68 protein-coding genes, 2 rRNA genes and 2 other annotated features are annotated in these 56,825 nt (G+C 40.7%); all 70 genes read left to right on the top strand.

Annotated features, from left to right (window positions below):
- A 23S ribosomal RNA gene (locus tag KW850_RS26580) occupies window positions 1-102 on the top strand; the annotation flags it as partial.
- 75 nt (window positions 103-177) lie between these two features.
- Window positions 178-294: ribosomal RNA gene (gene rrf, locus KW850_RS26585) — 5S ribosomal RNA — on the top strand.
- Between the two features lie 424 nt (window positions 295-718).
- Complete coding sequence (locus KW850_RS26590; protein ID WP_218350761.1) at window positions 719-1,180, top strand: CtsR family transcriptional regulator; 462 nt, start codon at window positions 719-721, stop codon at window positions 1,178-1,180.
- Window positions 1,181-1,205: 25 nt separating this feature from the next.
- On the top strand, window positions 1,206-1,754 hold the full coding sequence (gene mcsA, locus KW850_RS26595) for a protein-arginine kinase activator protein McsA (protein WP_218350762.1): 549 nt from the start codon (window positions 1,206-1,208) through the stop codon (window positions 1,752-1,754).
- Between the two features lies 1 nt (window position 1,755).
- Window positions 1,756-2,826, top strand: a complete 1,071-nt coding sequence (mcsB, locus tag KW850_RS26600; protein ID WP_218350763.1) for a protein-arginine kinase McsB — start codon at window positions 1,756-1,758, stop codon at window positions 2,824-2,826.
- A 17-nt stretch (window positions 2,827-2,843) separates the two neighbouring features.
- Window positions 2,844-5,285, top strand: coding sequence for an ATP-dependent protease ATP-binding subunit ClpC (clpC, locus tag KW850_RS26605; RefSeq protein ID WP_218350764.1), 2,442 nt, complete (start codon window positions 2,844-2,846; stop codon window positions 5,283-5,285).
- A 209-nt stretch (window positions 5,286-5,494) separates the two neighbouring features.
- Complete coding sequence (gene radA / locus KW850_RS26610) at window positions 5,495-6,877, top strand: DNA repair protein RadA (RefSeq protein ID WP_218350765.1); 1,383 nt, start codon at window positions 5,495-5,497, stop codon at window positions 6,875-6,877.
- 3 nt (window positions 6,878-6,880) lie between these two features.
- Window positions 6,881-7,954, top strand: a complete 1,074-nt coding sequence (gene disA / locus KW850_RS26615; RefSeq protein WP_218350766.1) for a DNA integrity scanning diadenylate cyclase DisA — start codon at window positions 6,881-6,883, stop codon at window positions 7,952-7,954.
- Window positions 7,955-8,151: 197 nt separating this feature from the next.
- The gene (locus tag KW850_RS26620; protein ID WP_218350767.1) at window positions 8,152-9,240 is read left to right on the top strand and encodes a PIN/TRAM domain-containing protein; all 1,089 of its coding nucleotides are present in this window, start codon (window positions 8,152-8,154) and stop codon (window positions 9,238-9,240) included.
- A gap of 34 nt (window positions 9,241-9,274) precedes the next feature.
- Window positions 9,275-9,961 carry a 2-C-methyl-D-erythritol 4-phosphate cytidylyltransferase gene (gene ispD / locus KW850_RS26625; RefSeq protein WP_218350768.1) on the top strand — a complete coding sequence of 229 codons (687 nt, stop codon included), beginning with the start codon at window positions 9,275-9,277 and terminating at the stop codon, window positions 9,959-9,961.
- Complete coding sequence (gene ispF / locus KW850_RS26630) at window positions 9,961-10,443, top strand: 2-C-methyl-D-erythritol 2,4-cyclodiphosphate synthase (RefSeq protein WP_218350769.1); 483 nt, start codon at window positions 9,961-9,963, stop codon at window positions 10,441-10,443. Before ispD ends, ispF begins: the two co-directional genes overlap by 1 nt.
- Window positions 10,444-10,647: 204 nt before the next feature.
- Window positions 10,648-12,105, top strand: coding sequence for a glutamate--tRNA ligase (gltX, locus tag KW850_RS26635; protein ID WP_218350770.1), 1,458 nt, complete (start codon window positions 10,648-10,650; stop codon window positions 12,103-12,105).
- Between the two features lie 46 nt (window positions 12,106-12,151).
- Window positions 12,152-12,402: a binding site (T-box leader), on the top strand.
- A gap of 256 nt (window positions 12,403-12,658) precedes the next feature.
- The gene (cysE, locus tag KW850_RS26640) at window positions 12,659-13,327 is read left to right on the top strand and encodes a serine O-acetyltransferase (protein ID WP_374226393.1); all 669 of its coding nucleotides are present in this window, start codon (window positions 12,659-12,661) and stop codon (window positions 13,325-13,327) included.
- The gene (gene cysS / locus KW850_RS26645) at window positions 13,308-14,705 is read left to right on the top strand and encodes a cysteine--tRNA ligase (protein WP_218350772.1); all 1,398 of its coding nucleotides are present in this window, start codon (window positions 13,308-13,310) and stop codon (window positions 14,703-14,705) included. Before cysE ends, cysS begins: the two co-directional genes overlap by 20 nt.
- 3 nt (window positions 14,706-14,708) lie before the next feature.
- Entirely contained in the window at window positions 14,709-15,128 is a 420-nt protein-coding gene (locus KW850_RS26650) for a Mini-ribonuclease 3 (RefSeq protein WP_218350773.1), read from the top strand.
- A 1-nt stretch (window position 15,129) separates the two neighbouring features.
- Window positions 15,130-15,873, top strand: a complete 744-nt coding sequence (rlmB, locus tag KW850_RS26655; protein WP_218350774.1) for a 23S rRNA (guanosine(2251)-2'-O)-methyltransferase RlmB — start codon at window positions 15,130-15,132, stop codon at window positions 15,871-15,873.
- Between the two features lie 3 nt (window positions 15,874-15,876).
- The gene (locus KW850_RS26660) at window positions 15,877-16,386 is read left to right on the top strand and encodes an NYN domain-containing protein (RefSeq protein ID WP_218350775.1); all 510 of its coding nucleotides are present in this window, start codon (window positions 15,877-15,879) and stop codon (window positions 16,384-16,386) included.
- Between the two features lie 42 nt (window positions 16,387-16,428).
- Window positions 16,429-17,106 (top strand): RNA polymerase sporulation sigma factor SigH, encoded by a 678-nt coding sequence (gene sigH / locus KW850_RS26665; RefSeq protein ID WP_218350814.1) that lies wholly within the window; start codon window positions 16,429-16,431, stop codon window positions 17,104-17,106.
- A gap of 114 nt (window positions 17,107-17,220) precedes the next feature.
- Window positions 17,221-17,367: a 50S ribosomal protein L33 gene (gene rpmG, locus KW850_RS26670; protein ID WP_214716664.1), complete on the top strand. Its 147-nt coding sequence runs from the start codon at window positions 17,221-17,223 to the stop codon at window positions 17,365-17,367.
- Between the two features lie 44 nt (window positions 17,368-17,411).
- Entirely contained in the window at window positions 17,412-17,594 is a 183-nt protein-coding gene (secE, locus tag KW850_RS26675) for a preprotein translocase subunit SecE (RefSeq protein ID WP_218350776.1), read from the top strand.
- 136 nt (window positions 17,595-17,730) lie between these two features.
- Window positions 17,731-18,264, top strand: a complete 534-nt coding sequence (nusG, locus tag KW850_RS26680; protein ID WP_026565508.1) for a transcription termination/antitermination protein NusG — start codon at window positions 17,731-17,733, stop codon at window positions 18,262-18,264.
- A 180-nt stretch (window positions 18,265-18,444) separates the two neighbouring features.
- Window positions 18,445-18,870, top strand: a complete 426-nt coding sequence (gene rplK, locus KW850_RS26685; protein ID WP_026565509.1) for a 50S ribosomal protein L11 — start codon at window positions 18,445-18,447, stop codon at window positions 18,868-18,870.
- Window positions 18,871-18,984: 114 nt separating this feature from the next.
- Window positions 18,985-19,683: a 50S ribosomal protein L1 gene (rplA, locus tag KW850_RS26690; RefSeq protein ID WP_218350777.1), complete on the top strand. Its 699-nt coding sequence runs from the start codon at window positions 18,985-18,987 to the stop codon at window positions 19,681-19,683.
- Window positions 19,684-19,736: 53 nt separating this feature from the next.
- Window positions 19,737-19,880, top strand: a sequence feature (ribosomal protein L10 leader region).
- 127 nt (window positions 19,881-20,007) lie between these two features.
- Complete coding sequence (gene rplJ, locus KW850_RS26695) at window positions 20,008-20,508, top strand: 50S ribosomal protein L10 (RefSeq protein ID WP_218350778.1); 501 nt, start codon at window positions 20,008-20,010, stop codon at window positions 20,506-20,508.
- A gap of 206 nt (window positions 20,509-20,714) precedes the next feature.
- The gene (gene rplL / locus KW850_RS26700) at window positions 20,715-21,077 is read left to right on the top strand and encodes a 50S ribosomal protein L7/L12 (protein ID WP_218350779.1); all 363 of its coding nucleotides are present in this window, start codon (window positions 20,715-20,717) and stop codon (window positions 21,075-21,077) included.
- A 174-nt stretch (window positions 21,078-21,251) separates the two neighbouring features.
- A complete protein-coding gene (locus tag KW850_RS26705; RefSeq protein WP_218350780.1) occupies window positions 21,252-21,854 on the top strand; it encodes a class I SAM-dependent methyltransferase in 603 nt (200 codons plus the stop codon).
- 250 nt (window positions 21,855-22,104) lie between these two features.
- Window positions 22,105-25,662, top strand: a complete 3,558-nt coding sequence (gene rpoB, locus KW850_RS26710) for a DNA-directed RNA polymerase subunit beta (RefSeq protein ID WP_218350781.1) — start codon at window positions 22,105-22,107, stop codon at window positions 25,660-25,662.
- Window positions 25,663-25,799: 137 nt separating this feature from the next.
- The gene (gene rpoC, locus KW850_RS26715) at window positions 25,800-29,399 is read left to right on the top strand and encodes a DNA-directed RNA polymerase subunit beta' (protein WP_218350782.1); all 3,600 of its coding nucleotides are present in this window, start codon (window positions 25,800-25,802) and stop codon (window positions 29,397-29,399) included.
- A gap of 135 nt (window positions 29,400-29,534) precedes the next feature.
- Entirely contained in the window at window positions 29,535-29,783 is a 249-nt protein-coding gene (locus KW850_RS26720; RefSeq protein WP_218350783.1) for a 50S ribosomal protein L7ae-like protein, read from the top strand.
- Window positions 29,784-29,885: 102 nt separating this feature from the next.
- The gene (rpsL, locus tag KW850_RS26725; protein WP_026565517.1) at window positions 29,886-30,308 is read left to right on the top strand and encodes a 30S ribosomal protein S12; all 423 of its coding nucleotides are present in this window, start codon (window positions 29,886-29,888) and stop codon (window positions 30,306-30,308) included.
- A gap of 41 nt (window positions 30,309-30,349) precedes the next feature.
- A complete protein-coding gene (gene rpsG, locus KW850_RS26730) occupies window positions 30,350-30,820 on the top strand; it encodes a 30S ribosomal protein S7 (protein ID WP_218350784.1) in 471 nt (156 codons plus the stop codon).
- 48 nt (window positions 30,821-30,868) lie between these two features.
- Window positions 30,869-32,950, top strand: coding sequence for an elongation factor G (gene fusA / locus KW850_RS26735; RefSeq protein WP_218350785.1), 2,082 nt, complete (start codon window positions 30,869-30,871; stop codon window positions 32,948-32,950).
- A 131-nt stretch (window positions 32,951-33,081) separates the two neighbouring features.
- A complete protein-coding gene (gene tuf, locus KW850_RS26740; protein ID WP_218350786.1) occupies window positions 33,082-34,269 on the top strand; it encodes an elongation factor Tu in 1,188 nt (395 codons plus the stop codon).
- 473 nt (window positions 34,270-34,742) lie between these two features.
- Window positions 34,743-35,051 carry a 30S ribosomal protein S10 gene (gene rpsJ / locus KW850_RS26745; RefSeq protein ID WP_026565521.1) on the top strand — a complete coding sequence of 103 codons (309 nt, stop codon included), beginning with the start codon at window positions 34,743-34,745 and terminating at the stop codon, window positions 35,049-35,051.
- Between the two features lie 37 nt (window positions 35,052-35,088).
- The gene (rplC, locus tag KW850_RS26750; protein ID WP_218350787.1) at window positions 35,089-35,715 is read left to right on the top strand and encodes a 50S ribosomal protein L3; all 627 of its coding nucleotides are present in this window, start codon (window positions 35,089-35,091) and stop codon (window positions 35,713-35,715) included.
- Window positions 35,716-35,744: 29 nt separating this feature from the next.
- A complete protein-coding gene (rplD, locus tag KW850_RS26755) occupies window positions 35,745-36,368 on the top strand; it encodes a 50S ribosomal protein L4 (protein ID WP_218350788.1) in 624 nt (207 codons plus the stop codon).
- Window positions 36,365-36,652, top strand: coding sequence for a 50S ribosomal protein L23 (gene rplW, locus KW850_RS26760; RefSeq protein ID WP_186328910.1), 288 nt, complete (start codon window positions 36,365-36,367; stop codon window positions 36,650-36,652). The genes rplD and rplW overlap by 4 nt, the downstream gene beginning before the upstream one ends.
- Window positions 36,653-36,681: 29 nt before the next feature.
- The gene (gene rplB, locus KW850_RS26765; protein ID WP_218350789.1) at window positions 36,682-37,512 is read left to right on the top strand and encodes a 50S ribosomal protein L2; all 831 of its coding nucleotides are present in this window, start codon (window positions 36,682-36,684) and stop codon (window positions 37,510-37,512) included.
- Between the two features lie 60 nt (window positions 37,513-37,572).
- Window positions 37,573-37,851 carry a 30S ribosomal protein S19 gene (rpsS, locus tag KW850_RS26770; protein ID WP_026565526.1) on the top strand — a complete coding sequence of 93 codons (279 nt, stop codon included), beginning with the start codon at window positions 37,573-37,575 and terminating at the stop codon, window positions 37,849-37,851.
- A gap of 17 nt (window positions 37,852-37,868) precedes the next feature.
- Window positions 37,869-38,210 (top strand): 50S ribosomal protein L22, encoded by a 342-nt coding sequence (gene rplV / locus KW850_RS26775; protein ID WP_042453964.1) that lies wholly within the window; start codon window positions 37,869-37,871, stop codon window positions 38,208-38,210.
- A 3-nt stretch (window positions 38,211-38,213) separates the two neighbouring features.
- Window positions 38,214-38,870, top strand: coding sequence for a 30S ribosomal protein S3 (gene rpsC, locus KW850_RS26780; protein WP_218350790.1), 657 nt, complete (start codon window positions 38,214-38,216; stop codon window positions 38,868-38,870).
- Window position 38,871: 1 nt separating this feature from the next.
- A complete protein-coding gene (rplP, locus tag KW850_RS26785; RefSeq protein ID WP_026565529.1) occupies window positions 38,872-39,306 on the top strand; it encodes a 50S ribosomal protein L16 in 435 nt (144 codons plus the stop codon).
- Entirely contained in the window at window positions 39,296-39,496 is a 201-nt protein-coding gene (gene rpmC / locus KW850_RS26790) for a 50S ribosomal protein L29 (RefSeq protein ID WP_007085282.1), read from the top strand. The genes rplP and rpmC overlap by 11 nt, the downstream gene beginning before the upstream one ends.
- Before the next feature lie 22 nt (window positions 39,497-39,518).
- A complete protein-coding gene (rpsQ, locus tag KW850_RS26795) occupies window positions 39,519-39,782 on the top strand; it encodes a 30S ribosomal protein S17 (protein WP_144555563.1) in 264 nt (87 codons plus the stop codon).
- A gap of 40 nt (window positions 39,783-39,822) precedes the next feature.
- Window positions 39,823-40,191 (top strand): 50S ribosomal protein L14, encoded by a 369-nt coding sequence (gene rplN, locus KW850_RS26800; RefSeq protein WP_026565532.1) that lies wholly within the window; start codon window positions 39,823-39,825, stop codon window positions 40,189-40,191.
- 36 nt (window positions 40,192-40,227) lie between these two features.
- The gene (gene rplX, locus KW850_RS26805; RefSeq protein WP_218350791.1) at window positions 40,228-40,536 is read left to right on the top strand and encodes a 50S ribosomal protein L24; all 309 of its coding nucleotides are present in this window, start codon (window positions 40,228-40,230) and stop codon (window positions 40,534-40,536) included.
- Window positions 40,537-40,564: 28 nt separating this feature from the next.
- Window positions 40,565-41,104, top strand: coding sequence for a 50S ribosomal protein L5 (gene rplE, locus KW850_RS26810; RefSeq protein WP_218350792.1), 540 nt, complete (start codon window positions 40,565-40,567; stop codon window positions 41,102-41,104).
- Window positions 41,105-41,128: 24 nt separating this feature from the next.
- Window positions 41,129-41,314, top strand: a complete 186-nt coding sequence (gene rpsN / locus KW850_RS26815; protein ID WP_007085277.1) for a 30S ribosomal protein S14 — start codon at window positions 41,129-41,131, stop codon at window positions 41,312-41,314.
- Between the two features lie 29 nt (window positions 41,315-41,343).
- Complete coding sequence (gene rpsH / locus KW850_RS26820; RefSeq protein ID WP_218350793.1) at window positions 41,344-41,742, top strand: 30S ribosomal protein S8; 399 nt, start codon at window positions 41,344-41,346, stop codon at window positions 41,740-41,742.
- A gap of 31 nt (window positions 41,743-41,773) precedes the next feature.
- Window positions 41,774-42,310 carry a 50S ribosomal protein L6 gene (rplF, locus tag KW850_RS26825; protein ID WP_218350794.1) on the top strand — a complete coding sequence of 179 codons (537 nt, stop codon included), beginning with the start codon at window positions 41,774-41,776 and terminating at the stop codon, window positions 42,308-42,310.
- 32 nt (window positions 42,311-42,342) lie between these two features.
- The gene (gene rplR, locus KW850_RS26830; protein WP_098573661.1) at window positions 42,343-42,705 is read left to right on the top strand and encodes a 50S ribosomal protein L18; all 363 of its coding nucleotides are present in this window, start codon (window positions 42,343-42,345) and stop codon (window positions 42,703-42,705) included.
- A gap of 24 nt (window positions 42,706-42,729) precedes the next feature.
- Window positions 42,730-43,242: a 30S ribosomal protein S5 gene (rpsE, locus tag KW850_RS26835; RefSeq protein ID WP_026565538.1), complete on the top strand. Its 513-nt coding sequence runs from the start codon at window positions 42,730-42,732 to the stop codon at window positions 43,240-43,242.
- Window position 43,243: 1 nt separating this feature from the next.
- Window positions 43,244-43,426 (top strand): 50S ribosomal protein L30, encoded by a 183-nt coding sequence (gene rpmD, locus KW850_RS26840; protein ID WP_218350795.1) that lies wholly within the window; start codon window positions 43,244-43,246, stop codon window positions 43,424-43,426.
- 32 nt (window positions 43,427-43,458) lie between these two features.
- Window positions 43,459-43,899, top strand: a complete 441-nt coding sequence (gene rplO / locus KW850_RS26845) for a 50S ribosomal protein L15 (RefSeq protein WP_026565540.1) — start codon at window positions 43,459-43,461, stop codon at window positions 43,897-43,899.
- Entirely contained in the window at window positions 43,899-45,194 is a 1,296-nt protein-coding gene (gene secY, locus KW850_RS26850) for a preprotein translocase subunit SecY (protein ID WP_218350796.1), read from the top strand. The genes rplO and secY overlap by 1 nt, the downstream gene beginning before the upstream one ends.
- A 57-nt stretch (window positions 45,195-45,251) precedes the next feature.
- Window positions 45,252-45,902, top strand: coding sequence for an adenylate kinase (locus tag KW850_RS26855; RefSeq protein WP_218350797.1), 651 nt, complete (start codon window positions 45,252-45,254; stop codon window positions 45,900-45,902).
- 279 nt (window positions 45,903-46,181) lie between these two features.
- Window positions 46,182-46,400, top strand: coding sequence for a translation initiation factor IF-1 (gene infA / locus KW850_RS26860; RefSeq protein ID WP_007085268.1), 219 nt, complete (start codon window positions 46,182-46,184; stop codon window positions 46,398-46,400).
- A 38-nt stretch (window positions 46,401-46,438) separates the two neighbouring features.
- Window positions 46,439-46,552, top strand: coding sequence for a 50S ribosomal protein L36 (rpmJ, locus tag KW850_RS26865; protein WP_000868344.1), 114 nt, complete (start codon window positions 46,439-46,441; stop codon window positions 46,550-46,552).
- Between the two features lie 23 nt (window positions 46,553-46,575).
- Complete coding sequence (gene rpsM, locus KW850_RS26870; protein WP_026565543.1) at window positions 46,576-46,941, top strand: 30S ribosomal protein S13; 366 nt, start codon at window positions 46,576-46,578, stop codon at window positions 46,939-46,941.
- A gap of 21 nt (window positions 46,942-46,962) precedes the next feature.
- Entirely contained in the window at window positions 46,963-47,352 is a 390-nt protein-coding gene (gene rpsK, locus KW850_RS26875; protein ID WP_024027886.1) for a 30S ribosomal protein S11, read from the top strand.
- 175 nt (window positions 47,353-47,527) lie between these two features.
- Window positions 47,528-48,472: a DNA-directed RNA polymerase subunit alpha gene (locus KW850_RS26880; RefSeq protein ID WP_218350798.1), complete on the top strand. Its 945-nt coding sequence runs from the start codon at window positions 47,528-47,530 to the stop codon at window positions 48,470-48,472.
- 55 nt (window positions 48,473-48,527) lie between these two features.
- Complete coding sequence (rplQ, locus tag KW850_RS26885; protein WP_024027884.1) at window positions 48,528-48,890, top strand: 50S ribosomal protein L17; 363 nt, start codon at window positions 48,528-48,530, stop codon at window positions 48,888-48,890.
- 390 nt (window positions 48,891-49,280) lie between these two features.
- Complete coding sequence (locus KW850_RS26890) at window positions 49,281-50,120, top strand: energy-coupling factor ABC transporter ATP-binding protein (RefSeq protein WP_218350799.1); 840 nt, start codon at window positions 49,281-49,283, stop codon at window positions 50,118-50,120.
- Window positions 50,096-50,965 (top strand): energy-coupling factor ABC transporter ATP-binding protein, encoded by an 870-nt coding sequence (locus tag KW850_RS26895; RefSeq protein ID WP_218350800.1) that lies wholly within the window; start codon window positions 50,096-50,098, stop codon window positions 50,963-50,965. The genes KW850_RS26890 and KW850_RS26895 overlap by 25 nt, the downstream gene beginning before the upstream one ends.
- Window positions 50,962-51,759, top strand: coding sequence for an energy-coupling factor transporter transmembrane component T family protein (locus KW850_RS26900; protein WP_218350801.1), 798 nt, complete (start codon window positions 50,962-50,964; stop codon window positions 51,757-51,759). The genes KW850_RS26895 and KW850_RS26900 overlap by 4 nt, the downstream gene beginning before the upstream one ends.
- Before the next feature lie 12 nt (window positions 51,760-51,771).
- A complete protein-coding gene (gene truA, locus KW850_RS26905; RefSeq protein ID WP_218350802.1) occupies window positions 51,772-52,512 on the top strand; it encodes a tRNA pseudouridine(38-40) synthase TruA in 741 nt (246 codons plus the stop codon).
- A gap of 253 nt (window positions 52,513-52,765) precedes the next feature.
- Window positions 52,766-53,203, top strand: coding sequence for a 50S ribosomal protein L13 (gene rplM, locus KW850_RS26910; protein ID WP_218350803.1), 438 nt, complete (start codon window positions 52,766-52,768; stop codon window positions 53,201-53,203).
- Window positions 53,204-53,223: 20 nt separating this feature from the next.
- Window positions 53,224-53,616, top strand: coding sequence for a 30S ribosomal protein S9 (rpsI, locus tag KW850_RS26915; RefSeq protein ID WP_218350804.1), 393 nt, complete (start codon window positions 53,224-53,226; stop codon window positions 53,614-53,616).
- 441 nt (window positions 53,617-54,057) lie between these two features.
- On the top strand, window positions 54,058-55,329 hold the full coding sequence (locus tag KW850_RS26920) for a cation:dicarboxylate symporter family transporter (RefSeq protein ID WP_218350805.1): 1,272 nt from the start codon (window positions 54,058-54,060) through the stop codon (window positions 55,327-55,329).
- Window positions 55,330-55,349: 20 nt separating this feature from the next.
- Window positions 55,350-56,786 (top strand): aspartate ammonia-lyase, encoded by a 1,437-nt coding sequence (gene aspA / locus KW850_RS26925; protein ID WP_218350806.1) that lies wholly within the window; start codon window positions 55,350-55,352, stop codon window positions 56,784-56,786.
- Window positions 56,787-56,825 lie beyond the last annotated feature (39 nt).

Raw genomic sequence — 56,825 nt, forward strand, 5'->3', positions numbered from 1 at the left:
AGCTAGTAAGAACCCTGAAAGATGATCAGGTTGATAGGTCAGAGGTGGAAGCGTGGTAACATGTGGAGCTGACTGATACTAATCGTTCGAGGACTTAACCATTTTTAAGGCTTTCTCGAGTTTACAAACTTCTTCTGCATTATCTAGTTTTGAGGGAATGATACCTCAATCAAATAGTCTGGCAATTATGGCGAGAAGGTCACACCCGTTCCCATACCGAACACGGAAGTTAAGCTTCTCAGCGCCAATGGTAGTTGGGACACGCGTCCCTGTGAGAGTAGGACGTTGCCAGGCACAACAAAGACAACCTGAAAAGGTTGTTTTTTTTTATGGGAAAGAATTGTTTTGGGGTATAGATGAGATTGTGAAATGGGATATTATCCTATATTTTGTTATTTTGAATCTACTCTTTGTATAATTACACCTAAGTTTTGTATATATAGTTTGTATATCGGTTTAATCGCCCTCTATTTTGTAAAATTAGTAGCCTCTTTGGTCTTATTCTGCTCTTCAAGTCGTTTTTAGGCTTCATTAAAACAAAACTGTCTATTACGATTGGTCCTTCAGCACTTCCTCCAACGATACTTTTTAACTAATCCGAGGTTTCACATTGGCGAGATTTGGAGAAAATCATTAGTAGTGAATCGTTGCATCTACATAAAAAATTCAGTATAATTTAGTCAAATATAGTCAAAGTCAGAGAATGGGGGGTGGGAAGATGCGAAATATCTCTGATATTATTGAACATTATCTCAAACAAGTATTGGAATTAAGTGAAAAAGACCTTGTTGAAATTAAACGAAGTGAAATCGCAGACAAATTTCAATGCGTACCCTCACAAATAAATTATGTCATTAACACCCGTTTTACGATTGAAAGAGGATATATTGTAGAGAGTAAACGGGGTGGCGGTGGGTATATAAGGATTATGAAGGTCCAATCCCATGACTTAGCTCATTTAATTGATCAATCGCTCGCACTTATTCAAAATTGGATTAGTCAAACAAGTGCTGAGGATGTCATATTCAGACTCGTTCAAGAAGAAATTGTCTCACAGCGGGAAGCGAAAATTATGTTAAGTGTAATTGATCGTTCCGTTCTTTATATTGATCTTCCATACCGAGATGAATTAAGAGCAAGAATGCTAAAAGCTATGTTAACATCTTTAAAATATAAATAAATTTGTTCACTGAGAGGTGAAAAGTATGATCTGTCAGGAATGCAACCAAAGACCTGCAGCCCTTCATTTTACGAAAATCATAAACGGTGAAAAGACGGAAGTTCATCTTTGTGAAAAGTGTGCTCAGGAAAAGGGCGAAATGTTTATTTTTAATGGGGAATCAGGATTCGCTTTTAATAATTTATTAGCAGGATTACTTAATATTGACCCTACCTTTCAAAAGCAAAGCCAAAGTCCGTTTCATCAGGAGGAGATCCTTCATTGCGACGCTTGCTCGATGACTTTTCCTCAGTTTTTAAAAGTCGGACGCTTTGGATGTTCTCATTGTTATGAAGCATTTAAAGAACAACTGAATCCCGTCTTAAGGCGGCTTCATAGTGGAAACTGGACACATAATGGGAAAATACCAAAGAGAATTGGCGGCAGCATCCATCTGCGCAAGCAAATAGAAGAATTAAAAAATATGCTAAAAGAATCGATTGCTAATGAAGAATTTGAAAAGGCAGCTGAGATTCGTGATGAAATACGTCAGTTGGAGAAGAATTTAGCTGCTAGCCAAGAGGGAGGGGAATAAGGTGTCGCTTGAACGGTTTTTAAATCAAGCTGTCAGCTCTTGGATGAGCGCGGAAGGACCTGATTCAGATATTGTCCTCAGCTCTCGAATTCGTTTGGCTCGTAACTTTGATGCTTATAAATTTCCTACGCTTTTTTCACATGAAGAAGCAAAAATGATTATTGAAAAAATGGAGGAAATCATAGGGCAGTCTTCCGTTGAAAAGTTTGGCCAAATGGAATTGTTGAAAATTGATGAGCTTCAGCCTCTGCAAAAAAGGGTATTAGTAGAAAAACATCTAATTAGCCCAAATCTGGCAGAAGATTCACCATATGGGGCGGTTCTATTAACCGAAAATGAAGAAGTTAGTATTATGATAAATGAAGAGGATCATATCCGCATTCAATGTTTGTTTCCAGGCTTGCAATTATCGGAAGCCTTAGATGCTGCAAATGAAATTGATGATTGGCTTGAGAGTAATATTCAATACGCATTTGATGAAAAACACGGTTATTTAACCAGTTGTCCGACTAACGTGGGAACAGGACTTCGTGCTTCTGTCATGATGCATTTGCCAGGGTTAATGTTAACGCAGCAAATCAATCGCATTATTCCAGCAATTAATCAATTAGGTCTAGTTGTTAGAGGAATTTATGGTGAAGGCAGCGAAGCATTAGGTAATATATTTCAAATTTCTAACCAAATTACCCTTGGTAAATCGGAAGAAGACATTTGCCGGGATCTGAAGGGAGTTGTTAGCCAGTTAATTTCGCAAGAAAGGTCGGCACGTGAAGCATTACGGAAAACTTCGAACATACAATTAGAAGACAGGGTGTTCCGATCACTAGGTGTGTTATCTAATAGCCGAATTATTGAAACGAAGGAAGCAGCAAGGTGTTTATCCGATGTTCGGCTTGGAATAGATATGGGTTATATTGAAAATATGCCTAAGACGATATTAAATGAATTAATGATCTTGACCCAGCCGGGTTTCTTGCAGCAATACGCTGGGGGTTCATTAAGACCGCATGAAAGAGATATCCGACGGGCAGCATTCATTAGGGAACGAATAAAAATGGAGCAAGAAAAATAGGTGAGGAGGAAGAGAATATGATGTTCGGCCGTTTTACTGAAAGAGCGCAAAAAGTTCTAGCATTAGCACAAGAGGAAGCGATTCGTCTTGGACATAACAATATTGGAACAGAGCACATTTTATTAGGATTAACCCGTGAAGGAGAAGGGATTGCAGCAAAGGCTCTTTATGGGCTTGGCTTAGGTTCTGAAAAAATCCAAAAAGAAGTAGAAAACTTAATTGGCAAAGGACAGGAAGCGTCTCAAACCATTCACTATACTCCAAGAGCTAAAAAAGTCATTGAATTATCGATGGATGAGGCACGTAAATTAGGACATTCCTATGTAGGCACCGAACATATTCTCCTTGGCTTAATCCGTGAAGGGGAAGGGGTTGCTGCACGGGTCCTTAATAATCTAGGTGTAAGTTTAAATAAGGCGAGGCAGCAAGTCCTTCAACTTTTAGGAAGCAATGAGTCTGGCGGGCATCAAGGCGGGGCATCTGCCAGTGCCAACACACCAACACTAGATAGCCTTGCCAGGGATTTAACCGCAATTGCCCGTGAAGGAAGCCTTGATCCTGTGATTGGACGCGGCAAGGAAATTCAACGTGTCATTGAAGTACTAAGCCGTCGGACAAAAAATAACCCAGTATTAATCGGTGAGCCGGGTGTTGGAAAAACAGCAATCGCCGAAGGTCTTGCCCAACAAATTGTCAATAACGAAGTACCTGAAATTCTTCGTGATAAACGCGTGATGACTCTCGATATGGGGACAGTCGTAGCTGGAACGAAATATCGAGGCGAATTTGAGGATCGTTTGAAAAAAGTAATGGATGAAATTCGCCAAGCAGGCAATATTATTCTATTCATTGATGAGCTGCATACATTAATTGGCGCTGGTGGTGCTGAAGGGGCCATTGATGCGTCTAACATCTTAAAGCCATCTCTTGCGCGCGGCGAACTCCAATGTATTGGTGCAACGACTCTTGATGAATATCGTAAATACATTGAAAAAGATGCAGCGCTTGAACGTCGATTCCAGCCAATTCGTGTCGATGAGCCAACTCTTGATGAATCGATTCAGATTTTAGAAGGATTGCGCGACCGTTACGAGGCACATCACCGTGTATCGATTACAGATGAAGCCATTCAAGCAGCTGTAAAACTGTCTGACCGCTATATCTCCGATCGCTTCCTGCCTGATAAAGCGATTGATTTAATCGATGAAGCCGGTTCTAAGGTACGTCTACGTTCCTTTACCACTCCGCCTAATTTAAAGGAATTAGAAGTGAAACTTGAAGAAGTTCGCAAGGAAAAAGATTCAGCTGTTCAGAGTCAAGAATTTGAAAAGGCCGCATCCTTAAGGGATACAGAACAGCGTTTACGTGAACAACTTGAGGAAACGAAGAAGAATTGGAAGGAAAAACAAGGGAAAGAAAATAATGAAGTGACCGTCGAAGATATTGCAAGTGTTGTGTCCAGCTGGACCGGAGTTCCTGTTTCCAAGCTTGCCGAAACAGAGATGGCGAAGTTGCTAAATTTAGAGGAAGTTCTTCATTCTCGTGTTATTGGCCAGGAAGAAGCGGTTAAAGCAGTAGCGAAGGCCGTCCGTCGTGCACGAGCAGGATTAAAAGATCCAAAACGTCCTATTGGTTCCTTCGTCTTCCTTGGACCAACTGGTGTGGGTAAAACGGAATTAGCACGTGCCCTTGCTGAAGCTATGTTTGGTGATGAAGATGCCATGATTCGGATTGATATGTCCGAGTATATGGAGAAACACTCGACCTCTCGTCTGGTTGGTTCACCGCCAGGATATGTCGGCTATGAGGAAGGCGGCCAATTAACAGAGAAGGTTCGCAGAAAGCCTTATTCTGTTGTGTTACTAGACGAAATTGAAAAGGCGCATCCTGATGTATTCAATATCCTGCTCCAAGTCCTTGAGGATGGACGATTAACGGATTCTAAAGGTAGAACGGTTGATTTCCGTAACACAGTCCTCATTATGACATCCAATGTGGGTGCTGAAGCACTAAAACGGAACAAATATGTAGGCTTTAATATTCAAGATGGCGAACAAGATTATAAAGATATGAAGGGTAAAGTGATGGGAGAATTAAAGAAGGCATTCCGTCCAGAATTCCTGAACCGTATCGATGAGATCATTGTTTTCCACGCGTTAGAGCGAAAACATCTTGAAGAAATTGTTACTTTGTTATCAGAGCAGTTAGTAAAACGCTTAAAAGAGCAAAACATCTCTTTAGAATTAACAGCTGCTGCAAAGGAGAAAATTTCTCAGGAAGGTTATGACCCTGAGTATGGAGCACGACCTTTACGCCGTGCTATTCAGAAGCATATTGAAGACAGACTTTCTGAAGAATTATTAAAAGGAACATTATTAACTGGGCAGCATGCTATCATCGATGTTGATAATGGAGAATTTATTGTTCGAATGGCTGAGAAAACAAGTTTAGTAAAATAGAACTAGGTCGTAATACCAATGGAGAGGTACACGTAAATAAAGTTAAATCGTGTACCTCTTTTTCTATCTTTTTTCCAAATGAAAAAATAAAATAGGTGTGGTACCCTTTATATAGTTAGCAAAATCTGGCTCCAGCGCCCAGCGTATTTCGCTATACGGTGCTTGCGCCTTTTGTTCTTTTTATTGTTGCAAGAGAGGATCGAAGGATTATGGCAAAGCGTAAGACGAAGTTTATGTGTCAAGATTGCGGATATGAATCGCCAAAGTGGATGGGAAAATGCCCTGGCTGTGGTGAGTGGAATAAAATGGTTGAGGAAGTTGAAGTAACGGGTGCAACTAGGAGAGGTGCATTTGCACATTCTCAAACGGGAACAGGAATTTTAGCGAAACCTATGCCCATTAATTCGATCGAAATGGAAAATGAACCACGAATTCTAACCGATTTGAACGAATTAAATCGGGTTCTTGGCGGCGGTGTCGTAAAGGGTTCGTTAGTACTAATTGGCGGTGACCCTGGAATCGGTAAGTCCACGCTTCTTTTACAGGTTTCGTCCCAACTCGCAAACAAAGGAAATAAGGTTTTATACATATCTGGTGAGGAGTCGTTACGGCAAACCAAGCTTCGCGCGGAACGATTAGGTATATCTTCTGAAAATCTACTCGTATACTCTGAAACGAATCTTGAAGAAATTAACCGTAACATCGATCAAACGAATCCAAGTTTTGTTATCATTGACTCTATTCAGACGGTCTTTCACCCAGATGTAACCAGTGCACCAGGGAGTGTTTCACAGGTTCGCGAGTGTACCTCAGAATTAATGAGAATTGGGAAGACCAAAGGGATTGCGATTTTTATTGTTGGTCACGTAACAAAAGAAGGGTCAATTGCTGGTCCAAGGCTACTAGAGCATATGGTCGATACCGTTCTTTATTTCGAAGGAGAAAGACACCATACCTATCGGATCCTTCGGGCAGTAAAAAACCGTTTTGGTTCCACTAATGAAATGGGCATTTTTGAAATGAAAGAATTTGGCCTCGAAGAAGTAGCCAATCCCTCTGAAATATTCTTAGAAGAGCGTTCACGGGGGGCAGCCGGCTCAACAGTGGTGGCGTCAATGGAAGGGACAAGACCGGTCCTCGTGGAAATTCAAGCGTTAATTTCCCCTACTAGTTTTGGTAACCCTAGAAGAATGGCGACAGGAATTGATCATAACCGCGTTCCGCTGTTAATGGCAGTTTTGGAAAAGAGGGTTGGGATGCTCCTCCAAAACCAGGATGCATACTTAAAAGTTGCTGGGGGCGTAAAGCTGGATGAGCCGGCGATTGATTTAGCCGTAGCGGTGAGTATTGCCTCTAGTTTTAGAGATAAACCGACAAGGCCGACCGATTGTATAATCGGTGAAGTCGGATTAACCGGTGAAGTAAGAAGGGTGTCAAGGATAGAGCAGCGTGTCCAAGAAGCCGCAAAGCTTGGCTTTGAGCGAGTGATTCTACCTGCTAATAACCTTGGCGGCTGGAAGGGACCAACAGGTGTTGAACTCATTGGTGTTTCGAATGTGAGCGAAGCATTAAAAGCAACGTTGGGAGGGTAGCAGATGGAGAGTAAAAAGCTTGGTGAAAATACCGTAAGTGAAGTATTACAGTTCCTTGCACCTGGTACACCCATTCGGGAGGGAATCGATAATGTTCTTCGTGCCAACACAGGGGGACTAATTGTCATTGGTTTTAACGAAAAAGTAAAAAGTATTGTGGATGGCGGCTTTGAAATTAATTGTCCTTTTTCGCCAAGCTTTTTATATGAATTGGCCAAAATGGACGGGGCAATCATCCTAAATGAATTAGGGAATAAAATTCTGTTTGCAAATGCCCAGCTGGCCCCTCACTCCGATATCCCCTCTACCGAAACAGGAATGCGGCACCGCACAGCAGAAAGAACGGCAAAACAAACAAAAGCCCTAGTGATTGCGATCTCCCAAAGGAGAAATGTCATCACCTTGTATCAAGGGAATTTCCGCTATGCCTTAAAAGATATTGCGGTTATTTTAACCAAGGCCAATCAAGCAATTCAGACGCTTGAAAAGTATAAGACCGTCCTCGAACAAAGTATTACTAATTTGAGTATTCTAGAGTTTGAAGAATCTGTCACCTATAACGACTTTTTACTGGTTCTCCACCGGTTTGAAATGGTGTTAAAGATCAAAAATGAGCTGCTAACCTATTTACATGAATTAGGAACCGAAGGCCGTCTCATTCGTTTACAGCTGAATGAAATCTTAACCGATTTAGAAGAGGAGACCATGCTCATTATTAAAGATTATGCCTTTGATCGAGACGTCAAGGCAAAAGATGTACTCGCGCGAATGCAGTCGATGACGACTAATGGAACAATTGAGGATGTGGTTTTATTAAAATTAATGGGGTATCTTGGCTATGTTCATCTCGATGAAAATAAAAGTCCACGCGGCTACCGCATTCTTAATAAAATTCCAAGACTCCCAACGATCATCATTGAAAATCTAATTAGCTGTTTTGGTGAGCTTTCAAAAATCATTTCGGCATCTGTGGAAGAGCTCGATGATGTCGAAGGAATCGGGGAAGTTCGTGCTAAAAAGATTAAGGAAGGCTTTAAATTAATTAAAGAACGCTTATACACCGACCGTCATCTTTAAAAGTAATGAAAAGGAAAAGTAAAAAAAATCCAATTATTTGACATGGAAATTTTCCAGTGCTACCCTATGGGGAGAAATCATCTATCTATAAAATTTACAGCAACTATCATTTGAACGAACCTCAAAGGGAAAAATAATCAGTAAATTAAGGTTTCATTTTTATTAATATGTTTATAATGAGTAGAGGAGGTGAAGGAATGTTAAAACGTATTGTGCAGGCTTGCTTCCTCATTATGGGTGGTACGCTTGGAATTTTGTTATTACCGGAATTGTTCAATTTACTTCATATCAATGACATTCCCTTAATTAACAACTCGTATATGTCTGCTGTTTTAGGTGCTATTATTTTTTATCTTATTACCTTTTGGGCAGTAGATTATGTCTTTAATTTTATTAAATGGGCGGAAGATTCTTTAGTAAAAATTCCTGTTACCGATGTCCTTTTTGGTAGTGTGGGGCTCATATTCGGGTTGTTGGTGGCTTTTTTAATCGGCTTTGCTCTTAATGCGGTCCAGGTGCCGATTTTAAATGCTGTTGTGCCAATCTTGCTGACCATTCTATTTGGCTATCTTGGATTTCAGGTAGGTTTTAAGAAAAGGGACGAGCTGCTCGGTCTTTTTGGGAACCGCAGTAATAAGAAAAAAACAAGTGATGACGAGAGTGATAAAGAAGCGCATCAGCGGTTGAAAATATTAGATACGAGCGTCATTATTGATGGTCGTGTTGCTGATATATGTCAAACTGGATTTTTAGAAGGTACGATTGTTATTCCACAGTTTGTCCTCGAGGAATTACAGCATATAGCTGATTCATCCGATGTTTTAAAACGAAATCGTGGTCGCAGAGGGTTGGATATCTTAAATCGCATTCAAAAGGAACTTGCGATTAAGGTCGAAATCTATGAAGGTGATTTTGAGGAAATTAGTGAAGTGGATTCAAAACTTGTCAAACTAGCAAAAATCACAAATGGCATCTTAGTCACCAATGATTTCAACCTGAATAAAGTCTGCGAATTGCAGAATGTTACGGTGTTAAATATCAATGATTTAGCGAACGCCGTCAAACCTGTAGTTCTCCCTGGGGAAGAATTAACGGTGCAGGTGATTAAGGATGGCAAAGAATATCATCAGGGCGTTGCTTACTTAGATGACGGAACAATGATCGTTGTCGAGGAAGGAAGAGAATATATCGGGAAACGAATTGAAGTTCTCGTCACAAGTGTTCTCCAAACATCAGCAGGAAGAATGATCTTTGCCAAACCAAAACTATTAGAAAAAGCATTATAGATTAAAATGCGGATGAGTAGAGTGGGGTTTTTTTATGACTTACCAAGTCATTCTCCCGGCAGCTGGCCAGGGAAAAAGAATGGGAGCAGGGAAAAATAAGCTTTTATTAGAGCTCAATGGTATACCTGTACTGATCCATACATTAAGGGTGTTTGAACAGGATGAAGCCTGCAGCAACATTATTGTCGCGATCCATCCACAAGATGAAGCGGAATTTAAGGCCTTATTCACGAAGTATAATGTTGCCAAAGCAATTCGCTTAGTGCCTGGTGGAAAGGAACGCCAGGATAGCATTTATAATGCTCTTAGAACAGTGGAAACAGATGGGGTCATTCTTGTACATGATGCGGCACGTCCTTTCATCAGTCAAGAACATATCAACTCATTAACAAAAATGGCTGAGGAAACAGGGGCAGCTATTTTAGGAGTACCCGTTAAGGACACCATTAAAAAGGTGATAGATGGTGTGGTTGTTGAAACCGTCGAACGTTCAAGCTTGTGGGCTGTTCAAACCCCACAAGCTTTTCGAATTTCGCTTCTGACAGAAGCCTATGAAAGGGCGGAAAAGGATTACTTCCTAGGAACCGATGATGCTAGTTTGGTGGAGCGCCTCGGTCATCCTGTTACCGTGGTCGAAGGGGACTACGATAATATCAAATTGACCACACCAGAAGATTTATATTTTGCGAAAGCAATATTGACAAAAAGGAGTTTTTCATGATGTTTCGAATTGGTCAAGGCTTTGATGTCCATCAACTTACTGAAGGGCGTCCGTTGATTATAGGCGGTATCCACATTCCTTATGAGAAGGGTTTGCTGGGTCATTCAGATGCAGATGTTTTATTACATACGGTTTCTGATGCGTGTCTTGGTGCGATTGGAGAAGGAGATATTGGTAAACATTTTCCCGATACCGATCCTAATTTTAAAGATGCGGATTCTGCGAAGTTAATGGAACATGTGTGGCATTTGGTGAAAAATAAGGGCTATGAGCTGGTTAACGCCGATTGCACGATTATTGCTCAAAAGCCGAAAATGGCCCCCTATATTGAACAAATGCGAGTAAGAATTGCCGAATTATTAGACGCCGCACCAGAACAAATCAATGTAAAGGCGACAACGACGGAGAAGCTGGGCTTCACGGGCAGAGGGGAAGGAATTGCCTCCCAAGCTGTTGTTTTGTTAAGAAAGGTTCAGGAATAGCCTTTACCTGAAATCCTATACAGTGATAAAATATTCAGTTGAAACCATATAAATTATTGGAAAGCTGTCTAGCTTCAACGCCTAGGGGATCTCTGGTCTAAGCCAATCCAACGTGAAGGTCAAAGAACAACCTTCACGCTGGCTCGACTTATGCTTGTCGCCCCTGGGCAAGGCGCTTACGCTTTTCTCACTGGAGGCATTAGAATGTCAAACGAAGTTCGTGTAAGATATGCTCCAAGTCCAACGGGACATTTACATATTGGAAACGCCCGTACGGCATTATTTAATTACTTATTTGCACGTAATCAGGGCGGGAAATTTATCATTCGCATTGAAGATACCGATAAAAAGCGGAATATTGCAGGCGGAGAAGAAAGCCAGTTAAAATATTTAAAATGGCTAGGCATGGATTGGGATGAAAGTGTCGACACCGGCGGTGAATACGGTCCATACCGTCAATCCGAACGAAATGATATTTATCAAACCTACTATAACCAATTATTAGCAGAGGGCCATGCCTATAAGTGTTATTGTACCGAAGCTGAAATTGAAGCAGAGCGGGAAGCACAGACTGAACGGGGAGAAACGCCGCATTATTCAGGTAAATGCCGCCATTTAACAGAAGAACAGCGCCATCAATTAGAAAGCGAAGGCCGTCAGCCAAGCATTCGTATCATCGTACCTGAAGGGAAAACCTATACCTTTGATGATATGGTAAAGGGCACTGTTTCGTTTGAATCGGAAGGGATGGGCGATTGGGTCATCATTAAAAAGGATGGTACCCCAACCTATAACTTTGCGGTAACGATTGATGATTATTTAATGAAAATCTCACATGTGCTCCGTGGCGATGATCATATCTCGAACACACCAAAACAACTTATGGTCTATGATGCCTTAGGTTGGGAGCCGCCTATTTTTGGCCATATGACATTGATTGTGAATGAAAGCCGTAAAAAGTTAAGTAAGCGGGATGAATCCATCATCCAGTTCATCGAACAATATGAAGAATTAGGATATTTGCCAGAAGCATTATTTAACTTCATTACTCTCCTCGGCTGGTCACCAGCAGGTGAGGAAGAAATTTACTCTAAGAGCGAGTTTATTGAAATATTTGATGCGAATCGCTTATCCAAATCCCCAGCATTATTTGATAAGCAGAAATTGTTATGGATGAACAACCAATACATGAAAAAGATTGAGATTGATCGTGTGGTGGAATTGGCTTTACCACATTTAGTGAAAGCCGGCCGCTTAAGTGAAAGTCTAACGGATGAACAGTATCAATGGGTTCAAGGCCTAGTCGAACTTTTACAGGAAAAAATGAGCTTTGGTGCCGAAATCGTGGAACTATCGGAAATGTTCTTTAAAGATGAAGTTGATTATGAAGAAGATGCGAAGGAAATTCTGGCAGGAGAAACGGTTCCGGAAGTATTAAAGGCATTTTCACATGAACTGGACCAATTAGAAAATTTCCGGGCTGACGGCATAAAGGCTGCTATGAAGGCCGTCCAAAAGTCGACCGGCCAAAAAGGGAAAAACCTATTTATGCCAATCCGTGCGGCAGTAACTGGCCAAACACATGGACCTGACCTGCCACAGGCGATTGAACTTTTAGGTAAAAATAAAGTTCAAACAAGAATTAATAAAATTATTAGTTAACATTAAAGTGGAAATGTAATATAGTAGAATAAACAATTATATAGTTAGTAAAGTGTTGAAGAGGAGAAGTAAAAAAAGGATGCTTTAAAGAGAAAACCATCATCGGCTGAAAGTGGTTTAAGCCTCTCGTTTTTTGAAATGCACCTCTGAGTCCTGTTTCGAAATGAGTCAACTCCGAGTAGAAATGGGCGGAACCGATCCGTTAACAGGTAGAGTGAGACCAATGTTTGAGCTGATGTTACCTTATAAGCTTTTTCGGTCTAATCAGAGTGGAACCGCGTGTTAAGCGCCTCTGTCGTTATGACAGAGGCGTTTTTTAGTTTCAGAAAGAAAAATTTCTTATTGTTTGGCTATGTTAAAGTTTATTGTTGATTTTGGCACCCTGTTGATTGGAGCGGAGCGACGAGGAGACTCCCCGGACTGCCCGCGAACCGCACGCGCCTGGAGCGGAAATCAACAGGCAAGGTTAACATAGCCTATTGTTTAAACTTTGAGGAATTCCTAGTTTCAGCGCTTAGGGGGCTTATGCTTTATAAAAAGGGGGAGAATGGTAATGTTCAAGAAGTTGAGGGAGGATGTAGAGGTTGTTTTTGAGCAAGATCCAGCGGCTAGGAGTTATTTAGAAGTCATCTTAACCTATTCAGGCTTGCATGCCATTTGGTCACATCGACTCGCGCATGCACTCTTTAATCGAAAGCTGTTTTTTCTAGCCAGGTTGATTTCGCAAGTAAGCCGATTTTTTACCGGTATTGAAATTCATCCTGGGGCAAAAATAGGCAGAAGATTTTTTATTGACCATGGTATGGGCGTAGTTATTGGGGAAACGTGTGAAATTGGGGATAATGTAACTATATATCAAGGGGTTACACTTGGTGGAACGGGGAAAGAAAAAGGGAAAAGGCATCCGACGATTAAGGATAATGTTCTGATTGCAACAGGGGCTAAGGTGCTTGGTTCAATCACAGTAGGGGAAAATTCCAAAATTGGCGGTGGCTCGGTTGTCTTGAAAGAAGTTCCTCCTAACTCAACAGTAGTGGGAATTCCTGGCCGTGTCGTCATCCAAGATGGAAGAAGGATCAATAGAGACTTAAACCATTGTGACTTGCCGGATCCTGTTGCCGACCGCTTAAGAGAAATGCAAAACGACCTGGATCGGTTAATGTATGAACTTGAAGAATTAAAAGGAGAAAGGATAAAAATAAATGGCCATTCAACTTTATAATACACTTACGCGCAAGAAAGAAACCTTCGTACCGCTCGAAGAGGGAAAAGTGAAAATGTATGTTTGCGGTCCGACTGTTTATAATTATATTCATATCGGTAATGCTCGTCCGGCCATCGTATTTGATACCGTCCGTCGCTATTTAGAATACCGCGGCTATGATGTGAAATATGTATCCAATTTTACCGATGTAGACGATAAATTAATCCGTGCGGCCAATCAATTAGGAGAAGAAGTACCAATGATTGCTGACAGATTTATCAATGCCTATTTTGAAGATGTTACGGCATTAGGCTGCCAAAAAGCGGATGTTCATCCACGGGTAATGGAAAATATGGACATTATTATTGATTTCATTAGCCAATTGATTGAAAAAGGCTTCGCTTATGAATCAGCCGGGGATGTTTATTTCCGGACAAGAAAATTCGATGATTATGGTAAGCTATCGCATCAATCGATTGATGATTTGCAGGTTGGTGCAAGGATTGAAGTCGGTGATCGAAAACAAGATGACTTAGACTTTGCCCTCTGGAAAGCGGCAAAGGAAGGGGAAATCTTCTGGGAAAGCCCATGGGGACTAGGCCGTCCGGGTTGGCATATTGAGTGCTCGGCGATGGCGAAAAAGTATCTTGGTGAAACAATTGATATTCATGCAGGTGGACAGGATTTAACCTTCCCGCATCATGAAAATGAAATTGCCCAGTCCGAAGCACTGTCAGGGAAATTATTTTCACGTTACTGGATGCATAACGGCTATATCAATATCGATAATGAGAAAATGTCGAAGTCGCTTGGGAATTTTGTGTTAGTTCATGACATTATCAAGAAGCATAATCCACAAGTGTTACGATTTTTCATGTTATCGGTTCATTATCGTAATCCTATTAATTTTAGCGAGGATTTACTGGAGAGCACGAGAGCGGCGTTTGAACGCTTAACTACTTCCTATCAAAACTTAAAACATCGGAAAGAAGCGAGTACCGACTTAACAGATAATAATCAAGAATGGCTTGATAAAATTTCAGTATTACATGAACAATTTATAGAAGCAATGGATGATGATTTTAACACAGCGAAAGCCATTTCTGTTTTATTTGACCTCTCGAAACTGGCTAATTACTATCTGTTAGAAAAAAATACTGCTGTTGGTGTCATTGATGCCTTTACCAAACAGTTTGAGGAGTTATTCCATGTCTTAGGGCTGACGATTGAAAAGGAAGAAATGCTGGACGAAGAAATTGATGCATTGATTGAAAAGCGAATCCAGGCCCGGAAAGACCGTAATTTCCAATTGTCTGACCAAATCAGAGATCAGCTCAAGGAAATGAATATTATTTTAGAAGATACCCCGCAAGGTACAAGGTGGAAAAGAGGCTAATGCATGCTGGAATACGAAAATACAGTCGATTCTAAACAATTGAATAGTCTCGCACTAGCTTATATGGGTGACGCCATTTATGAAACGTATGTAAGGCGCCACCTCCTTTACAGCGGGAAGGTCAGACCCAATCAGTTACATCGTACCGGTACATCTTATGTATCGGCAAAAGCACAGTGCAAAATTCTTTTTCAAATGATGGATCACCAGCTTCTCGATGAAGAGGAATTAGCGGTGGTCATGCGCGGTCGAAATGCAAAGTCAGGCTCTGTACCTAAAAATACCGATGTCCAAACCTATAACTACAGTACAGCGTTCGAAGCGTTGATGGGTTATTTATATTTAACGGGTAAAATCGAGCGGCTTGAAGAACTGATTCAAACAGCATTTAAATATGTGGATGAAAGAAAGGAGGAACGCTAGGATGGACCAAGAATATATTGTTGGCAAAAATCCAGTCATTGAAGCACTGAAATCAGAAAGGGATATTAACAAAATTTTAATAGCTGAAGGTTCGCAGCGTGGTCAAATGCAGCAAATTACACAGTTAGCAAAAGAAGCAAATGTGATTGTTCAGTTTGTACCTAAGAAAAAAATTGACCAGATCTCCGGCGAAAACCATCAAGGAGTGCTTGCTTATGTTGCCGCCTATCAATATGCGGAAATCGATGATTTATTTGCTGCGGCGGAAAAGAAAAACGAACCACCATTCTTTTTATTGCTCGATGAAATTGAAGACCCTCACAACCTCGGGTCAATCATGAGAACGGCGGATTCTGTTGGGGCCCATGGGATTATTATTCCAAAAAGACGGGCTGTCGGCTTAACTGCTACTGTGGCTAAAGCTTCAACAGGTGCAATTGAATATATCCCTGTCGTACGCGTAACAAATATGGCGAGAACAATCGATGAATTAAAGGAACGTGGCATGTGGATTGCTGGAACAGATGCAAAAGGAAAAGATGACTACCGCAGGTTGGATGGGACCTTGCCGCTTGGCCTAGTCATTGGCAGTGAAGGTAAAGGAATGGGCCGATTAATTCGCGATAAATGTGATTTCCTCATCCACTTGCCGATGATTGGCAAAGTGACTTCGTTAAATGCTTCTGTTGCTGCATCGTTACTCATGTATGAGGTATATCGAAAACGACACCCGCTTGAGAGGTAACATATGGATATCCTGCTTGTCGACGGATATAACATTATTGGAGCCTGGCCGGAGTTAAGGACATTAAAGGATCGAGATCTACCTGCAGCAAGAGATCGTCTTGTCGAAAGAATGGCAGAATATCAAGCCTATTCCGGCTATCGTGTGATTGTTGTCTTTGATGCCTATTATGTGCAAGGAACAGAAAAGAAATATAAAAACCATCAAGTTGAAGTCATCTTTACAAAAGAAAATGAAACAGCAGATGAGCGGATCGAAAAACTAGCGATCAGTCTAAGTAATCGGAAAACGCAAATTCATGTGGCCACTTCCGATTATACAGAGCAATGGGCGATTTTTGGACAAGGGGCGTTAAGGAAGTCCGCTCGGGAGCTGCTGATTGAAATGTCCTCCATAGAAAGAGGCATCGAACGGAAAGTGAAGAAGATTCAAGATAGAAAGCCTGTCTCGAAAATTAAAATGACTGATGAAATGGCAGAAATTTTTGAAAAGTGGCGCAGAGGACAAAAGTGAACGTGGACACTAAAAAAATTGTCATGTATACTATTACTAACTATGCTTGTTCGGTGGAGGGGATCTACTTTGAGTACGGACTTCGGAACAAAGGTCAACCAGCAGTTCCTCATAATGGAAGACGAGGGAATTGTTGATTTAGTGCACCACGGTAATAGTGAAGCATTGGATTATTTAATCCACAAGTATCGTAATTTTGTACGTGCAAAAGCAAGGTCCTATTTTTTAATTGGTGCCGATAAAGAAGACATTGTCCAAGAAGGCATGATTGGATTGTACAAGGCGATCCGTGACTTTCGGGAGGACAAGCTCACGTCCTTTAAGGCATTTGCTGAACTTTGCATTACTCGTCAGATTATTACTGCCATTAAAACCGCAACACGGCAAAAGCATATCCCATTAAATTCTTACGTTTCGTTGGACAAGCCGATTTATGATGAGGAATCGGACCGAACCTTGATGGATGTCTTGTCAGGGGCCAAGGTCCTTGATCCAGAAGAACTCATTATTAACCAAGAAGAATTTGACCATATCGAATTTAAAATGACTGAATTATTAAGCGACTTAGAAAGAAAAGTTTTGGCTCTGTACCTCGATGGCCAATCCTATCAAGAAATTTCAGAGGAGCTTAACCGCCATGTGAAATCAATTGATAATGCCCTGCAGCGAGTTAAGAGAAAACTGGAACGATATTTAGAACTTCGCGAATTTTCACTGTGATAGGTCTATTTTTATGGCAACTAGTTGAACCGTTTTCAGGAGGTTATTGACAATAATTAGGGCACATGTTACATTTTTAAGGATATAATAGAAACTTGGGTAAAGGTGTCGAATATGAGTAAAAAAGTGATCCTTTCCTGTGCTGTATGCGGTTCTCGTAATTATTCGACGATCAGCAAGCAGACACAAACTGAGAGATTAGAATTGAAAAAGTTCTGCAAAACTTGCACCACCCATACCATTCATCGAGAAACAAAATAGTCATCATATATTCTTATAGTTATTTAATTTTGGGGGTTACTATAATGCAGCGCATAAAGAAGTTCTTCAGTGATCTATTCCGTGAGATGAGAAAAGTTAGCTGGCCTAAACGCGGGGAACTAACACGCTCGACGCTTACTGTACTATCCACCGTTATTTTTTTCGCAGCGTTCTTTGCTGTCCTTGATTTAGGGATTTCGAAATTGATTCGTTTAATTCTTGAATAATAAATCAACTTTCATGGTATAATGGTGATTAATAAAGGAATTTTTATCTAAAAGCCCGTATAACGGGTTTTTTATTTGTTTAAAAAATAGTCAGTGACTAATAAATAGGGAGGGACGGACGTAGTAGTCCTCTTAAATGGAAAAAAATTGGTATGTTTTACATACTTACTCGGGTTATGAAAATAAAGTTAAAGCGAATTTAGAAAAACGGGTCGAATCAATGGGGATGCAAGATAAGATTTTCCGAGTGGTTGTCCCTGAAGAAGAAGAGACAGAGCTTAAAAACGGCAAGAAAAAAGTAGTCAAGCGCAAGGTGTTCCCTGGTTATGTACTGGTGGAAATTGTGATGACAGATGATTCTTGGTATGTAGTACGGAATACTCCAGGCGTAACAGGCTTTGTTGGTTCATCAGGATCAGGGTCTAAACCGACGCCGTTACTTCCGGAAGAAGTTGTCGTTATTTTAAAACGGATGGGTGTTACTGAGACTCGCGTCGATGCCGATTATGAAATTGGTGAAACCGTTCGCGTCAAAGAAGGTCCATTTGCAAACTTTACAGGTTCTGTGGAAGAGATGGATAAGGACAAAGCGAAACTGAAAGTTCTTGTGAATATGTTCGGTCGTGATACCCCTGTAGAACTTGATTTTACACAGATTGAAAAACTTTAATGTAAAAAAACTTGAAATCATTTTGAAAAAGTGGTAATATTTCATAGGTCAGTATGTCTCCATCGTGAGACTAGACTTATGTTAAGTTCTTTATGATTAATAGATAAAGACAGATGCCTGAGTGGGAGGGTTCCTAAAAGACCCTATTACCACATCACGGACTTTAAGGAGGTGTGTCTCGTGGCTAAAAAAGTAATTAAAGTCGTTAAATTACAAATTCCTGCTGGGAAAGCAAACCCTGCGCCACCAGTTGGTCCTGCACTAGGTCAAGCCGGTGTTAACATCATGGGATTCTGTAAAGAATTTAACGCTCGTACAGCAGATCAAGCTGGTTTGATCATCCCTGTTGAAATCACGGTATTTGAAGACCGTTCATTTACATTTATTACGAAAACTCCTCCTGCTGCCGTTCTTTTAAAAGTAGCAGCTGGAATTCAGTCAGGTTCTGGTGAACCTAACCGTAATAAAGTAGCAACAGTTAAGCGTAATACAGTACGCGAGATTGCGGAACAGAAAATGCCTGACCTTAACGCAGCTAGCGTTGAAGCAGCAATGCGCATGGTTGAAGGTACTGCTCGCAGCATGGGTATCGTCATCGAAGACTAATCCATGTAACTGATTGTTTTTTGTAAAATGAAGGGGTTGCGACGTTATAAACACTCGCAACCTTTTTCGTGGGAGTTATTCAACGTTAAAACCACAATCTAGGAGGAAATTAAAATGGCTAAAAAAGGTAAGAAGTATTTAGAAGCTTCAAAGCTTGTAGATCGCCTAAAGGCATATCCAATTGCAGAAGCAATTGATCTTGCTAAAAAAACTAACTTCACTAAATTCGATGCAACTGTTGAAGTGGCATTTCGTTTAGGTGTTGACCCTAAGAAAGCTGACCAACAAATCCGTGGAGCAGTTGTGCTTCCAAACGGAACTGGTAAAACGCAACGCGTTTTAGTTTTCGCTAAAGGGGAAAAAGTAAAAGAAGCAGAAGCAGCTGGTGCTGATTATGTAGGCGATGCAGAGTACATCAACAAAATCCAACAAGGTTGGTTTGAATTTGATGTAATCGTAGCAACTCCTGACATGATGGGTGAAGTTGGTAAACTTGGTCGTGTATTAGGACCTAAAGGTTTAATGCCAAACCCTAAAACAGGTACAGTTACATTTGATGTAACTCGTGCGATTAACGAAATCAAAGCAGGTAAAGTTGAATACCGCGTTGATAAGTCTGGTAACATCCATGTGCCAATCGGGAAAGCTTCTTTCGAAAACGAAAAGCTTGTTGAAAACTTCAACACTGTATTTGAAACTATGCTTAAAGTGAAGCCTTCTGCAGCAAAAGGTACTTACATGAAGAACGTAACTGTTGCTTCAACAATGGGACCTGGCGTTAAAGTTGATCCTTCATCTGTAGCAGTTAAATAAATTTTACCAATTGACAATCTTGAATAGATTTTATATAATCTATTTTGTTGTTTAAAATAATAACATTTGTACTGAAGACAGCAGGTGCGAGAAGTCGCTTAATTCCCTGCCGAGGTAATGCGATATAAACAGCTGAGTGATCAGTTGTTATGCTGCCTCCATGTCAACGCTCGATGTGGAGGCTTTTATTTGGCTAATCAGAATTTATTCCATAAATTCTGAACGCATAAGGGCAACTAAGCCTCTGCCTTTGCCTAACGGCTAGTCAGTCGGCAAGTTTGCTTTACCTGGTATAAATGTAGAAATTCTACAGGAGGTGTAAAGATGAGCAGTGCAATCGAATTAAAGCAACAAATCGTTAGCGAAATTTCTGATAAATTAAAGAACAGCGTATCAACAGTTGTTGTTGATTACCGTGGTCTTTCAGTTGCAGAAGTAACTGAACTTCGTAAACAGCTTCGTGAAGCTGGTGTGGAATTCAAAGTTTACAAAAACTCAATGACACGCCGTGCTGCAGAAGCAACTGGTCTTGCTGAATTAAACGCTGCATTAACAGGTCCTAACGCTATCGCGTTCAGTACTGAAGATGTAGTAGCACCAGCTAAAATCTTGAACGACTTTGCTAAAAAGCATGAAGCTCTAGAACTAAAAGCAGGTGTAATCGAAGGAAATGTAGCTTCAGCTGATGAAATTAAAGCTCTTGCTGATCTACCATCACGCGAAGGCTTGCTTTCTATGTTACTCAGCGTACTACAAGCTCCAATCCGCAACCTTGCTCTTGCTACAAAAGCAGTTGCAGAACAAAAAGAAGAACAAGGCGCGTAAGTTAATAGAAAAGCTGAAGCGACCGTTTAGCAGCGTATGGCCTGGAGCGCTTCAACCGAGATAAAGGAAACACGGAGAGCGTTAGCGAGCCGATGTTGACTTATCGTAGGGCGAAGAGCGAAGGACACTAGCTGCTGGGAGCTGAAGCTGGACAATCTAACCGCGTACAAATAAACTTGAACGAAAACTAAGGAGGAAATTTAATCATGACTAAAGAACAAATCATTGAAGCAGTTAAATCTATGACTGTTTTAGAACTTAACGATCTTGTAAAAGCAATCGAAGAAGAATTCGGCGTAACTGCTGCTGCTCCTGTAGCAATGGTTGGCGGTGCAGGTGCTGCTGCTGTTGAAGAAAAAACTGAATTTGATGTAATCCTAGCTGGCGCTGGCGATCAAAAAATCAAAGTTATCAAAGTTGTACGTGAAATCACTGGTCTTGGTCTTAAAGAAGCAAAAGACCTTGTTGACAACACTCCAAAGGCAATCAAAGAAGGCGTTTCTAAAGAAGATGCTGAAGCAATCAAAGCTAAACTTGATGAAGTTGGAGCTAACGTTGAAGTTAAGTAATAACCATATAAAAAAGCTCGCTGTATAAGCGGGCTTTTTTTGCCTTAACTCAAAAAACGAAAGTCATATTCTATGATAAGTATCTATCGTAGGGCAATGATTAAGTTTTAAGTAGTTTTCGTTAGTAAGTCCTCGTTTATCTTCAATTATTATTTTTCCTCGGAGGTGAGTCAGTTGTCTGAACACTACTATTCTCGAACACAAAAGGTCGAAAGTGACCCGAAATTCTGGGATTTCACCTTAAAAGATAACACGTTTCGTTTTAAAACGGATAACGGTGTATTTTCAAAAAGAGAAGTAGATTTCGGCTCACGTTTATTGATTGAGTCTTTTGAATTGCCAGATACAGAAGGATTAATCCTGGATGTAGGCTGCGGCTACGGTCCAATCGGTCTATCACTTGCAAAATATTATCACGATCGTGTGATACATATGGTTGATGTTAATGAACGGGCTATTGAATTGGCAAAAGAAAATGCAGAACTGAATCGGATTCAAAATGTTAAAATATATGAAAGTGATCGGTTGTTAAATGTGAAAGAAAACACATTCGCAGCTATTTTAACGAACCCGCCGATTAGAGCAGGGAAGAAAACAGTTCATGATATTTTTGAACAAAGTTTTGAACATCTTGCATCACATGGAGAGCTCTGGGTTGTCATTCAAAAGAAACAAGGTGCACCATCCGCTATTGAAAAATTAAATAATTTATTTAACTGCGTCGAAACTATTGACAAATCCAAAGGTTATTTTGTCATAAGGGCTAAAAAAAGTTGACTTGAAAATGTCACTATGATAGCATTATAAAATGCCATCATAATAATTTCCGAATTATTCCTATAAATATTGAATATCTGGTATAAAAAAGGGATATTAAGGAAATGATGACAAAATAATAGTCAAAATGTGAAAATGTGGTTTTTAGTCAAAAACCCTTTTTCTTTTTGTTTACTGGAATAGAAGTAAATTCTGCTCCATAAACGTTTATAGATTTTAATAATAACGCTTGATTTGAGGGGTGAATCAGTTGACAGGTCAACTAGTTCAGTATGGACGACACCGCCAACGAAGAAGTTACGCACGAATCAGTGAAGTTTTAGAATTACCAAATCTTATTGAAATCCAAACCTCTTCCTATCAATGGTTTCTTGATGAGGGTTTGCGTGAAATGTTCCAGGATATTTCACCAATTGAGGACTTTACTGGTAACCTATCACTAGAATTTATTGATTACAGTCTTGGCGATCCAAAGTATTCAGTAGAGGAATCAAAAGAACGGGACGTTACATATTCTGCTCCATTGCGTGTAAAAGTACGTCTTGTAAACAAAGAAACAGGCGAAGTAAAAGATCAAGATGTATTTATGGGTGATTTCCCGCTAATGACTGAAACGGGTACGTTTGTCATTAACGGGGCAGAACGTGTTATTGTTTCACAATTAGTGCGCTCTCCGAGTGTTTACTATAGTGGAAAGTTCGATAAAAATGGTAAGCGGGGCTTTTCAGCTACCGTCATTCCGAACCGCGGCGCTTGGCTCGAATATGAAACAGACGCCAAAGATGTCGTTTATGTGAGAATAGATCGTACTCGGAAACTGCCCGTTACGGTTCTTTTGCGTGCACTTGGTTTCGGCTCTGATCAAGAAATCATTGAATTGATTGGAGATAACGAATACATCCGTAATACACTTGAGAAAGACAATACGGAAGGTGTCGAAAAGGCCCTTTTAGAAATTTATGAGCGCCTGCGTCCAGGTGAACCACCTACCGTTGAAAACGCAAAAAGCTTATTAGTGTCACGATTCTTTGACCCTAAGCGCTATGATCTTGCAAATGTAGGCCGTTATAAAATTAATAAAAAGCTTCATATTAAAAATCGTTTATTTAACCAACGCTTAGCAGAATCCCTTGCGGATCCTGAAACAGGTGAAATTATTGCTGAAAAGGGCACCATTCTTGATAGAAGAAACCTTGATAGAATTATCCCTGCTCTTGAAAAGAATACTAATTTCAAATCCTTTAATCCTTATGGCGGGGTAGTAGATGAGGAAATCATTCTTCAGGACATTAAAATTTATGCTCCTGGTGATGAAAGTGAAAAAGTAATTAATGTCTTAGGTAATGCCTATGTGGCAGAACCAATTAAAAATATTACACCGGCTGATATTATTGCATCGATTAGCTACTTCTTCAATTTATTGCATGGAGTTGGCGATACAGATGATATCGACCACTTAGGTAACAGACGTCTTCGTTCTGTTGGTGAATTGCTTCAGAATCAATTCCGTATTGGGTTATCCCGTATGGAGCGTGTTGTTCGTGAAAGAATGTCTATCCAGGACACAGCAACGATTACACCGCAACAATTAATTAACATACGTCCAGTGATTGCGTCTATTAAAGAGTTCTTTGGCAGCTCGCAATTATCACAGTTCATGGACCAAACCAACCCGCTTGCTGAATTAACGCACAAGCGTCGTCTTTCTGCATTAGGACCAGGTGGTTTAACGCGTGAACGTGCCGGGATGGAAGTTCGTGACGTTCACTATTCCCACTATGGCCGTATGTGTCCAATTGAAACACCAGAGGGTCCAAACATCGGTTTGATTAACTCGCTATCATCATACGCGAAAGTTAACCGCTTCGGATTTATCGAAACACCATATCGTCGGGTTGACCCTGAAACTGGTAAGGTAACAGCTCGTATCGATTACTTAACTGCTGACGAAGAAGATAATTATGTAGTAGCCCAAGCGAACTCTCGCTTAGATGACGACGGTTCCTTCTTGGATGAGGAAGTTGTTGCTCGTTTCCGTGGTGAAAACACCGTTGTTAAACGTGAACGCATTGACTATATGGATGTATCGCCAAAGCAGGTTGTGTCTGCAGCCACAGCATGTATTCCGTTCCTTGAGAATGATGACTCCAACCGTGCTCTAATGGGTGCGAACATGCAGCGTCAAGCCGTTCCACTTATGCAGCCAGAAGCTCCACGAGTTGGAACAGGTATGGAATATGTATCTGGTAAAGACTCAGGTGCAGCGGTTATCTGTAAGCACGAAGGTATTGTTGAACACGTGGAAGCACGTGAGGTATGGGTACGTCGTATAAATGTGGTGGATGGTCAAGAGGTTAAAGGAAATCTTGATAAATACCGCATGTTAAAATTCATCCGTTCCAACCAAGGAACATGTTATAACCAACGTCCAATTGTTGCAGTGGGTAACCGTGTAACCAAAGGAGAAATTCTTGCTGATGGTCCATCAATGGAATTAGGAGAATTAGCTCTTGGTCGTAACGTCCTCGTTGCCTTTATGACTTGGGATGGTTATAACTATGAAGATGCGATTATTATGAATCAACGTCTTGTAAAAGACGATGTATATACTTCGATTCATATTGAAGAATATGAGTCAGAATCCCGTGATACAAAACTCGGGCCTGAAGAAATTACACGTGATATTCCAAACGTCGGGGAAGATGCTCTTCGTAACTTGGATGAGCGCGGTATCATTCGAACTGGTGCTGAAGTTAAAGATGGTGACCTGTTAGTTGGTAAAGTAACACCAAAAGGGGTTACAGAATTAACGGCAGAAGAACGTCTTTTACATGCAATCTTTGGTGAAAAAGCTCGTGAAGTTCGTGATACATCCCTTCGAGTACCACATGGCGGCGGCGGGATTGTCCTTGATGTTAAAGTCTTTAATCGTGAAGATGGCGATGAACTTCCACCAGGTGTGAATCAACTTGTTCGCGTCTACATCGTTCAGAAACGTAAGATTTCTGAAGGGGATAAAATGGCGGGACGACATGGTAACAAAGGGGTTATCTCAAGGATTTTACCTGAGGAAGATATGCCGTATTTACCAGATGGAACACCAGTTGATATTATGTTAAATCCACTAGGGGTACCATCACGGATGAATATTGGACAGGTGCTGGAACTTCATCTTGGGATGGCAGCACGTTACCTAGGCATTCATGTTGCATCTCCTGTATTTGATGGAGCGCGTGAAGAAGATGTTTGGGGAACAATCGAAGAGGCAGGTATGTCTCGTGATGCGAAAACCGTCCTTTATGATGGCCGTTCTGGGGAACCGTTTGATAACCGTGTCTCTGTAGGTGTCATGTATATGATTAAACTTGCACACATGGTTGATGATAAACTCCATGCCCGTTCAACTGGACCATACTCATTAGTAACGCAGCAGCCGCTGGGCGGTAAAGCTCAATTCGGCGGACAGCGCTTTGGTGAGATGGAGGTTTGGGCACTTGAAGCATACGGTGCTGCATACACACTTCAAGAAATCCTTACCGTTAAATCAGATGACGTCGTTGGTCGTGTGAAAACGTATGAAGCGATTGTTAAAGGTGAAAACGTACCGGAACCAGGTGTTCCAGAATCATTTAAAGTATTAATCAAAGAACTTCAGAGTCTAGGTATGGATGTAAAAATTCTTTCCGGTGATGAAAAAGAGATTGAAATGCGCGATACGGAAGATGACGATGACTTACAACAAGTCGACACGTTAAACATTGTTCCTGAACAAGCATTTGAATCAGAAAAAGTCGGTTCAAAAGAGTAATGATATAAATTAGTTGGGGCGCACTTTGCGCTCCCGCTTTACTTGTTTTCCTAGCTGCAGCGTGCAGAAACCGCGCGCTTCCGCTTTATTGGGCAATAAGGGTAAAACCTGGAGATATCAAAAGGGAGGTAGGCCCCTTGCTAGATGTTAATAATTTTGAGTTTATGAAGATTGGTCTTGCTTCACCGGATAAAATCCGTTCATGGTCTTTCGGAGAAGTCAAAAAACCAGAAACGATTAACTATCGTACATTAAAGCCAGAAAAGGACGGCTTATTCTGTGAACGAATTTTTGGTCCAACGAAGGATTGGGAATGTCATTGTGGAAAGTATAAGCGTGTCCGTTATAAAGGTGTCGTTTGTGACCGCTGTGGTGTAGAAGTCACACGAGCAAAAGTTCGTCGTGAACGAATGGGGCATATTGAGCTTGCTGCGCCAGTTTCACACATCTGGTACTTTAAAGGAATCCCAAGCCGGATGGGACTTGTATTAGACATGTCTCCAAGAGCTTTGGAAGAAATCATCTACTTTGCTTCTTACGTAGTAACGGAATCAGGAGACACAGCTCTTGATAAGAAACAGTTGCTATCTGAAAAAGAATATCGCGCATATCGTGAAAAGTACGGAAACAAATTCCAAGCTGCCATGGGTGCAGAAGCGATTAAAAAACTTCTTTACGATATTGATTTAGACAAAGAAGTAGACGGATTAAAAGAAGAATTAAAAAGCGCACAAGGTCAGCGTCGTACTCGTGCGATCAAACGCCTTGAAGTGTTAGAAGCATTCCGTGGATCTGGAAATGAGCCATCTTGGATGATTCTTGATGTTCTTCCAGTTATCCCTCCAGAACTTCGTCCAATGGTTCAATTGGATGGAGGAAGATTTGCTACATCTGACTTAAACGATCTTTATCGTCGTGTTATTAACCGTAACAACCGCTTAAAACGTTTATTAGATTTAGGTGCACCAAGCATTATTGTTCAGAATGAAAAACGGATGCTTCAAGAAGCTGTCGACGCCTTAATTGACAACGGCCGCCGTGGACGTCCAGTGACAGGGCCGGGTAACCGTCCGTTAAAATCACTATCTCATATGTTAAAAGGGAAACAAGGTCGTTTCCGTCAAAACTTACTTGGAAAACGTGTTGACTATTCAGGCCGTTCTGTTATCGTTGTAGGACCGAACTTGAAGATGTATCAATGCGGACTTCCAAAAGAAATGGCATTAGAACTATTTAAGCCTTTCGTTATGAAGGAATTGGTTGAAAAAGGGTTAGCACATAACATTAAATCTGCTAAACGTAAAATTGAAAGAGTATCTCCAGATGTATGGGATGTACTCGAAGATGTAATTAAAGAGCATCCAGTGTTACTAAACCGTGCCCCTACACTTCATAGACTAGGGATTCAGGCATTTGAGCCAACGCTAGTTGAAGGCAGGGCAATCCGTTTGCATCCACTTGTATGTACAGCATACAATGCCGATTTTGATGGTGACCAAATGGCGGTTCACGTACCGCTTTCTTCAGAGGCTCAAGCAGAAGCAAGACTATTAATGCTTGCAGCACAAAATATCTTAAACCCTAAAGATGGTAAGCCTGTTGTTACTCCTTCCCAGGACATGGTTTTAGGTAACTATTACTTAACGTTGGAAAGAGAAGGCGCAGTCGGCGAGGGTATGATTTTTAAAGACACGAGCGAAGCGATTCTTGCTTATCAAAATGGCTATGTTCATTTGCATACACGTGTTGCTGTCCATGCAGGTTCATTAGGAAATGAAACATTCACAGAAGAACAAAATAATAAGTTATTAATCACGACGGTTGGTAAGCTTATATTTAATGAAATTCTGCCGAAATCATTCCCTTTCATTAATGAACCAACTAGACAGAATTTAGAAGTTGAAACACCAGTAAAATATTTCGTAGAAAAAGGCGAAGACGTTAAGGCGAAGATTCAATCGATGCCATTAATTGATCCGTTTAAAAAGAAAATCCTTGGAAATGTCATTGCTGAAGTATTCAAACGTTTCAAGATTACGGAAACGTCAAAAATGCTTGACCGCATGAAGGACTTAGGCTTTAAACACTCAACAAAAGCAGGTCTTACTGTTGGTGTAGCTGACATTGTCGTACTTCCTGAAAAGCAGGAAATTCTTCACGAAGCACAAGGTAAAGTAGATAGCGTAATGAAGCAATTCAGACGTGGTCTAATTACTGAAGATGAGCGGTACGATCGCGTAATTGCCATCTGGAGTGCTGCAAAAGATACCATTCAAGGAAAACTAATGAAATCGTTGAATAAATCGAATCCAATCTTTATGATGAGTGATTCCGGAGCCCGTGGTAACGCCTCAAACTTTACGCAGCTTGCTGGTATGCGTGGTCTGATGGCCAACCCGGCTGGACGTATCATTGAGTTACCAATTAAATCAAGTTTCCGTGAAGGGTTAACAGTATTAGAGTACTTTATCTCGACACACGGTGCCCGTAAAGGTCTTGCCGATACAGCCCTTAAGACGGCTGACTCAGGTTACTTAACACGTCGACTTGTTGACGTTGCCCAGGATGTCATTGTTCGTGAAGACGACTGTGGAACCGATCGTGGCTTTACAATTAGTGCCTTAAAAGACGGCACTGAGATCATCGAGGGATTAGACGAACGTCTAATTGGCCGCTATGCACGTAAGTCGATCAAACATCCTGAAACAGGTGTAGTTTTAGTACCAGAAAACGGCTTGATTACAGAAGATTTAGCAGAAACGATTGTGAATGCAGGTATTGAGATTGTTAAAATTCGTTCTGCGTTTACATGTAATACTCGTCATGGTGTTTGTAAAAAATGCTATGGTCGAAATCTGGCAACAGGTCAAGAAGTTGAAGTTGGCGAAGCAGTTGGTATTATCGCTGCCCAATCTATCGGTGAGCCAGGTACACAGTTAACCATGCGTACATTCCACACCGGTGGGGTTGCAGGAGACGATATTACACAAGGTTTACCACGTATCCAGGAAATTTTTGAAGCCCGTAACCCTAAAGGTCAAGCGGTTATTTCTGAAATTGATGGTGTTGTTGTTGGTATTAATGAGGGCCGTGACCGCCAGCATGAAATTGTTGTTCAAGGTGAAGTTGAATCGAGAACATACAATGCACCATATACTGCACGCTTGAAAGTGGCTATAAATGACCAGGTAGCACGAGGAGAAGAGTTAACGGAAGGTTCAATTGATCCGAAAGAATTAATTAGAGTCAAAGACGTTACATCTGTCCAAGAGTATTTATTACGTGAAGTTCAAAAAGTTTATCGTATGCAAGGGGTAGAAATTGGCGATAAGCACGTAGAGGTAATGGTTCGTCAAATGTTACGTAAAGTACGTGTTGGTGATGCAGGTGAAACAGATGTACTTCCAGGTACACTTCTGGATATTCACCAGTTTACTGATGCAAACGAAAGGGCATTGTTAGCAGGAAAAATGCCTGCAACAGGACGTCCAGTCTTACTTGGTATTACCAAAGCGTCGCTTGAAACTGATTCATTCCTATCTGCTGCATCATTCCAAGAAACAACAAGAGTTCTTACAGATGCTGCAATCAAAGGCAAGCGCGATGAATTACTCGGCTTAAAAGAAAATGTTATCATTGGTAAGCTTGTACCAGCTGGAACAGGCATGCAGCGCTACCGCAAAGCAGAACCTGTACTTCGTGATACAACTTCCGAAGAAACAGTTACAATTGATTAATTAAAATAAGGGATCTGCTAACTAGCAGATTCCTTATTTTAAGAAAATATTAAATGTGTTGTTGACATTCATTAATTAAGATGTTACTATATCAAAGGTGCTCCTATTCACCTGATACTTTGGAGGATATGAACTATGTCTTATGAAAAAGTATTACAGGCACAAAAGTTCGTTATAGGAACAAAACAAGCAGTAAAGGCACTAAAAGAAGGTAATGTGAGAGAGTTAGTCATAGCTAGCGACGCTGATCCAAAGTTGACAGCGAAAGTAGTTAATGTAGCTCTTGAAATAAATATTCCTATCCTTTATGTGGACTCGATGAAAAAACTCGGGAAAGCATGTGGGATTGAAGTTGGTGCTTCAACTGTTGCAATTATCCGCTAAAAGCTGTTTTTGTAGATTGAATGTCTGCAAAAACTTTGTTTTTGCAAAAAAATGAACCACCTGGATGTGTGGGCTTACAAATAATGAAGGGAGGAAACATAAATGCCTACTATTAACCAATTAGTGCGTAAACCTCGTCAATCTAAAGAGGAAAAGTCAAAATCACCAGCACTTAACAAAGGTTATAACAGCTTCAAAAAATCACAAACCAATGTATCTTCACCACAAAAACGCGGTGTATGTACTCGTGTTGGTACAATGACTCCAAAGAAACCAAACTCAGCGTTACGTAAATATGCTCGTGTACGTTTGACAAATGGTATCGAGGTGACTGCATACATTCCTGGTATCGGACACAACCTTCAAGAGCACAGTGTTGTTCTTATTCGTGGAGGACGTGTAAAAGATTTACCAGGGGTACGTTATCACATCGTACGTGGAGCGCTTGATACAGCTGGTGTTAACAACCGTATGCAAGGTCGTTCTAAATACGGTACTAAGAGACCAAAAGCAGCTAAGAAATAAAAACAACTTAAATAGAAGCTTCTTTGAAAGGAGGAAAAAATATGCCACGTAAAGGTCCTGTAGCAAAGAGAGACGTGTTACCAGATCCACTTTACAATTCAAAATTAGTTACTCGTTTAATCAACAAAATGATGGTTGACGGTAAAAGAGGAAAATCACAAGCAATTCTTTATTCTGCATTTGATTTAATTCGTGAACGCACTGGCAAAGAGCCAATGGAAGTTTTCGAAGCAGCATTAAAGAACATCATGCCTGTACTTGAAGTAAGAGCTCGCCGTGTAGGTGGTGCGAACTACCAAGTACCAGTTGAGGTGCGTCCTGACCGCCGTTCAACTCTTGGTCTTCGTTGGTTAGTGAACTATTCACGTAACCGTGGAGAGAAAACAATGGAAGAGCGTTTAGCTAATGAAATCATGGATGCAGCTAACAACACTGGTGCATCTGTTAAAAAGCGTGAAGATACACACAAAATGGCTGAAGCAAACAAAGCGTTTGCTCACTATCGTTGGTAATCTAACCTTCAATATAAAAACTTTCAAACTAGGAAGGAGAAAGACCCAATGGCAAGAGAGTTCTCCTTAGCAAACACTCGTAATATCGGTATCATGGCTCACATTGATGCCGGTAAAACGACTACCACTGAGCGTGTCCTTTATTACACTGGTCGTATTCACAAGATTGGTGAAACACATGAAGGTGCATCTCAGATGGACTGGATGGAACAAGAACAAGAGCGCGGAATCACAATCACTTCCGCAGCAACAACAGCACAATGGCATGGCCATCGTGTAAACATCATCGATACACCAGGACACGTAGACTTCACAGTTGAAGTTGAACGTTCCCTTCGTGTACTTGATGGTGCAGTAGCAGTACTTGATGCACAATCTGGTGTTGAGCCTCAAACTGAAACAGTTTGGCGCCAAGCAACTACTTACGGTGTACCTCGTGTCGTATTCGTAAACAAGATGGACAAAATTGGAGCTGACTTCTTATATTCTGTAGGAACAATCCATGACCGTCTTCAAGCGAATGCACATCCAATTCAGTTACCTATCGGTGCTGAAGACGAGTTTGAAGCAATCATTGACCTTGTGGAAATGAATGCAGTATTTTACGGGAATGACTTAGGTACTGATATCGAAGTACGTGAGATTCCTGAAGAATACCGTGCTCAAGCTGAAGAATATCGTGAAAAGTTAGTAGAAGCAGTAGCTGAGTTAGATGAAGAATTAATGGAAAAATACCTTGGTGGAGAAGAAATCACTAAAGAAGAGCTAAAAGCAGCGATTCGTAAAGGTACTGTTAATGTAGAATTCTACCCAGTAATCTGTGGATCAGCATTCAAAAACAAAGGTGTTCAGCTAATGTTGGATGCTGTTATCGATTACCTTCCATCACCATTGGATGTACCTGCAATTAAAGGTCATGCAATTGATGATGAAGAGGAAATCATTGAACGTCATTCTAGCGATGAAGAGCCATTCTCTGCTCTTGCATTTAAAGTTATGACTGACCCTTATGTTGGTAAATTAACGTTCTTCCGCGTTTATTCTGGTACTTTAGAGTCTGGATCATATGTTCAAAACTCTACAAAAGGCAAGCGTGAACGTATCGGACGTATCCTTCAAATGCATGCAAATAGCCGTCAAGAAATCTCTAAGGTTTATGCTGGTGACATTGCTGCTGCTGTAGGTTTGAAAGATACAACTACTGGTGATACTCTATGTGATGAGAAAAACCTTGTTATCTTAGAGTCTATGCAATTCCCTGAACCAGTAATCCAACTTTCAGTTGAACCAAAATCAAAAGCAGACCAAGACAAAATGACAACTGCATTGCAAAAGCTTCAAGAAGAAGATCCGACGTTCCGTGCACATACTGACCAGGAAACTGGACAAGTAATCATCGCTGGTATGGGTGAACTTCACCTAGATATCATTGTTGACCGTATGCGTCGTGAATTTAAAGTTGAAGCTAATGTAGGTGCTCCACAGGTTGCCTACCGCGAAACTTTCCGTGCTTCTGCACAAGTTGAAGGTAAATTCGCTCGTCAATCTGGTGGTCGTGGACAATACGGTCACGTTTGGATTGAATTCTCACCTAACGAAGAAGGAAAAGGATTCGAATTTGAAAACGGTATTGTCGGTGGTGTTGTTCCTCGTGAATACATCGCTCCAGTTCAAGCTGGACTTGAAGATGCTCTACAACGTGGTGTTCTTGCTGGATATCCGCTAGTTGATATTAAAGCAAGACTATTTGACGGATCATACCATGATGTTGACTCCTCTGAAATGGCGTTTAAAATTGCCGCATCTATGGCACTTAAAAATGCTGCTTCTAAGTGTAGTCCTGTTATCCTTGAACCGATGATGAGAGTAGAAGTAGTAATCCCAGAAGAATATCTTGGAGATATCATGGGACAAATCACTGCTCGCCGTGGTCGTGTAGAAGGTATGGAAGCGCGTGGTAATGCACAGGTTGTTCGTTCAATGGTTCCACTTTCAGAAATGTTTGGTTATGCAACTGCACTTCGTTCTAGTACACAAGGACGTGGAGTATTCTCCATGCACTTCGATCACTATGAAGAAGTACCAAAATCAGTTTCTGAAGAAATCATCAAAAAAAATAAAGGTGAATAATTGATTTTCATCTTTTGATAAAGTATAACTACTATTGTAAGCAGTGGAAGCCGTGAGATTGGGACAACCTCATTCACGGCTTACATAAAAAACTATAATTAAATTTTTATAATTTAGAGGAGGATTTCCTAATGGGTAAAGCTAAATTCGACCGTTCAAAGCCACACGTTAACATTGGTACAATCGGACACGTTGACCATGGTAAAACAACTTTAACAGCTGCAATCACTTCTGTACTTGCTAAATCTGGTAAAGCAGAAGCTCGTGCATACGATCAAATCGATGGTGCACCAGAAGAAAAAGAACGTGGTATCACAATCTCTACAGCACACGTTGAGTATGAAACAGATCTTCGTCACTATGCACACGTTGACTGCCCAGGACACGCTGACTATGTTAAAAACATGATCACTGGTGCTGCGCAAATGGACGGCGGTATTCTAGTTGTATCTGCAACTGATGGTCCAATGCCACAAACTCGTGAGCACATCCTTCTTTCTCGTCAGGTAGGCGTACCTTACCTTGTTGTATTCATGAACAAATGTGATATGGTTGACGATGAAGAACTTCTTGAATTAGTAGAAATGGAAATTCGTGATCTATTATCAGAATACGATTTCCCTGGCGATGACACTCCAGTTATCAAAGGTTCTGCTCTTAAAGCATTAGAAGGCGAAGCTGCTTGGGAAGAAAAAATCTTTGAACTTATGACTGCTGTTGATGAGTTCATCCCAACTCCAACTCGTGACACTGATAAGCCATTCATGATGCCTGTTGAGGATGTATTCTCAATCACTGGCCGTGGAACTGTTGCTACAGGACGTGTTGAGCGTGGTGTAGTTAAAGTTGGTGACGTAGTTGAAATCGTAGGTTTCACTGAAGAGCCAAAATCTACTACTGTAACAGGTGTAGAAATGTTCCGTAAGCTTCTTGACTTCGCTGAAGCAGGAGACAACATCGGTGCGCTTCTTCGTGGTGTAGCACGTGAAGATATCGAACGTGGTCAAGTATTGGCTAAACCAAAGTCAATCACTCCACACACAAAGTTCAAAGCACAAGTTTACGTATTATCAAAAGAAGAGGGTGGACGTCACACTCCATTCTTCTCTAACTACCGTCCACAATTCTATTTCCGTACTTCTGACATCACTGGTATTTGTATGCTTCCAGAAGGTACTGAAATGGTTATGCCTGGGGACCACATCGAAATGACTGTTGAACTTATCGCTCCAATCGCGATCGAAGAAGGAACTAAGTTCTCAATTCGTGAAGGTGGACGTACAGTAGGTTCAGGTTCAATCACAACTATTACTGAGTAATTGAACGCAACAGCAATTAACATTGCTGAGCTGGACAATGATCATAATTAAGAAAGCAGATGGATGACGATCCATCTGCTTTTTTGTTGTTTAAAATAAATTAAATCCGAGTTTCTTCTATATATAAGGAGTTGTAATAATTAAATAAAATCAGTCCGTTGCAGATGGCGCAATCCAAAATGATTGCTGCCCCTTTTTAAATTAGGATATTTCTGGAGTTTCATAATAAGTGTTGAAAAAGAATATATCAGCCGCTATAATAGGAAAAGTGTTCGAAACAGAAACATAAAAAAAAATCGTGATAGGTGTTGCGTTTGCTTTATGTTTTATGTATAATAGACAATGTTGGTCTTTGACTGCGATGATGTGAAAGGTTGCTGACACACCCGGCCGCTTTGCCATGGCGAGTGTGTGAGGGAAATTTTCACTGAGAATGTCTATTTAGAAAATAGGCGAATAAAGGAGGGAAAATAATGGCAAAACAAAAAATTCGTATCCGTTTAAAAGCGTATGATCACAGAATTCTTGATCAATCTGCAGAAAAAATCGTTGAAACAGCAAAACGTTCTGGTGCGGCAGTTTCTGGTCCAATTCCGTTACCAACTGAAAAAACTGTTTACACAATTCTTCGTGCGGTCCATAAGTACAAAGATTCTCGTGAGCAATTCGAACAACGGACACATAAGCGTCTAATCGACATCGTTAACCCAACTCCACAAACAGTTGATGCGTTAATGCGTTTAGATTTACCATCTGGTGTTGATATTGAAATTAAACTTTAATCAAAATAAATGATAAATAATTTAGGAGGTGTGACTAATGACCAAAGGAATCTTAGGAAGAAAGATTGGTATGACTCAAGTATTTGCTAGTAACGGCAACTTAATTCCTGTAACTGTAGTTGAGGTAGCTCCAAACGTAGTTCTTCAAAAGAAATCTGTTGAAAGTGACGGTTATGTTGCTGTTCAAGTTGGTTTTGAAGACAAACGTGAAAAGTTAGCTAACAAACCAGAAAAAGGCCATGTTGCTAAAGCTAATACTGCTCCTAAGCGCTTCGTTCGCGAATTCCGCGGAGATGACTTAGCAAGCTATGAAGTTGGTCAAGAAGTCAAAGTTGATATTTTCGCTGCTGGAGATATCGTAGATGTAACAGGAATCTCAAAGGGTAAAGGTTTCCAAGGTGTTATCAAACGCCACGGACAATCACGCGGCCCAATGGCTCACGGTTCTCGTTATCACCGTCGTCCAGGTTCAATGGGACCTGTTGCTCCAAACCGCGTTTTCAAAGGTAAATTATTACCAGGACGTATGGGTGGAGAACAAATCACTGTACAAAACCTTGAAATCGTTAAGGTTGATACAGAACGTAACTTACTTTTAATCAAAGGTAATGTACCAGGCCCTAAAAAAGCTTTATTAAAAATTAAAGGTGCAATTAAAGCATAGTCACCCTTTAAGAAAGGAGGAACAAAAGAATGCCTAAAGTAGCATTATTAAACCAAGCTGGATCACAAGTTGGCGATATCGAACTTAATGATTCTGTATTTGGTATTGAGCCTAACCAACACGTATTATTTGAAGCAATCATTATGCAAAGAGCTTCATTACGTCAAGGTACTCATAAAACTAAAATTCGTTCTGAAGTACGCGGCGGTGGTCGTAAGCCATGGCGTCAAAAAGGAACTGGACGTGCTCGTCAAGGGTCTATCCGTTCTCCACAATGGCGCGGAGGTGGTACTGTATTCGGTCCAACACCACGCAGCTACGCTTATAAATTACCAAAAAAGGTTCGTCGTTTAGCAATCAAATCTGCACTTTCTTCTAAAGTATTAGAAGAGAACATCTTAGTGTTAGATCTTTTAACTTTCGATGCTCCGAAAACAAAAGAATTCAAGACTGTTTTAAATGGTCTATCTGTTGATAAAAAAGCGTTAATCGTTACTGCAGATCTTGAAGAAAATGTAGCATTATCTGCTCGCAACATTCCTGGAGTTACAGTAGTAACTGCTGACGGAATTAACGTATTAGATGTTGTTAATCATGATAAATTAATCATGACTAAAGCAGCGGTTGAAAAAGTAGAGGAGGTGCTTGCATAATGGATGCACGCGATATCATTAAGCGCCCCGTTATCACTGAACGTTCAACTGACCTAATGGCTGAGAAAAAATATACTTTTGAAGTAGATGTTAAAGCTAACAAAACTCAAGTTAAAGATGCTATTGAAGAAATCTTTAGCGTTGATGTTGAAAAAGTAAACATCATGAACTACAAAGGTAAATTCAAGCGCATGGGGAAATTCGGTGGTTACACAAACAAACGTCGTAAAGCAATTGTAAAATTAACTGCTGATAGCAAAGAAATCGAATTCTTTGAAGCATAAGAACCTATCAAGAAGAGGAGGGAAATAAAATGGCGATTAAAAAGTACAAACCTACCTCCAATGGTCGTCGTGGAATGACTACTTCTGATTTCGCAGAAATCACAACTAGTACTCCAGAAAAATCTCTTTTAGCTCCGTTAAAGAGCAAAGGCGGCCGTAATAACCAAGGTAAGTTAACTGTTCGTCATCAAGGTGGCGGCCATAAGCGTCAATATCGTTTAATTGATTTTAAACGTAACAAAGATGGCATTCCAGGACGCGTTGCTACAATCGAGTACGATCCAAACCGTTCTGCTAATATCGCATTAATCAATTACGTGGATGGAGAAAAGCGTTATATCTTAGCTCCTAAAAACCTAGTAGTTGGCATGGAAGTTATGTCTGGCCCTGAGGCAGATATTAAAGTGGGTAACGCACTTCCACTAGCAAACATTCCTGTTGGTACTGTGGTACACAACATCGAATTAAAACCAGGAAAAGGCGGCCAGTTAGTTCGTTCTGCTGGAACAAGCGCACAAGTACTTGGTAAAGAAGGTAAATACGTATTAGTACGTTTAAATTCTGGTGAGGTTCGTATGATTCTTGCTGAATGCCGTGCAACAATCGGGCAAGTAGGTAATGAACAACACGAATTAATCAACATTGGTAAAGCAGGTCGTTCTCGCTGGTTAGGCAAACGCCCAACAGTTCGTGGATCTGTAATGAACCCTAACGATCACCCACACGGTGGTGGTGAAGGACGTTCGCCAATCGGACGTAAATCACCTATGTCTCCTTGGGGTAAACCAACTCTTGGATTCAAAACTCGTAAGAAGAAGAACAAATCAGATAAATTCATCGTACGTCGTCGTAAAAAATAACGTGATTCTCCTACGGTTCAAAGAAAGAACCGTAGAACAGTCACGAAGGGAGGTTCCTTCATGGGTCGCAGCTTAAAAAAAGGACCATTTGTTGATGATCATTTAATGGTTAAGGTAGAAAAGTTGAACGAAACTGAAAGCAAACAAGTTATTAAAACTTGGTCACGTCGTTCTACGATCTTCCCACAATTTATTGGCCACACTATCGCAGTTTATGATGGTCGCAAACATGTGCCTGTATATGTTACTGAAGACATGGTAGGACACAAGCTTGGAGAGTTTGCTCCAACTCGTGCTTACAAGGGCCATGGTAATGATGACAAGAAAACAAGACGTTAAGAGAGGAGGGCATCCAAATGCAAGCTAAAGCTGTTGCAAGAACAGTTCGTATTGCTCCTCGTAAAGCACGTTTAGTCGTTGATTTAATCCGAGGTAAGCAAGTTGGTGAAGCTGTGGCGATTTTAAATCTCACTCCTAAGGCTGCTTCTCCAATCGTAGAAAAAGTATTAAAATCAGCTATGGCAAACGCTGAGCACAACTATGAAATGGACGTTAACAATCTAGTTGTTGCACAAGCATTTGTTGACGAAGGACCAACTTTAAAACGTTTCCGTCCTCGCGCAATGGGCCGTGCAAGCCAAATCAACAAACGCACTAGCCACATCACAATCGTATTATCAGAAAAGAAGGAGGGATAAGCTGTGGGTCAAAAAGTAAATCCTGTCGGTTTGCGTATTGGAATCATCCGTGATTGGGAATCTAAATGGTACGCAGGCAAAGACTTCGCTACTCTTTTACACGAAGACCTTAAAATTCGTGAATACATCACGAAGCGTTTAAAAGATGCTTCTGTTTCTAAAGTAGAAATCGAACGTGCTGCAAACCGTGTAAACGTAACAGTGCATACAGCTAAGCCTGGTATGGTTATTGGTAAAGGCGGTACTGAAGTCGAAGCACTTCGTAAAGCATTAAATCAATTAACTGGCAAACGAGTTCACATCAACATCCTTGAAATCAAGAGAGCTGACGTTGATGCTAAATTAGTTGCTGAAAATATCGCTCGTCAATTAGAAAACCGTGTATCTTTCCGTCGTGCACAAAAGCAAGCTATTCAACGTGCTATGCGCGCTGGTTCAAAAGGTATCAAAACACAAGTATCTGGTCGTCTTGGCGGTGCAGATATCGCTCGTGCTGAACATTACAGCGAAGGAACTGTTCCACTTCATACACTTCGCGCTGATATCGACTATGCTACTGCTGAAGCCGATACTACTTATGGTAAGCTAGGCGTAAAAGTATGGATCTATAAGGGAGAAGTCCTTCCTACTAAGAAGAAAACCGTGGAAGGAGGCAAATAATATGTTATTGCCAAAACGCGTAAAATATCGCCGTCAACACCGTGGTAACATGCGTGGTAACGCAAAAGGCGGTACAGAAGTGACATTCGGTGAATTCGGCCTACAAGCTCTAGAAGCTTCATGGATTACGAATCGCCAAATCGAAGCAGCACGTATTGCGATGACACGTTACATGAAACGTGGCGGTAAAGTTTGGATTAAAATTTTCCCTCACAAGCCTTACACTGCTAAACCACTAGAAGTACGGATGGGTTCCGGTAAAGGGGCACCTGAAGGTTGGGTAGCTGTTGTTAAGCCTGGAAAAATCATGTTCGAAATCGCTGGTGTTTCTGAAGAGATCGCTCGTGAAGCACTTCGACTTGCAATGCACAAACTTCCTGTAAAGTGTAAGTTTGTAAAACGAGAAGAAATTGGTGGTGAATCAAATGAAAGCTAATGAACTTCGTGACCTTACCACTGCTGAAATTGAACAAAAAGTAAAATCATTAAAAGAAGAACTTTTCAACCTTCGCTTTCAATTGGCGACAGGACAACTTGAAAACACAGCTCGCATTCGTGAAGTACGTAAAGCGATCGCTCGTATGAAAACAGTTGTTCGTGAAAGAGAAATCAGCGTTAACAAGTGATTATTGAAGGGAGGTTCACACAATGAGTGAACGTAACCAACGTAAAGTTTACACAGGACGCGTTGTTTCTGACAAGATGGACAAAACAGTTACAGTACTTGTTGAAACACACAAAAAGCATTCTTTATATGGTAAACGCGTTAAGTATTCTAAAAAGTATAAAGCTCATGATGAGCAAAACGAAGCAAAAATTGGCGATGTAGTACGTATCATGGAAACTCGTCCGCTTTCAGCTACTAAGCGTTTCCGTTTAGTTGAAGTTGTAGAAAAAGCAGTTATTATTTAATTGTTCGGATTAAGCTTCATTCCGAAGGGAGGTTACACACATGATTCAACAAGAATCACGTTTAAAAGTTGCTGACAACTCTGGTGCTCGTGAGGTACTTACGATTAAAGTTCTTGGTGGTTCAGGTCGCAAATTTGCTGGTATTGGTGATGTTATCGTCTGCACAGTAAAACAAGCAACACCAGGTGGCGTTGTCAAAAAAGGTGACGTAGTTAAAGCAGTTATTGTTCGTACAAAGAGCGGTGCTCGTCGTCCAGACGGTTCTTACATTCGTTTTGATGAAAACGCATGTGTAATTATCAAAGATGATAAGAGCCCACGCGGAACTCGTATCTTCGGACCAGTTGCCCGCGAACTTCGCGACAACAACTTTATGAAAATCGTTTCTCTTGCTCCAGAAGTATTATAATTTTAAAATCAATTGCCTTTAAGGAGGTGCGCACAGATGCATGTAAAAAAAGGTGATAAAGTAAAAGTCATCTCTGGCAAGGATAAAGGCAAAACAGGTGTGATCCTAGCTGCTTATCCTAAAGATAGCCGTGTACTAGTTGAAGGTGTTAACATTGTGAAAAAACACTCTAAACCTTCTCAAGTGAATCCACAAGGCGGAATTATCAGCTTTGAGGCTCCTATTCATGTATCAAACGTTATGCCTATCGATCCTAAAACTGGTAACCCAACTCGTGTAGGTTCCACAACGGTTGATGGCAAGAAAGTACGCGTAGCAAAATCCGGTGAAGTTTTAGATAAATAGTTTAAAATTAAGAAGGGAGGTACAATAAGTGAACCGCCTAAAAGAAAAATTTGTAAAAGAAGTTACACCTGCTCTTATGAGCAAGTTCAACTATAAATCAATTATGGAAGTTCCTAAACTTGAGAAAATCGTCGTGAATATGGGCGTTGGTGACGCAGTTGCAAACGCAAAAGCACTCGATAACGCAGTTGAAGAACTTGCAACAATCACAGGTCAAAAGCCTGTCGTTACACGTGCGAAAAAATCTATCGCTGGCTTCCGTCTTCGTGAAGGTATGCCGATCGGTGCTAAGGTTACTCTTCGCGGTGAACGCATGTACGAATTCTTGGATAAATTAGTTTCGGTTTCATTACCTCGTGTACGTGACTTCCGTGGTATCTCTAAAAAGGCTTTCGACGGTCGCGGTAACTACACTTTAGGTATCAAAGAACAATTAATCTTCCCTGAAATTGATTACGATAAAGTAAGCAAAGTTCGTGGTATGGATATCGTTATCGTAACGACTGCAAAAACTGATGAAGAATCTCGTGAACTTTTAACTCAATTTGGAATGCCATTCCAAAAGTAATCCTTAAATAAGGGAGGCGAAAACGTGGCTAAAAAGTCAATGATTGCGAAACAACAACGCACGCCTAAATTCAAAGTACAAGAGTATACACGCTGCGAACGTTGTGGTCGTCCACACTCTGTATATCGTAAATTTAAGCTTTGCCGTATTTGTTTCCGTGAATTAGCATACAAAGGACAAATTCCTGGTGTCAAAAAAGCTAGCTGGTAAAACCCAAGTCTGGGAAGGAGGTAAAAATAATGGTCATGACAGATCCAATTGCTGATATGCTTACTCGCATTCGTAATGCGAACATGGTGCGTCACGAAAAGTTAGAAGTGCCTGCTTCTAATATGAAAAAAGAAATCGCTGAAATTTTAAAGCGCGAAGGTTTCGTACGTGACGTCGAATTTATCGAAGACAACAAACAAGGTATCATCCGTATCTTCTTAAAATACGGTGCTAGTAACGAACGTGTTATTACTGGTCTTAAGCGCATAAGCAAGCCTGGACTTAGAGTTTACGCAAAATCAACTGAGGTACCACGCGTTCTTAACGGTCTTGGTATCGCATTAGTATCAACATCACAAGGTGTTATTACAGATAAAGAAGCTCGTGCAAAACAAATCGGCGGAGAAGTATTAGCTTACGTTTGGTAATTGAGCTTTTGAATGAATGGAGGTGCACTAAATGTCTCGCGTAGGAAAAAAACCTATTGTTATTCCAGCAGGAGTAACAGTTACTTTAAATAACAACACTGTTACAGTAAAAGGACCTAAAGGTGAACTTACTCGTACATTCCACTCTGATATCACTATCAACGTGGAAGAAAACCAAGTTTCAATCACTCGTCCTTCTGATGTGAAAGAACACCGCGCATTACATGGAACAACTCGTGCCGTGCTTGCGAACATGGTTGAAGGTGTATCTACAGGCTTCACTAGAGGCCTAGAATTAATCGGGGTTGGATACCGTGCTCAAAAGCAAGGTAACAAACTTGTATTAAACGTAGGATACTCTCATCCAGTTGAGATCGAAGCTGAAGAGGGACTTGAAATCGAAGTTCCTGCAAATACAAAAATCCTTATCAAAGGTACTGACAAAGAACGTGTTGGTGCATTAGCAGCGAATATTCGCGGAGTTCGTCCTCCAGAGCCGTATAAAGGCAAAGGAATTCGTTATGAAGGTGAATTTGTTCGTCGTAAAGAAGGTAAAACTGGTAAGTAATGCCGCATAGGTAAACGAAAGGAGTGACGTAAATGATTACGAAGCAAGATAAAAACGCTACTCGCAAGAAAAGACATGCTCGCGTTCGTGCGAAACTTAGCGGTACTTCTGCTCGTCCACGTCTAAATGTGTTTCGTTCTAACAAACATATTTATGCTCAAGTAATTGATGACATTAACGGAGTAACTTTAGCAAGTGCTTCTACTTTAGATAAAGACTTTGGTTTAGAGTCTACAAACAACGTTGAAGCTGCACAAAAGGTCGGAGAATTAGTCGCTAAACGTGCGGTAGAAAAAGGTATCACTTCTATTGTCTTTGACCGTGGCGGATACCTATACCATGGACGTATTCAAGCATTAGCTGATGCTGCCCGTGAAAACGGCTTACAATTCTAAAAGACAAAGGAGGGACACAAAAAGATGCGTCGTATTGATCCAAACAAACTTGAACTAGAAGAACGCGTAGTCACGGTTAACCGTGTTGCGAAAGTTGTTAAAGGTGGACGTCGTTTCCGCTTCACAGCCCTTGTTGTTGTAGGCGATAAAAACGGTCACGTTGGTTTCGGTACTGGTAAAGCTCAAGAAGTACCTGATGCTATTCGTAAAGCCATCGAAGATGCAAAGAAAAACTTAGTCGAAGTACCAATGGTCGGAACAACCATTCCTCACCAAGTAATTGGACGCTTTGGTGCTGGTGAGATCCTTCTAAAACCTGCTTCTGAAGGTACAGGAGTAATCGCTGGTGGACCAGTTCGTGCGGTACTAGAATTAGGCGGAGTTGCTGATATCCTTTCTAAATCATTAGGAACTAACACTCCAATTAACATGGTACGTGCTACGATTGACGGTTTAAAACAATTAAAACGTGCTGAAGACGTAGCAAAACTACGTGGTAAATCAGTAGAAGAACTGTTAGGATACGGGGGGAAATAAAATGGCGAATAAACTATCAGTTACCCTCACTCGCAGCTTGATCGGCCGCCCTGGCGATCAACGCGAAACAGTTAAAGCTCTCGGATTACGTAAATTAAATCAAACAGTTGAGCACGCAGATAACGCTGCTATTCGCGGTATGATTACCAAAGTTGCTCACCTTGTTACAGTAAAAGAACAATAATTGATTGTTTTCTTTCATAAGGAGGTGCCAATATGAAACTTCATGAATTAAAGCCTGCTGAAGGTTCTCGTAAAGAACGCAAGCGTTTAGGTCGTGGTATCGGATCTGGTCAAGGTAAAACTGCTGGTAAAGGTCACAAAGGTCAAAATGCTCGTTCTGGTGGCGGTGTACGTCTAGGTTTTGAAGGTGGTCAAACACCTTTATACCGTCGTTTACCAAAACGTGGATTTACAAACATCAGCCGTAAGGAATATGCAATTGTAAATCTTGATGCTTTAAACCGCTTTGTTGAAGGTACAGAAGTTACTCCAGAACTTCTTATCGAATCAGGCGTTGTAAGTAACGAAAAAGCAGGAATTAAGGTTCTTGCAAAAGGGACACTAGAGAAAAAGTTGACTGTAAAAGCTCACAAATTCTCCTCTGCTGCTAAGGAAGCGATCGAAGCTGCTGGTGGAAACACTGAGGTGATCTAATGTTCCAGACAATCTCCAATTTTATGCGCGTGGGTGAGATAAGACGTAAGATCATATTCACCCTTTTAATGTTAGTCGTATTTCGTTTAGGTACATTTATCCCAGTACCCAATGTAAATGCTGATGTTCTTGCTAATCAAGATAAACTAAGTGTATTCGGTATTTTAAATACTTTTGGCGGTGGAGCATTAAAACAATTCTCCATCTTTGCAATGGGTATCATGCCGTACATTACTGCATCGATTATTATCCAACTTTTACAAATGGATGTTGTGCCTAAATTTACAGAATGGTCAAAGCAAGGTGAATCAGGACGTCGTAAGATCGCTCAATTTACTCGTTATTTTACAATCATCCTTGGATTTATCCAGGCTTTGGGTATGTCCTATGGTTTTAATAACTTAGCAAACGGCCAGTTGATTGAAAATCCTGGAATTGGCACTTATCTTTTGATTGCGGTTGTCTTAACAGCTGGTACTTCTTTTTTAATGTGGTTAGGTGAGCAGATTACTGAAAAAGGTGTGGGTAATGGAATTTCTATTATCATCTTCGCCGGTATCGTAGCAGGAATGCCATCCACTATTAATCAAATTTATGTACAGCAGTTTGAGAATGCAGGGGAAGCATTATTCTTACGTATTGTTACTGTAATTCTAATCGTACTTGCTATTATTGCAATCGTGGTTGGGGTTATCTTTATCCAACAAGCAAATCGTAAGATACCTATTCAATATGCAAAACGCGTAGTTGCAGGACGTAATCCAGTTGGAGGACAATCCACTCACATGCCATTAAAAGTTAATGCTGCGGGTGTAATTCCTGTAATCTTTGCTGTGTCTTTTATTGTAACTCCAAGAACCGTTGCTTCATTCTTTCCAACGAATGATGTAACACTTTGGATTACGAAAGTATTTGACTATACTCATCCGATCGGGATGACGTTATATGCTGCACTAATTATCGCGTTTACTTATTTCTATGCATTTATTCAAGTTAACCCTGAACAAGCAGCGGAGAACTTGCAAAAGCAAAGCGGCTATATTCCTGGTATTCGTCCAGGAAAGAGTACGCAAGAATACTTAACGCGTGTCTTATACCGTTTAACTTTCGTTGGTGCAATCTTCCTTACTGTGATTGCGGTATTGCCAATGCTATTTATTAAAATAGCTAATCTTCCGCAATCAGCTCAAATTGGTGGAACAAGCTTGTTAATCGTTGTCGGTGTTGCACTAGATACGATGAAACAACTTGAAGCGCAATTAGTTAAACGTCATTATAAAGGTTTTATAAAGTAAAGGTTTTAGGGGCCACTGCTCCCTAAAACCCATTTAAAGCACGAGGGGGGAACACGTGTGAATTTAGTATTAATGGGGCTTCCAGGTGCTGGTAAAGGTACGCAGGCTGAAAGAATCGTCGAGCAATACGGCATCCCTCATATCTCTACTGGAGATATGTTCCGTACAGCGATGAAAGAAGGAACAGAACTGGGTTTACAAGCGAAATCATTCATGGATCAAGGCGAACTTGTCCCTGATGAAGTGACAATCGGCATTGTTCGTGAACGATTAAGCAAGGATGATTGTCAAAAAGGGTTTCTTTTAGATGGCTTCCCTAGAACTGTACCTCAAGCAGAAGCGTTGGAAAATCTATTAGTTGATTTAGATAAAAAAATCGACTATGTCATTAACATTACTGTTGATAAAGAATTATTAATGGAACGTTTGACTGGACGTCGAATCTGTAAAGAATGTGGTTCTACCTATCATTTAGTATTTAATCCTCCAAAACAAGAGGGTGTATGCGATCGCTGCGGCGGTGAGTTATACCAAAGAGCTGATGATAATGCAGAAACCGTTCAAAATCGTTTGGACGTAAATATCAAACAACAAGAACCATTATTAAATTTTTATGAAAACAAAGGTTATCTTCGTACGCTTGATGGTCAGCAGGATATTAACAAGGTATTCACTGATATTGAGCAATTACTTGGGGACTTACATTAATGACCATAAGTAAAACTGTACGAGCGACTCTCGACCATCTCTTCACTAAGATTCAAAAGTATGTGAAAGCAAATCGCTTTTCTATTGTACGGAGTATGTAGAACCGAGAGTTGGGCAAGACTTACATGTGGAATTAATTATTCCTAAATATGTAGAATTTACTTGCGGACAGAAGAACAACAATATGTTACTATTATAAGGTTGCTATTTGTGTACGAATAAGAAGAGTTGTATTTTATTTCATTCAAACTTTTTGAATTGAGAAGGGAGACGAGATCGATGGCCAAAGATGATGTAATTGAAATTGAAGGTAAAGTCATTGAAACATTGCCAAATGCAATGTTTAAGGTAGAATTAGAAAACGGTCATACCGTGCTAGCGCATGTTTCTGGTAAAATACGAATGCATTTCATTCGGATCCTTCCGGGTGACAAAGTGACTGTTGAGCTTTCTCCATATGACTTAACACGCGGAAGAATTACTTACCGCTTTAAATAATGCTTGCACTCCGTACTACTAAGGAGGTTAGGATAATAATGAAAGTAAGACCATCTGTTAAACCGATCTGCGAAAAATGTAAAGTTATCCGTAGACGCGGAAAAGTTATGGTTATCTGTGAAAACCCTAAACATAAACAAAAACAAGGTTAATTTTGAAGGAGGTGCGCTTTAATATGGCACGTATTGCTGGTGTAGATATTCCACGTGAAAAACGTGTAGTTATCTCTTTAACTTACATTTATGGAATTGGTAAAAATACTGCACAAAAAGTATTAGCAGAAGCTGGTGTTTCTGAAGATACACGTGTACGTGATTTAACAGAAGACGAATTAAACAAAATCCGTGACATCATCGACAAATTAAAAGTTGAAGGTGACCTTCGCCGTGAAATTTCTCTTAACATTAAGCGTTTAATGGAAATCGGCTGCTACCGCGGATTACGTCATCGTCGTGGTTTACCAGTTCGTGGACAAAATACGAAAAACAACGCTCGTACTCGCAAAGGTCCTCGTAAGACTGTAGCGAACAAGAAGAAGTAATCGGCAAAGGAGGTAATTTAAATGGCACGTAAAACAAATACACGTAAACGTCGTGTTAAAAAGAATATTGAATCTGGTATTGCTCATATTCGTTCAACTTTTAACAATACGATTGTAACTATTACTGATGTACATGGTAATGCAATTTCATGGTCAAGTGCTGGTGCACTTGGATTTAGAGGTTCTCGTAAATCTACACCATTTGCTGCACAAATGGCGGCTGAAACTGCAGCTAAGACTTCTATTGAACATGGTATGAAAACTCTTGAAGTTACTGTTAAAGGACCTGGTGCAGGACGTGAAGCTGCAATCCGTGCTCTTCAAGCTGCTGGTCTTGAAGTAACTGCAATCAAAGATGTTACACCTGTTCCTCATAATGGATGCCGTCCACCGAAACGTCGTCGTGTTTAATTTTTCTGTATAGTTTTTGTATCATATGTCTATAATGGGATATGATATTAAATTTTTGCACTCATACAGAAGAGTTATTCCAGTTGTTGTGCACAAAACGGGAACGTATACATGGGGACTTTAGTTAGTAATCATGCTAATTTGAAGTTTCGACGTTTTGAAGGAGGGTTATATGATGATCGAAATAGAAAAACCAAAAATCGAAACGATTGAGATCAACGACGATGCCAAGTACGGCAAATTTATCGTAGAGCCACTTGAGCGTGGATATGGTACCACTTTGGGTAACTCCTTACGTCGTATCCTATTATCTTCACTCCCAGGTGCCGCGGTTACATCGATTCAAATCGATGGGGTACTTCATGAGTTCTCAACAATTGAAGGCGTCGTAGAGGATGTAACATCCATCATTTTAAACATTAAGAAATTAGCTCTAAAAATCTACTCTGATGAAGAGAAGACGCTTGAATTTGATGTACAAGGTGAGGGACCTGTATTAGCTGGCAATATCACTCACGATAGTGATGTTGAAGTGTTAAATCCAGATCTTCATATTGCAACATTAGCTTCAAACGGACATCTTCGCATGCGTTTAACAGCTAAACGTGGACGTGGTTATACACCGGCTGTTCAAAACAAAAGAGAAGATCAACCAATCGGTGTTATTCCAATCGATTCCATCTTTACACCTGTTTCACGTGTGATGTTTCATGTAGAAAATACACGAGTAGGTCAAATGTCTAATTATGATAAGTTGACAATTGATGTTTGGACAGATGGAAGCACAGGACCAAAAGAAGCAATAGCTCTTGGTTCGAAAATTTTGACCGAGCATTTGAATATTTTCGTTGGGTTAACTGATGAAGCTCAAAATGCTGAAATTATGATTGAAAAAGAAGAAGACCAAAAAGAAAAAGTTCTAGAAATGACAATTGAAGAACTCGATCTTTCTGTTCGTTCTTATAACTGCTTAAAGCGTGCTGGAATCAACACTGTTCAGGAATTAGCTAATAAGACTGAAGAAGATATGATGAAAGTTCGTAACTTAGGCCGCAAATCACTTGAAGAAGTGAAGGCAAAACTAGAAGAGCTTGGATTAGGCTTACGTAAAGACGACTAGTCAATCGTTAGGTTATTAATCCGACTTATGACTTCAACAAAGGAGGGAACCCTTCATGGCATACAGAAAGTTAGGACGCACAAGTGCACAGCGTAAAGCTATGCTACGTGATTTAACTACAGATTTAATTATCAACGAGCGCATTGAAACAACAGAAACTCGTGCGAAAGAAATTCGTGTGACTGTTGAAAAAATGATCACTTTAGGTAAACGCGGTGATTTACATGCTCGTCGTCAAGCTGCTTCATATGTACGTAACGAAGTTGCTGATGCTGAAAACAATACAAGCGCATTACAAAAACTTTTCGCTGATATCGCTCCACGTTACCAAGAGCGTCAAGGTGGATATACTCGTATTATGAAACTTGGACCACGCCGCGGTGACGGTGCACCAATGGTTATTATCGAGTTAGTTTAATAGCTATTAACAGACAACAAGGGCGCTGGACAGTTTTGTAACAAACTTGTTCTTTGCCCTTTTTCTGTAATATAATTTTATATCATGTTAGACCCAAGCCCAAAAGAGTGTTATGATGAGCGTAACTCCAACTTGTTGGAGAATGGATAAAGTTGGTGGAATGATCAGTCTCCTTTCTGTTGACGGATATCATCAATCTTTTATTCTGCCGCATTGATAGGATGCGTGAATAATTTATGACTCGTCTAGCTCATGCACCTCCTCCCATTTCTTTAATGAAATCCCTTACTTGCAGTTGTGACGTTGCTGCCCGGGGACGAGGTGCAGGCTTTTTTTTATATGTAAAAAAATAGAGCAGAGAATAGTTTAGCTGAGAGGAGGGTGACCCTGATGAAAAAGGCAATTGTATCTCTTGAAGGAATATCTTTTCAATACGACGATCAAGAACGCTATGCTCTCCATAATGTTTCTTTTGATATTTATGATGGGGAATGGCTGGCTATTGTTGGACATAATGGTTCGGGTAAATCAACGATGGCAAAACTATTAAATGGCCTTCATTTTCCTCAAAGTGGTCAAATTACTGTTTGTGGCATCAAGCTTGACGAGGAATCAATTTGGGATATCCGCAAAAAAATTGGGATGGTTTTTCAAAATCCTGATAACCAGTTTGTAGGTACGACTGTACAGGATGATGTGGCTTTTGGTTTAGAAAATAACGGTATTCCTAGAGACGTAATGGTGATAAGAGTCGAGGATTCGTTAAAGAGGGTTAAGATGGATAAGTTTCTGCATCAAGAGCCCCATCATCTCTCTGGAGGCCAGAAACAACGTGTTGCAATCGCAGGTATCCTTGCCTTACGACCGTCCATAATCATTCTTGATGAGGCTACATCTATGCTTGATCCTAGGGGTCGGGAAGAGGTATTGGAGACGGTTCGATTATTAAAAGCAGAGAAATCGTTAACGGTGATTTCAATTACGCATGACTTAGAAGAGGCAGCTAAAGCTGATCGGATTATTGTGATGAACAAAGGGGAAGTCTTCCGTGAAGGAATACCTGAAGAAATATTCTCGATGGATGAACAATTAGTTCAATTAGGCTTAGATATTCCCTTTTCAGTAAAAATGACCAAAGCATTTCGGGATAAGGGTATTCAACTATCGAGACACTATTTATCGGAAGAAGAGTTGGTGACAGAATTATGGACATCTCGCTCAAGCATGTAGATTATCGTTATCAAGTAAATACGCCTTTTGAACGATTAGCCATCGAGGACGTATCCATCGACATTCCAACAGGCGTGTACATGGCTATTATTGGCCATACTGGATCAGGAAAGTCAACCGTCTTGCAGCATCTAAATGTACTACTGCAACCTACAAAAGGATCAGTTACGATTGGGGAACATGAAATTAAAGCCTCACAAAAAAATAAAAATTTGAAGAAGATTCGCCAACGGGTTGGGATTGTTTTTCAATTTCCAGAACATCAATTGTTTGAAGAAACAGTTGAAAAGGACATTATTTTTGGGCCGATGAATTTTGGTGTTTCTGAAAGTGAAGCAAAGGAACGAGCACGTATTGCCCTTAAACAAGTGGGATTAGGGGAAGAAATTCTTGAAAAATCTCCCTTTGATCTCTCTGGAGGACAAATGCGTCGCGTGGCCATTGCTGGTGTTCTCGCAATGGAACCTGATGTCATTGTCCTTGACGAGCCTACCGCAGGGTTAGACCCGAGAGGCCGTAAAGAAGTTATGGATATGTTTTACTCCCTTCATCAAGAAAGAAAGCTGTCTACTATTCTGGTAACGCATAGTATGGAGGATGCTGCAAGATATGCAGACCAGATTGTCATTATGCAGCAGGGGAAGGTCGTTAAAAAAGGAACACCCGAAGAGATCTTCTCTGCGACCGTCGAACTCGTTGAAATGGGTCTTGATGTTCCGGAAGTTGTTCGTTTTCAACTGATGCTAGAGGACAAATTAGGCATTAAATTAGAAAAAATTCACCTAACCATCGACGAATTGTCTACTGCTGTCACTAAAGTGTTAGGTAGAGGTGTTCGCTTATGATGGATAAAATGATTTTTGGCCGCTATGTCCCTGCTGATTCGGTTATTCATAAGATGGATCCCCGTTCCAAATTAATTATGATTTTTCTATTTGTCTGTATTATCTTTCTAGCAAATAATGTGGTTACCTATGCACTTATTGGCATTTATACTTTTTTGATGCTCGGATTGTCACGTGTCCCAGTTCGCTTCTTGTATGTTGGACTAAAGCCGGTGATCTGGCTTGTTCTTTTTACATTAGTTCTTCAATTGTTTTTTACAAAAGAGGGTACTCTTTTATATGAACTGGGACCGGTAAAGATTTATGAAGAAGGGGTCAGACAGGGGATTTTTATTTCTTTACGATTCTTTTTCTTAATCCTAATGACGTCGCTGTTGACGTTGACGACTACTCCCATTGAAATCACAGATGGTCTGGAAACACTGTTACATCCTTTAAAAAAGGTACGTTTCCCTGTCCACGAGATGGCGTTAATGATGTCAATATCATTACGATTTATTCCTACACTAATGCAGGAAACAGATAAGATTATGAAGGCGCAAATTGCCAGAGGGGTAGAGTTTGCAAGCGGACCGTTTAAAGAACGAATCAAAGCCGTTATTCCACTCCTGATCCCCTTGTTTGTCAGCTCGTTTAAACGGGCTGAGGAACTGGCTATTGCGATGGAAGCAAGAGGCTATCAAGGCGGGGAAGGAAGAACAAAGTACCGGGAATTAACCTGGAAGATGACAGATTCCCTGCAGATGGTTCTCTTAGTCCTTATCACGATTCTTTTATTATTATTACGTTCATAATGGAGCGAAACCATGCCAAGGTATAAATGTATCATTTCCTATGACGGCTCTGGCTTTTCCGGCTATCAGGTCCAACCTAATAAGCGGACTGTACAGTCGGTATTAGAGTCTGTTTTAACAAAAATGCATAAAGGCGAAGCGGTGAAGGTCTTCGCTTCTGGACGCACGGATGCGGGTGTCCACGCTAAAGGACAGGTGATTCATTTTGATTCACCGCTCCAAATTCCGGAAGAAAAATGGGGACGAGCGTTGAATTCTCTGCTTCCTGAAGATATTTCAGTTCTTTCAGTTGTTTTGGAGGATGATTCGTTTCACGCGCGCTTTGATGCGAAAGGGAAGGAATACCGCTATGTGCTTCATTTATCTTCAAAACGGGATCCTTTTCAGCGGAATTTTGCATACCAGTATCCATACGTTTTAAATTTGAACGCGATGGAACGGGCAAGTAAATTTTTCCTAGGTACCCATGACTTTACTAGTTTTTGTGCGGCAAAGACAGAAGTAGAAGATAAGGTTCGAACGATTAAAGCGATTGATTTTACTCGCGAGAATCAACGTTTAACGATCCGCTTTGTGGGAAATGGTTTTTTGTATAATATGGTTCGCATTTTGGTAGGAACTTTATTAGAGGTCGGATCAGGTGAACGAAGCCCAGAGGACATCCCGATAATATTGGCGCATAAAGACCGGACACTGTCCGGAAAAACAGCTCCTGGTCACGGATTATACCTTTGGGAAGTATTTTATGAATAAAATTACTTAAACAACTTTACCTGGTGTAACATTTTCTTGACATATCGGCCCGTAGAACTTATTATATTATATGTGCGTGTTTTTAATCCCACGATAAAGCCCCGGAAAGTCTTCATCGTGATTGAAAATATATGAATACAAACTTAGCCGCACAAGGGTATTAGATGTTCATTCCCGGAACAGAATCGAACTCTAATTACTTTAAAAGTGCGAAAACAATAATCTTTATGGATTTAAATTAGGAGGGAAACTCATGCGTACAACGTTTATGGCAAATGCCAACACTATCGAGCGTAAATGGTACGTAATTGATGCAGAGGGCAAAACTCTTGGACGTCTTGCTTCTGAAGTAGCATCAATTTTACGTGGTAAAAACAAACCAACTTTTACACCACATGTTGACACTGGTGATAATGTAATCATTCTTAACGCTTCTAAAGTAGAACTTACTGGTAAGAAATTAACTGACAAAATTTACTACCGTCACACAAATCACCCAGGTGGTTTAAAGCAAAGAACAGCTCTAGAAATGCGTACTAACTATGCTGAGAAAATGATCGAGCTTGCTGTTAAAGGTATGCTTCCAAAGAATTCTCTTGGCCGTCAAATGTTTAAAAAATTACATGTATATGCTGGCAGCGAACATCCGCACCAAGCACAACAACCTGAAGTTTACGAACTTCGCGGTTAATAAAGAGGGAGGGAATTAACTTGGCACAAGTTCAATATATCGGTACAGGTCGCCGTAAGAGTTCTGTCGCACGTGTGCGTTTAGTACCAGGCACAGGTAAAATTATTGTTAATGGTCGTGAAATCGAAGATTATATCCCATTTGAAGCTTTACGTGTTGTTGTAAGACAACCATTAGTAGCTACTGAAACTGTAGGAAGCTACGATGTTCTTGTAAACGTAAGCGGCGGTGGATACACTGGTCAAGCTGGCGCAATCCGCCACGGTATTGCTCGCGCATTACTACAAGCTGACCCTGAATTCCGTCCAACATTAAAGCGCGCTGGATTATTAACTCGTGATGCACGTATGAAAGAACGTAAAAAATACGGTCTTAAAGGTGCTCGTCGTGCGCCTCAGTTCTCAAAACGTTAATTTTTACGTTTCAAAGACTCTCAAACCTTTGGTTTGGGGTCTTTTTTTGTATAGGAAATTATAAAATAATTAATTGTGAATAAATTGAAATAGTTCTCTGAATCCAGCTCCAGCGTCCAGCGCTAGTGTACTTCGCTCTCCGCCCTACATAAGTCAACATCAATCGACTTGAGCTCCGTGTTTCCTTTATCTTAGTTGGAGCGCTCCAGCCCATATGGCGCTAAATGGGCGCATGCACCTTTTGTTCTGTCTACAAATAGCTTTTGACCACGAAAATATTTCCTACCACTAATCATAGTTCAAGGTACCTTGGATTCTCGTAGCGGTTTTTTCTTTTAAAAATTTTTTTAATCGTTTTGTAGATTTTTGTAGGGTTTTGTTGTTTTGCTTATAAACTTACTTAAGTATTCTAAATTGAAAGCGTTAACAAGGGGGATGGACATGAAAAAATTTGGATTAGCTGCGCAAATTTTTATTGCACTTATTTTAGGTATAGTGGTTGGGGCTGCTACCTATGGGAACAATACAGCAATTGCCTACATTGCGCCAATCGGTGATATTTTCATTCATTTAATTAAAATGATCGTTATGCCGATTGTAATAGCCGCACTTGTTGTTGCGGTGGCGGGTGTAGGTGATATAAAAAAATTAGGTAAGCTTGGCGGCAAGACGATTCTTTATTTTGAAATCATTACAACGATTGCACTCGGGATTGGATTGCTGGCTGCAAATGTGTTCCATCCAGGTTCTGGTGTAGATATGAGCCATCTGGCAAAAGGAGATATCTCAGCATACGAACAAACAGCAAGCGCTACACAAAACAAAGGCTTTGCGGAAACAATCGTTCACATCGTTCCAAAAAATGTGTTTGAATCAATGGCGCAAGGGGATCTATTGCCGATTATTTTCTTCAGTGTTCTATTCGGCCTAGGGGTCGCGGCAATCGGGGACAAAGGAAAGCCGGTGCTTCAATTCTTTGAAGGTGTATTAGAAGCAATGTTTTGGGTAACAAATCAAGTAATGAAGGCTGCTCCGTTTGGAGTATTCGCTCTTATTGCGGTGACGGTGGCCCATTTCGGAGTGAGCACATTGCTTCCGCTTGGAAAGCTTGTATTGGCTGTGTATGTAACTGTATTGTTTTTCGCTATTGTGATTTTAGGTATAAACGCGAAAATGACAGGAACAAATATTTTTACACTTATTAAGATTTTAAAGGAAGAACTTATCATTTCTTTTACAACAGCGAGTTCTGAGGCAGTTCTCCCGAACATCATGAAAAAGATGGAGCAATTCGGTTGTCCGAAGGCGATTGTTTCTTTCGTCATTCCGACAGGATACACATTCAATCTGACAGGATCAGCAATTTATCAAGCGCTTGCTTCGCTATTTGTTGCGCAAATGTATAACATACACATGTCGTTGATGGAGCAAATTACATTGTTATTTGTACTTATGATGACTTCAAAAGGTATGGCAGGCGTCCCAGGTGCATCGTTTGTCGTTGTGCTGGCGACACTCGGCTCTATGGGATTACCGTTAGAGGGAATTGCTTTGATTGCTGGCATCGATCGTATTTTAGATATGATTCGCTCGGCTGTAAACGTTTTAGGAAACTCATTGGCTGCCATCTCAATGGCGAAATGGGAGGGCGAATTTGATAAAGAAAAAGCTCAGGACTATTTGGATTCTGTTAAAGAAACAAAGGCTGCATAAAGGGATAGGAGGAGAATGTAATGACAGTAACTGAAATAAAAGCAAACGTTCGGATTGAAAAGGATTTTTTAGGGGAAAAAGAGGTGCCTGTAAATGCCTATTACGGCATCCAAACATTGCGCGCTGTCGAGAACTTTCCTATTACAGGATATATAATTCATGAAGAACTAATTAAAGCTTTGGCCATTGTCAAGAAAGCGGCTGCTCTTGCCAATATGGAAACAAAGCGTCTGTATGAAGGGGCAGGCAAAGCCATAATAGAGGCTGCTCAAGAAATCATCGACGGCAAGTGGCATGATCATTTCATTGTCGACCCGATTCAAGGCGGCGCAGGTACATCAATGAACATGAATGCGAATGAGGTCATTGCCAATCGTGCGCTTGAATTAATCGGAAAAGAAAGAGGAGACTACTTTCATATTAGTCCGAACAGCCATGTGAATATGGCACAGTCTACGAATGATGCTTTTCCGACTGCGATTCACATCGCAACATTGAATATGTTAGAAAAATTATTAGACACAATGGAATCTATGCATGGCGTATTCGAGCAAAAAGCAAAGGAATTTGACCGGGTCATCAAAATGGGCCGTACTCATCTGCAGGATGCTGTACCGATTCGATTAGGTCAAGAGTTTGAAGCATACTCCCGCGTAATTGCCCGCGATATCAAGCGCATCAAACAATCACGCCAGCATTTATATGAGGTGAACATGGGCGCTACGGCAGTGGGAACGGGCTTGAACGCAGACCCTCGCTATATTGAGCGTGTAGTAGAGCATCTTGCCGATATTAGCGGCTTATCGCTTGTGGGCGCTGAGCACCTTGTGGATGCAACCCAAAACACAGATGTTTACACGGAAGTATCGGCAGCACTTAAAGTATGCATGATGAACATGTCCAAAATTGCCAATGATTTGAGATTGATGGCCTCCGGTCCTCGCACGGGATTAGGCGAGATAACATTGCCTTCCCGTCAGCCTGGTTCTTCCATTATGCCGGGGAAAGTCAACCCTGTAATGGCTGAGGTCATTAATCAAGTTGCGTTCCAAGTTATTGGAAACGACCATACGATTTGTCTTGCATCTGAAGCAGGGCAGCTGGAACTGAATGTTATGGAGCCTGTTCTCGTATTTAATTTACTTCAATCCATCAGTATTATGAATAATGCATTTCGTGCATTTACAGACTATTGTTTAAAGGGAATTGAAGCAAATGAAGAAAGAATGAAGGAATATGTAGAAAAGAGTGCAGGCATTATTACGGCGGTAAATCCGCATATCGGCTATGAGGTTGCTGCACGTATAGCGAGAGAAGCGATTTTAACCGGTCAGCCGATTCGCGAATTATGCTTGAAATATGACGTATTATCAGAAGAAGAGCTCGATCTAATTTTGGATCCTTATGAAATGACTCACCCAGGTATCGCAGGTGCAGTTCTTTTAGATAGACAGTAAACTTGTACATGACAAGCAAAGGAGGGCGGAGCGGCCCTT

The sequence above is a fragment of the Bacillus sp. sid0103 genome, from assembly GCF_019219025.1.

Coding starts and splice junctions, on each gene's coding strand:
- rpsL (WP_026565517.1), top strand. CDS start 29,886: ATGCCTACTATTAACCAATTAGTGCGTAAACCTCGTCAATCTAAAGAG.
- rpsE (WP_026565538.1), top strand. CDS start 42,730: ATGCGTCGTATTGATCCAAACAAACTTGAACTAGAAGAACGCGTAGTC.
- KW850_RS26650 (WP_218350773.1), top strand. CDS start 14,709: ATGCTGGAATACGAAAATACAGTCGATTCTAAACAATTGAATAGTCTC.
- sigH (WP_218350814.1), top strand. CDS start 16,429: ATGCTTGTTCGGTGGAGGGGATCTACTTTGAGTACGGACTTCGGAACA.
- radA (WP_218350765.1), top strand. CDS start 5,495: ATGGCAAAGCGTAAGACGAAGTTTATGTGTCAAGATTGCGGATATGAA.
- rpsJ (WP_026565521.1), top strand. CDS start 34,743: ATGGCAAAACAAAAAATTCGTATCCGTTTAAAAGCGTATGATCACAGA.
- rlmB (WP_218350774.1), top strand. CDS start 15,130: ATGGACCAAGAATATATTGTTGGCAAAAATCCAGTCATTGAAGCACTG.
- fusA (WP_218350785.1), top strand. CDS start 30,869: ATGGCAAGAGAGTTCTCCTTAGCAAACACTCGTAATATCGGTATCATG.
- rpsK (WP_024027886.1), top strand. CDS start 46,963: ATGGCACGTAAAACAAATACACGTAAACGTCGTGTTAAAAAGAATATT.
- rplV (WP_042453964.1), top strand. CDS start 37,869: ATGCAAGCTAAAGCTGTTGCAAGAACAGTTCGTATTGCTCCTCGTAAA.
- rplA (WP_218350777.1), top strand. CDS start 18,985: ATGGCTAAAAAAGGTAAGAAGTATTTAGAAGCTTCAAAGCTTGTAGAT.
- rplF (WP_218350794.1), top strand. CDS start 41,774: ATGTCTCGCGTAGGAAAAAAACCTATTGTTATTCCAGCAGGAGTAACA.
- rpsM (WP_026565543.1), top strand. CDS start 46,576: ATGGCACGTATTGCTGGTGTAGATATTCCACGTGAAAAACGTGTAGTT.
- truA (WP_218350802.1), top strand. CDS start 51,772: ATGCCAAGGTATAAATGTATCATTTCCTATGACGGCTCTGGCTTTTCC.
- rplR (WP_098573661.1), top strand. CDS start 42,343: ATGATTACGAAGCAAGATAAAAACGCTACTCGCAAGAAAAGACATGCT.
- infA (WP_007085268.1), top strand. CDS start 46,182: ATGGCCAAAGATGATGTAATTGAAATTGAAGGTAAAGTCATTGAAACA.
- rplQ (WP_024027884.1), top strand. CDS start 48,528: ATGGCATACAGAAAGTTAGGACGCACAAGTGCACAGCGTAAAGCTATG.
- rplJ (WP_218350778.1), top strand. CDS start 20,008: ATGAGCAGTGCAATCGAATTAAAGCAACAAATCGTTAGCGAAATTTCT.
- rpmG (WP_214716664.1), top strand. CDS start 17,221: ATGAGTAAAAAAGTGATCCTTTCCTGTGCTGTATGCGGTTCTCGTAAT.
- secE (WP_218350776.1), top strand. CDS start 17,412: ATGCAGCGCATAAAGAAGTTCTTCAGTGATCTATTCCGTGAGATGAGA.
- mcsA (WP_218350762.1), top strand. CDS start 1,206: ATGATCTGTCAGGAATGCAACCAAAGACCTGCAGCCCTTCATTTTACG.
- rplD (WP_218350788.1), top strand. CDS start 35,745: ATGCCTAAAGTAGCATTATTAAACCAAGCTGGATCACAAGTTGGCGAT.
- nusG (WP_026565508.1), top strand. CDS start 17,731: ATGGAAAAAAATTGGTATGTTTTACATACTTACTCGGGTTATGAAAAT.
- disA (WP_218350766.1), top strand. CDS start 6,881: ATGGAGAGTAAAAAGCTTGGTGAAAATACCGTAAGTGAAGTATTACAG.
- ispF (WP_218350769.1), top strand. CDS start 9,961: ATGTTTCGAATTGGTCAAGGCTTTGATGTCCATCAACTTACTGAAGGG.
- rplN (WP_026565532.1), top strand. CDS start 39,823: ATGATTCAACAAGAATCACGTTTAAAAGTTGCTGACAACTCTGGTGCT.
- KW850_RS26890 (WP_218350799.1), top strand. CDS start 49,281: ATGAAAAAGGCAATTGTATCTCTTGAAGGAATATCTTTTCAATACGAC.
- KW850_RS26590 (WP_218350761.1), top strand. CDS start 719: ATGCGAAATATCTCTGATATTATTGAACATTATCTCAAACAAGTATTG.
- rplX (WP_218350791.1), top strand. CDS start 40,228: ATGCATGTAAAAAAAGGTGATAAAGTAAAAGTCATCTCTGGCAAGGAT.
- clpC (WP_218350764.1), top strand. CDS start 2,844: ATGATGTTCGGCCGTTTTACTGAAAGAGCGCAAAAAGTTCTAGCATTA.
- rplM (WP_218350803.1), top strand. CDS start 52,766: ATGCGTACAACGTTTATGGCAAATGCCAACACTATCGAGCGTAAATGG.
- rplC (WP_218350787.1), top strand. CDS start 35,089: ATGACCAAAGGAATCTTAGGAAGAAAGATTGGTATGACTCAAGTATTT.
- rpsG (WP_218350784.1), top strand. CDS start 30,350: ATGCCACGTAAAGGTCCTGTAGCAAAGAGAGACGTGTTACCAGATCCA.
- rpsQ (WP_144555563.1), top strand. CDS start 39,519: ATGAGTGAACGTAACCAACGTAAAGTTTACACAGGACGCGTTGTTTCT.
- rplP (WP_026565529.1), top strand. CDS start 38,872: ATGTTATTGCCAAAACGCGTAAAATATCGCCGTCAACACCGTGGTAAC.
- ispD (WP_218350768.1), top strand. CDS start 9,275: ATGACTTACCAAGTCATTCTCCCGGCAGCTGGCCAGGGAAAAAGAATG.
- KW850_RS26900 (WP_218350801.1), top strand. CDS start 50,962: ATGATGGATAAAATGATTTTTGGCCGCTATGTCCCTGCTGATTCGGTT.
- rpsS (WP_026565526.1), top strand. CDS start 37,573: ATGGGTCGCAGCTTAAAAAAAGGACCATTTGTTGATGATCATTTAATG.
- KW850_RS26895 (WP_218350800.1), top strand. CDS start 50,096: ATGGACATCTCGCTCAAGCATGTAGATTATCGTTATCAAGTAAATACG.
- rpmJ (WP_000868344.1), top strand. CDS start 46,439: ATGAAAGTAAGACCATCTGTTAAACCGATCTGCGAAAAATGTAAAGTT.
- secY (WP_218350796.1), top strand. CDS start 43,899: ATGTTCCAGACAATCTCCAATTTTATGCGCGTGGGTGAGATAAGACGT.
- KW850_RS26660 (WP_218350775.1), top strand. CDS start 15,877: ATGGATATCCTGCTTGTCGACGGATATAACATTATTGGAGCCTGGCCG.
- rpmD (WP_218350795.1), top strand. CDS start 43,244: ATGGCGAATAAACTATCAGTTACCCTCACTCGCAGCTTGATCGGCCGC.
- KW850_RS26880 (WP_218350798.1), top strand. CDS start 47,528: ATGATCGAAATAGAAAAACCAAAAATCGAAACGATTGAGATCAACGAC.
- KW850_RS26920 (WP_218350805.1), top strand. CDS start 54,058: ATGAAAAAATTTGGATTAGCTGCGCAAATTTTTATTGCACTTATTTTA.
- tuf (WP_218350786.1), top strand. CDS start 33,082: ATGGGTAAAGCTAAATTCGACCGTTCAAAGCCACACGTTAACATTGGT.
- rplL (WP_218350779.1), top strand. CDS start 20,715: ATGACTAAAGAACAAATCATTGAAGCAGTTAAATCTATGACTGTTTTA.
- rpsH (WP_218350793.1), top strand. CDS start 41,344: ATGGTCATGACAGATCCAATTGCTGATATGCTTACTCGCATTCGTAAT.
- rplB (WP_218350789.1), top strand. CDS start 36,682: ATGGCGATTAAAAAGTACAAACCTACCTCCAATGGTCGTCGTGGAATG.
- aspA (WP_218350806.1), top strand. CDS start 55,350: ATGACAGTAACTGAAATAAAAGCAAACGTTCGGATTGAAAAGGATTTT.
- rpmC (WP_007085282.1), top strand. CDS start 39,296: ATGAAAGCTAATGAACTTCGTGACCTTACCACTGCTGAAATTGAACAA.
- rplO (WP_026565540.1), top strand. CDS start 43,459: ATGAAACTTCATGAATTAAAGCCTGCTGAAGGTTCTCGTAAAGAACGC.
- gltX (WP_218350770.1), top strand. CDS start 10,648: ATGTCAAACGAAGTTCGTGTAAGATATGCTCCAAGTCCAACGGGACAT.
- KW850_RS26620 (WP_218350767.1), top strand. CDS start 8,152: ATGTTAAAACGTATTGTGCAGGCTTGCTTCCTCATTATGGGTGGTACG.
- cysE (WP_374226393.1), top strand. CDS start 12,659: ATGTTCAAGAAGTTGAGGGAGGATGTAGAGGTTGTTTTTGAGCAAGAT.
- cysS (WP_218350772.1), top strand. CDS start 13,308: ATGGCCATTCAACTTTATAATACACTTACGCGCAAGAAAGAAACCTTC.
- KW850_RS26720 (WP_218350783.1), top strand. CDS start 29,535: ATGTCTTATGAAAAAGTATTACAGGCACAAAAGTTCGTTATAGGAACA.